56 protein-coding genes (1 of these 56 running past the window's edge) are annotated in these 56,402 nt (G+C 62.2%); 41 read left to right on the top strand and 15 right to left on the bottom strand.

Going from position 1 to position 56,402, the window contains the following annotated elements:
• Positions 1-902: the 3' portion of a DEAD/DEAH box helicase gene (locus NKJ04_RS25640; protein ID WP_023812066.1), read on the top strand. The gene continues 520 nt to the left of window position 1, outside the view; 902 of the gene's 1,422 nt are visible here — the last part of the coding sequence; its start codon lies beyond the left edge, outside the window; the stop codon is at positions 900-902.
• Positions 903-1,003: 101 nt separating this feature from the next.
• Here the strand turns inward: NKJ04_RS25640 and NKJ04_RS25635 are convergent, their stop codons facing one another.
• Positions 1,004-1,978 (bottom strand): alpha/beta hydrolase, encoded by a 975-nt coding sequence (locus NKJ04_RS25635; protein WP_352677878.1) that lies wholly within the window; start codon positions 1,976-1,978, stop codon positions 1,004-1,006.
• A 78-nt stretch (positions 1,979-2,056) separates the two neighbouring features.
• Complete coding sequence (locus tag NKJ04_RS25630; protein WP_023812065.1) at positions 2,057-2,878, bottom strand: SDR family oxidoreductase; 822 nt, start codon at positions 2,876-2,878, stop codon at positions 2,057-2,059.
• A 225-nt stretch (positions 2,879-3,103) separates the two neighbouring features.
• Here NKJ04_RS25630 and NKJ04_RS25625 point away from each other — a divergent pair, with 225 nt between their 5' ends.
• The 6 genes from NKJ04_RS25625 (at position 3,104) to NKJ04_RS25600 (ending at position 7,610) form a co-directional block, all read left to right on the top strand.
• Positions 3,104-4,138, top strand: coding sequence for a cysteine synthase A (locus NKJ04_RS25625; RefSeq protein WP_352552002.1), 1,035 nt, complete (start codon positions 3,104-3,106; stop codon positions 4,136-4,138).
• Positions 4,138-4,881, top strand: coding sequence for an alanyl-tRNA editing protein (locus NKJ04_RS25620; RefSeq protein WP_352677876.1), 744 nt, complete (start codon positions 4,138-4,140; stop codon positions 4,879-4,881). The genes NKJ04_RS25625 and NKJ04_RS25620 overlap by 1 nt, the downstream gene beginning before the upstream one ends.
• Before the next feature lie 39 nt (positions 4,882-4,920).
• Positions 4,921-5,772, top strand: coding sequence for a 3-mercaptopyruvate sulfurtransferase (sseA, locus tag NKJ04_RS25615; RefSeq protein ID WP_352677874.1), 852 nt, complete (start codon positions 4,921-4,923; stop codon positions 5,770-5,772).
• 5 nt (positions 5,773-5,777) lie between these two features.
• Positions 5,778-6,341 (top strand): GNAT family N-acetyltransferase, encoded by a 564-nt coding sequence (locus tag NKJ04_RS25610; RefSeq protein ID WP_023812061.1) that lies wholly within the window; start codon positions 5,778-5,780, stop codon positions 6,339-6,341.
• Between the two features lie 111 nt (positions 6,342-6,452).
• Positions 6,453-7,010 carry an OmpA family protein gene (locus tag NKJ04_RS25605; RefSeq protein WP_352677872.1) on the top strand — a complete coding sequence of 186 codons (558 nt, stop codon included), beginning with the start codon at positions 6,453-6,455 and terminating at the stop codon, positions 7,008-7,010.
• A 132-nt stretch (positions 7,011-7,142) separates the two neighbouring features.
• Positions 7,143-7,610 carry a DUF1203 domain-containing protein gene (locus NKJ04_RS25600; RefSeq protein WP_128305997.1) on the top strand — a complete coding sequence of 156 codons (468 nt, stop codon included), beginning with the start codon at positions 7,143-7,145 and terminating at the stop codon, positions 7,608-7,610.
• 223 nt (positions 7,611-7,833) lie between these two features.
• On the opposite strand, the gene NKJ04_RS25595 is transcribed toward NKJ04_RS25600, so the two are convergent.
• A complete protein-coding gene (locus NKJ04_RS25595; protein ID WP_127295827.1) occupies positions 7,834-9,141 on the bottom strand; it encodes an outer membrane protein in 1,308 nt (435 codons plus the stop codon).
• Positions 9,142-9,348: 207 nt separating this feature from the next.
• Positions 9,349-10,464 (bottom strand): alanine dehydrogenase, encoded by a 1,116-nt coding sequence (gene ald / locus NKJ04_RS25590; RefSeq protein ID WP_023812057.1) that lies wholly within the window; start codon positions 10,462-10,464, stop codon positions 9,349-9,351.
• Positions 10,465-10,619: 155 nt separating this feature from the next.
• Between ald and NKJ04_RS25585 the strand changes: the two genes are divergently transcribed.
• A complete protein-coding gene (locus NKJ04_RS25585; RefSeq protein ID WP_013531467.1) occupies positions 10,620-11,093 on the top strand; it encodes an Lrp/AsnC family transcriptional regulator in 474 nt (157 codons plus the stop codon).
• Between the two features lie 364 nt (positions 11,094-11,457).
• Here the strand turns inward: NKJ04_RS25585 and NKJ04_RS25580 are convergent, their stop codons facing one another.
• The gene (locus NKJ04_RS25580; RefSeq protein WP_352677869.1) at positions 11,458-12,111 is read right to left on the bottom strand and encodes a 5-formyltetrahydrofolate cyclo-ligase; all 654 of its coding nucleotides are present in this window, start codon (positions 12,109-12,111) and stop codon (positions 11,458-11,460) included.
• 162 nt (positions 12,112-12,273) lie between these two features.
• Between NKJ04_RS25580 and NKJ04_RS25575 the strand changes: the two genes are divergently transcribed.
• Both NKJ04_RS25575 and NKJ04_RS25570 read left to right on the top strand, forming a co-directional pair.
• On the top strand, positions 12,274-13,539 hold the full coding sequence (locus NKJ04_RS25575) for an NAD(P)/FAD-dependent oxidoreductase (protein ID WP_352677867.1): 1,266 nt from the start codon (positions 12,274-12,276) through the stop codon (positions 13,537-13,539).
• Positions 13,540-13,686: 147 nt separating this feature from the next.
• The gene (locus NKJ04_RS25570) at positions 13,687-15,666 is read left to right on the top strand and encodes a bifunctional 2',3'-cyclic-nucleotide 2'-phosphodiesterase/3'-nucleotidase (protein ID WP_352677865.1); all 1,980 of its coding nucleotides are present in this window, start codon (positions 13,687-13,689) and stop codon (positions 15,664-15,666) included.
• 85 nt (positions 15,667-15,751) lie between these two features.
• Here the strand turns inward: NKJ04_RS25570 and NKJ04_RS25565 are convergent, their stop codons facing one another.
• A complete protein-coding gene (locus tag NKJ04_RS25565; RefSeq protein WP_128304513.1) occupies positions 15,752-17,008 on the bottom strand; it encodes an SAM-dependent methyltransferase in 1,257 nt (418 codons plus the stop codon).
• Between the two features lie 331 nt (positions 17,009-17,339).
• Here NKJ04_RS25565 and NKJ04_RS25560 point away from each other — a divergent pair, with 331 nt between their 5' ends.
• From NKJ04_RS25560 to NKJ04_RS25480, 17 genes are all read left to right on the top strand, one after another.
• Positions 17,340-17,474 (top strand): hypothetical protein, encoded by a 135-nt coding sequence (locus NKJ04_RS25560; RefSeq protein WP_023812051.1) that lies wholly within the window; start codon positions 17,340-17,342, stop codon positions 17,472-17,474.
• Positions 17,475-17,565: 91 nt separating this feature from the next.
• A complete protein-coding gene (locus tag NKJ04_RS25555) occupies positions 17,566-17,856 on the top strand; it encodes a Dabb family protein (RefSeq protein ID WP_352677863.1) in 291 nt (96 codons plus the stop codon).
• Between the two features lie 114 nt (positions 17,857-17,970).
• Positions 17,971-18,861, top strand: a complete 891-nt coding sequence (locus tag NKJ04_RS25550) for a VOC family protein (protein ID WP_352552014.1) — start codon at positions 17,971-17,973, stop codon at positions 18,859-18,861.
• Complete coding sequence (gene kdsA, locus NKJ04_RS25545; protein WP_031213495.1) at positions 18,858-19,718, top strand: 3-deoxy-8-phosphooctulonate synthase; 861 nt, start codon at positions 18,858-18,860, stop codon at positions 19,716-19,718. Before NKJ04_RS25550 ends, kdsA begins: the two co-directional genes overlap by 4 nt.
• 96 nt (positions 19,719-19,814) lie before the next feature.
• Entirely contained in the window at positions 19,815-20,018 is a 204-nt protein-coding gene (locus NKJ04_RS25540) for a dodecin family protein (protein ID WP_352677860.1), read from the top strand.
• Positions 20,019-20,104: 86 nt separating this feature from the next.
• Complete coding sequence (locus NKJ04_RS25535) at positions 20,105-20,470, top strand: PRC-barrel domain-containing protein (RefSeq protein ID WP_352677858.1); 366 nt, start codon at positions 20,105-20,107, stop codon at positions 20,468-20,470.
• Between the two features lie 375 nt (positions 20,471-20,845).
• A complete protein-coding gene (eno, locus tag NKJ04_RS25530) occupies positions 20,846-22,120 on the top strand; it encodes a phosphopyruvate hydratase (protein WP_023812044.1) in 1,275 nt (424 codons plus the stop codon).
• Between the two features lie 269 nt (positions 22,121-22,389).
• Positions 22,390-22,713 (top strand): FtsB family cell division protein, encoded by a 324-nt coding sequence (locus NKJ04_RS25525; RefSeq protein ID WP_023812043.1) that lies wholly within the window; start codon positions 22,390-22,392, stop codon positions 22,711-22,713.
• A gap of 194 nt (positions 22,714-22,907) precedes the next feature.
• A complete protein-coding gene (gene pdhA / locus NKJ04_RS25520; RefSeq protein ID WP_023812042.1) occupies positions 22,908-23,945 on the top strand; it encodes a pyruvate dehydrogenase (acetyl-transferring) E1 component subunit alpha in 1,038 nt (345 codons plus the stop codon).
• A 15-nt stretch (positions 23,946-23,960) separates the two neighbouring features.
• Positions 23,961-25,364, top strand: a complete 1,404-nt coding sequence (locus tag NKJ04_RS25515) for a pyruvate dehydrogenase complex E1 component subunit beta (RefSeq protein ID WP_023812041.1) — start codon at positions 23,961-23,963, stop codon at positions 25,362-25,364.
• An 18-nt stretch (positions 25,365-25,382) separates the two neighbouring features.
• Positions 25,383-26,750 carry a pyruvate dehydrogenase complex dihydrolipoamide acetyltransferase gene (locus NKJ04_RS25510; protein ID WP_352677855.1) on the top strand — a complete coding sequence of 456 codons (1,368 nt, stop codon included), beginning with the start codon at positions 25,383-25,385 and terminating at the stop codon, positions 26,748-26,750.
• Positions 26,751-26,763: 13 nt separating this feature from the next.
• Positions 26,764-27,180 (top strand): hypothetical protein, encoded by a 417-nt coding sequence (locus NKJ04_RS25505; RefSeq protein WP_023812040.1) that lies wholly within the window; start codon positions 26,764-26,766, stop codon positions 27,178-27,180.
• Positions 27,177-27,812, top strand: a complete 636-nt coding sequence (locus NKJ04_RS25500; RefSeq protein WP_128304447.1) for an SGNH/GDSL hydrolase family protein — start codon at positions 27,177-27,179, stop codon at positions 27,810-27,812. The genes NKJ04_RS25505 and NKJ04_RS25500 overlap by 4 nt, the downstream gene beginning before the upstream one ends.
• Before the next feature lie 12 nt (positions 27,813-27,824).
• Complete coding sequence (gene lpdA / locus NKJ04_RS25495; protein WP_128304448.1) at positions 27,825-29,270, top strand: dihydrolipoyl dehydrogenase; 1,446 nt, start codon at positions 27,825-27,827, stop codon at positions 29,268-29,270.
• Positions 29,271-29,359: 89 nt separating this feature from the next.
• Positions 29,360-29,617, top strand: coding sequence for a GlsB/YeaQ/YmgE family stress response membrane protein (locus NKJ04_RS25490; protein WP_023812036.1), 258 nt, complete (start codon positions 29,360-29,362; stop codon positions 29,615-29,617).
• A gap of 137 nt (positions 29,618-29,754) precedes the next feature.
• Positions 29,755-30,720: a lipoyl synthase gene (gene lipA / locus NKJ04_RS25485; protein WP_023812035.1), complete on the top strand. Its 966-nt coding sequence runs from the start codon at positions 29,755-29,757 to the stop codon at positions 30,718-30,720.
• A gap of 12 nt (positions 30,721-30,732) precedes the next feature.
• Entirely contained in the window at positions 30,733-31,197 is a 465-nt protein-coding gene (locus NKJ04_RS25480) for a type II toxin-antitoxin system RatA family toxin (protein ID WP_352677851.1), read from the top strand.
• On the opposite strand, the gene NKJ04_RS25475 is transcribed toward NKJ04_RS25480, so the two are convergent.
• Positions 31,194-31,676: a CinA family protein gene (locus NKJ04_RS25475; protein WP_352677849.1), complete on the bottom strand. Its 483-nt coding sequence runs from the start codon at positions 31,674-31,676 to the stop codon at positions 31,194-31,196. The genes NKJ04_RS25480 and NKJ04_RS25475 overlap by 4 nt on opposite strands.
• A complete protein-coding gene (locus tag NKJ04_RS25470) occupies positions 31,673-32,902 on the bottom strand; it encodes a bifunctional 2-C-methyl-D-erythritol 4-phosphate cytidylyltransferase/2-C-methyl-D-erythritol 2,4-cyclodiphosphate synthase (protein ID WP_352677847.1) in 1,230 nt (409 codons plus the stop codon). Before NKJ04_RS25470 ends, NKJ04_RS25475 begins: the two co-directional genes overlap by 4 nt.
• 263 nt (positions 32,903-33,165) lie before the next feature.
• Here NKJ04_RS25470 and dusB point away from each other — a divergent pair, with 263 nt between their 5' ends.
• From dusB to hflX, 8 genes are all read left to right on the top strand, one after another.
• Complete coding sequence (gene dusB, locus NKJ04_RS25465; protein ID WP_352611759.1) at positions 33,166-34,194, top strand: tRNA dihydrouridine synthase DusB; 1,029 nt, start codon at positions 33,166-33,168, stop codon at positions 34,192-34,194.
• The gene (locus tag NKJ04_RS25460; RefSeq protein ID WP_023812029.1) at positions 34,191-35,333 is read left to right on the top strand and encodes a two-component system sensor histidine kinase NtrB; all 1,143 of its coding nucleotides are present in this window, start codon (positions 34,191-34,193) and stop codon (positions 35,331-35,333) included. Before dusB ends, NKJ04_RS25460 begins: the two co-directional genes overlap by 4 nt.
• Positions 35,330-36,790 carry a nitrogen regulation protein NR(I) gene (ntrC, locus tag NKJ04_RS25455; RefSeq protein ID WP_023812028.1) on the top strand — a complete coding sequence of 487 codons (1,461 nt, stop codon included), beginning with the start codon at positions 35,330-35,332 and terminating at the stop codon, positions 36,788-36,790. Before NKJ04_RS25460 ends, ntrC begins: the two co-directional genes overlap by 4 nt.
• A gap of 129 nt (positions 36,791-36,919) precedes the next feature.
• Positions 36,920-39,205 carry a sensor histidine kinase NtrY-like gene (locus NKJ04_RS25450; RefSeq protein WP_023812027.1) on the top strand — a complete coding sequence of 762 codons (2,286 nt, stop codon included), beginning with the start codon at positions 36,920-36,922 and terminating at the stop codon, positions 39,203-39,205.
• Entirely contained in the window at positions 39,195-40,556 is a 1,362-nt protein-coding gene (ntrX, locus tag NKJ04_RS25445) for a nitrogen assimilation response regulator NtrX (RefSeq protein WP_023812026.1), read from the top strand. Before NKJ04_RS25450 ends, ntrX begins: the two co-directional genes overlap by 11 nt.
• A 99-nt stretch (positions 40,557-40,655) precedes the next feature.
• Positions 40,656-41,519: a D-amino-acid transaminase gene (locus NKJ04_RS25440; RefSeq protein WP_352611736.1), complete on the top strand. Its 864-nt coding sequence runs from the start codon at positions 40,656-40,658 to the stop codon at positions 41,517-41,519.
• A 145-nt stretch (positions 41,520-41,664) separates the two neighbouring features.
• Positions 41,665-41,910 carry an RNA chaperone Hfq gene (hfq, locus tag NKJ04_RS25435; protein WP_006202172.1) on the top strand — a complete coding sequence of 82 codons (246 nt, stop codon included), beginning with the start codon at positions 41,665-41,667 and terminating at the stop codon, positions 41,908-41,910.
• The gene (gene hflX, locus NKJ04_RS25430) at positions 41,911-43,302 is read left to right on the top strand and encodes a GTPase HflX (protein WP_352611737.1); all 1,392 of its coding nucleotides are present in this window, start codon (positions 41,911-41,913) and stop codon (positions 43,300-43,302) included.
• Positions 43,303-43,308: 6 nt separating this feature from the next.
• On the opposite strand, the gene mazG is transcribed toward hflX, so the two are convergent.
• The 7 genes from mazG to cyoA all read right to left on the bottom strand — a co-directional run bounded on the left by mazG (position 43,309) and on the right by cyoA (position 50,727).
• Positions 43,309-44,133 carry a nucleoside triphosphate pyrophosphohydrolase gene (gene mazG / locus NKJ04_RS25425; RefSeq protein ID WP_023812023.1) on the bottom strand — a complete coding sequence of 275 codons (825 nt, stop codon included), beginning with the start codon at positions 44,131-44,133 and terminating at the stop codon, positions 43,309-43,311.
• 140 nt (positions 44,134-44,273) lie between these two features.
• The gene (locus NKJ04_RS25420; RefSeq protein WP_352677843.1) at positions 44,274-45,458 is read right to left on the bottom strand and encodes an amino acid aminotransferase; all 1,185 of its coding nucleotides are present in this window, start codon (positions 45,456-45,458) and stop codon (positions 44,274-44,276) included.
• Between the two features lie 258 nt (positions 45,459-45,716).
• Positions 45,717-46,424: an SURF1 family protein gene (locus tag NKJ04_RS25415; protein ID WP_031213493.1), complete on the bottom strand. Its 708-nt coding sequence runs from the start codon at positions 46,422-46,424 to the stop codon at positions 45,717-45,719.
• Positions 46,425-46,520: 96 nt separating this feature from the next.
• Positions 46,521-46,901, bottom strand: a complete 381-nt coding sequence (gene cyoD, locus NKJ04_RS25410) for a cytochrome o ubiquinol oxidase subunit IV (protein ID WP_023812020.1) — start codon at positions 46,899-46,901, stop codon at positions 46,521-46,523.
• Positions 46,898-47,524, bottom strand: coding sequence for a cytochrome o ubiquinol oxidase subunit III (cyoC, locus tag NKJ04_RS25405; protein ID WP_352630631.1), 627 nt, complete (start codon positions 47,522-47,524; stop codon positions 46,898-46,900). The genes cyoD and cyoC overlap by 4 nt, the downstream gene beginning before the upstream one ends.
• A 5-nt stretch (positions 47,525-47,529) precedes the next feature.
• Positions 47,530-49,542, bottom strand: a complete 2,013-nt coding sequence (gene cyoB / locus NKJ04_RS25400; protein ID WP_352630633.1) for a cytochrome o ubiquinol oxidase subunit I — start codon at positions 49,540-49,542, stop codon at positions 47,530-47,532.
• 15 nt (positions 49,543-49,557) lie between these two features.
• Positions 49,558-50,727 (bottom strand): ubiquinol oxidase subunit II, encoded by a 1,170-nt coding sequence (cyoA, locus tag NKJ04_RS25395; protein ID WP_128304460.1) that lies wholly within the window; start codon positions 50,725-50,727, stop codon positions 49,558-49,560.
• Positions 50,728-50,911: 184 nt separating this feature from the next.
• Here cyoA and NKJ04_RS25390 point away from each other — a divergent pair, with 184 nt between their 5' ends.
• From NKJ04_RS25390 to NKJ04_RS25365, 6 genes are all read left to right on the top strand, one after another.
• Positions 50,912-52,207, top strand: a complete 1,296-nt coding sequence (locus NKJ04_RS25390) for an MFS transporter (protein ID WP_164780145.1) — start codon at positions 50,912-50,914, stop codon at positions 52,205-52,207.
• Positions 52,208-52,245: 38 nt separating this feature from the next.
• Positions 52,246-53,526 carry an ATP-binding protein gene (locus NKJ04_RS25385; RefSeq protein ID WP_502897970.1) on the top strand — a complete coding sequence of 427 codons (1,281 nt, stop codon included), beginning with the start codon at positions 52,246-52,248 and terminating at the stop codon, positions 53,524-53,526.
• Entirely contained in the window at positions 53,516-54,049 is a 534-nt protein-coding gene (locus NKJ04_RS25380) for a response regulator transcription factor (RefSeq protein ID WP_352677839.1), read from the top strand. Before NKJ04_RS25385 ends, NKJ04_RS25380 begins: the two co-directional genes overlap by 11 nt.
• Positions 54,050-54,205: 156 nt before the next feature.
• Positions 54,206-54,721 (top strand): sigma-70 family RNA polymerase sigma factor, encoded by a 516-nt coding sequence (locus NKJ04_RS25375; protein ID WP_236383399.1) that lies wholly within the window; start codon positions 54,206-54,208, stop codon positions 54,719-54,721.
• Positions 54,718-55,509: an anti-sigma factor family protein gene (locus NKJ04_RS25370; protein WP_128304461.1), complete on the top strand. Its 792-nt coding sequence runs from the start codon at positions 54,718-54,720 to the stop codon at positions 55,507-55,509. Before NKJ04_RS25375 ends, NKJ04_RS25370 begins: the two co-directional genes overlap by 4 nt.
• Before the next feature lie 23 nt (positions 55,510-55,532).
• Positions 55,533-56,249 carry a Bax inhibitor-1/YccA family protein gene (locus tag NKJ04_RS25365; protein ID WP_023812012.1) on the top strand — a complete coding sequence of 239 codons (717 nt, stop codon included), beginning with the start codon at positions 55,533-55,535 and terminating at the stop codon, positions 56,247-56,249.
• Positions 56,250-56,402 lie beyond the last annotated feature (153 nt).

The raw sequence follows: 56,402 nt of genomic DNA, 5'->3' as shown, positions 1-56,402 counted from the left end.
TGCTCGACATGGGCTTCATCAACGACGTCAAGCGCATCGCCAAGGCGACCGCGCCCGACCGTCAGACGGTGCTGTTCTCGGCGACCATGCCCAATGAAATCGCCGAACTGGCCAAGGGCCTGCTGAAGAACCCGATTCGTGTCGAAGTCGCGCCGCAAAGCACGGCGGCGGCCGAGATCGTGCAGGGCGTCGTCTTTGCCCGCACCAAGCAGAAGCGCCAGGTGTTGTCGACGATGCTCGCCGACGAGGCGATGAAGTCCGTCATCATCTTTTCGCGCACCAAGCATGGTGCCGACAGGGTGACCAAGGACCTCGAGCGCGATGGCTTCAAGGCCGCCGTCATCCACGGCAACAAGTCGCAGAACGCCCGCCAGAAAGCGCTGAACGATTTCCGCGACGGCTCGGTGCGCATTCTGGTGGCGACCGACATCGCGGCGCGCGGCATCGACGTGCCCGGCATCAGCCATGTCGTGAATTTCGACCTGCCTGATGAAGCCGAGAGCTACGTCCACCGCATCGGCCGTACCGGCCGCAACGGCATGGACGGCATCGCGATAACGCTTTGCGATCCTTCCGAGAACAGCAAGCTGCGCCAGGTCGAGCGCATCATCCGCACCAAGCTGCCGATCGTTGCCGACCATCTCGGCAGCCCCGATCCGCTGCGCAATCCGGCTGAAAAGAACGAGCGATTCGAGCCGGCCAATGATCGCAACGACCGCAATGGCCGTCGCGACGGCAGGCGGCCCGGTGGCGAGAACAAGGGCAACGGCTTTGGCAAGAAGCGCTTCGGCGACAAGCCGGCCTTCGCAGGCGAGCGCAAGCCTGATGGCGCCAAGCCGGCCTTCAAGGGCAACAACAAGCGCCGCTTCGGCGGCAAGCGTCCGGCGGCGCGGGCTGCGTAAGTAGGCAGCGCTGTAGTCAATCAAGCTCAGGCTGGCTGACTGCCGGGACAGACCAAGGAAAGGGCGGCTGAAGCGATGCTTCGGTCGCCTTTTTCGTCTGCCTACTTCACCACCGCTTCGATCCAGACGGCGATCCTTTGCGCCAGAAACGCCGTGGTCGATGGCGACAGCGCGCCGCCGGCAATGACGTGATTGTCCGGGTCGCCGGTGTCGTCGACCGGAACCAGTTCATGCGGCGCCCCCCAGCGCCCGGCAATCTCGCGGGTGCGATCGGCCCGCACCACTTTGTCCGAATCAGAAAAGATGAACAGTGCAGGGGTGGTCGCCTTCTCCACCGGCGCGCCATAGGCAAGCTCGGTCAGCGCCTGCATCGGCAAGGTCGCTTCGATCGGATAGCGGGTGGTCCAGAATTTTTCATGCAGCGCGTTGCGCGGCACGAAGCTGTGTTCCTTGCCGGCGACCAGCCTGGCGATCTGTTTGCCCCACGGCATGGTCAGGATCTCGGCGCCCGAAGCCTTGACGCCGAAATTCGGCGAGATGAACGCGATCGCCGCCACCCCGTCCGATGCACCGGGCTGCGTTGCCGCCCAGACCGCCAGCGAGCCGCCGGTCGAAGTCGAGATGACGATCACCTTGTCGCCGATCGCCCGGCCAATGGCGAGTGCTTCCTCATAGTCGTTGATCCAGGCGTTGATGCTGCCTTGCGTCATCGCCGCGCCATCCTGCCCGTGACCGGTAAGGCGTGTGTAGAAGAGATTGGCGTCAAGCTGTTCCGCCACTTCGTCGGGCAGCGGGCGGATTTCGCCCTTCGATGCGGAAAAGCCGTGGATGTAGACGATCGACAGCGGGGTCGTGGCATGCACCAACGGATCGGCCCAGACGATCTCTTTTTCCAGCCCGTCACGGATTCCGGGGATGGCGGCTTCCGCCTTTGCCACATAGGCCTGCGGATCGTCAGCGATGAGCGAGGGATCGAAACGGATAGTGGTGTCGACGCGAACGCGCGGGCCGAGCACGAAGGCCAGTGCGAGAATGGCGATAAGGCCCAGCACAGCAAGCACGATCCGTCGCCCCATGGCAGACTCCACCCAGCACTTGTCTCAACCATGGCGACGGCGGCCCGAAACGGTGAGCCTGCCAATTTCGCCGGCGTCCTATTCGATCGGGGGCTTGCGGTCGTAATGCAGCGGCCGCGCCTTCCAACTGGTCATCAGGCTGATAAACCCTCTGCACAGCGGCCTCGGCAGCAGGCCGAGCAGTTTCAGGGGCCAGCTGGTCCGGCGCGGGAAATGGACTTCGAAGCCGCCCGACTTGATGCCCCGCGCCATGCGGCGCGATGCGCGGCTGACCGGCATCAGTCCCGGCATGGGCAGCATGTTCTTCTCGGTCAGCGGGGTGTCGATGAAGCCGGGATTGAACACCTGGATACGCACGTTCATCTTGTCGAAATCATACTTCAGCGACTCGGCCAGGATGTTGATGGCCGCCTTGGTGCCGCCATAGGCGGCCGTTGTCGGCCAGCCGAAATAGGATGTCACCGAGCCGACCAGCACGACATGGCCGCGCGCCCGCACACGCATGCGTTCGACCGCGGGCACGAGGCCGTTGATGATGCCGAAATAATTGACCTCGAAGGACCGCCGAAAGTCGTTGACGACAAGATTCTCCCCCGGCGTCGAAATGTAGTTCCCTGCATTGAAGATGGCGAGCACGATGGGACCGAGTTCCTTCTCGATCGCGGCGACGGTTCTTGCCATGCGCGGCTCGTCGGTGACATCGCAAGGAAAGGCCGTGACACTGCCCGGCATCTGCGCGGTCTCGACGACAAGCGTGTCGATCGGATCGTCGTCAAGCGCCGTCACCGCGACGGCATAGCCCTGGGACGCAAGATCCCTGGCCAGCGCTCGGCCGATGCCGCTTGAGCCGCCCGTGATCCAGGCGACGCCGTGCTTCGGGTTGGCCCGGTAGAGTGTCATGCTGCGCCCTGCGACTTGTTGGTGCTTTGCTCTAGCGGTGAAGAAATCGAATGAAAAGCTGCTTTTCAACGTCAGCCTGAAATGAACAGTGGCGCATGAGGCCAGCCTCGGGAAGCGCCGACGCAACAACAGTGCCGCAAATGCGACTGGGCCAGGCAAATTCTTGCCTTGAAACCGAAGCTTCGGGTTTCTAGGGTTTCGGCGCACGCACACAAGGAATCCTGAATGCCCCGTTCTGTGATCGACGCGATCGGCAACACGCCTCTGATCCGCCTCAACAAAGCTTCGGAACAAACCGGTTGCGAGATCCTGGGCAAGGCCGAATTCATGAATCCGGGCCAGTCGGTCAAGGATCGCGCGGGCCTGTTCATCATCCGCGACGCCGAGAAGCGCGGGCTGCTGAAGCCCGGCGGTGTGATCGTCGAGGGAACGGCGGGCAATACCGGCATCGGGCTGACATTGGTCGCCAAGGCGCTCGGCTATCGCACCGTCATCGTCATCCCGGACACACAGAGCCAGGAGAAGAAGGACACGATCAAACTGCTCGGCGCCGAACTGATCGAAGTGCCGGCCGTGCCCTACAGGAATCCCAACAATTACGTGAAACTGTCGGGGCGGCTGGCCGAGCAACTGGCAAAGACAGAACCGAACGGCGCCATCTGGGCCAACCAGTTCGACAATGTCGCCAACCGTGACGGCCATATCCGCACCACGGCGGAGGAAATCTGGAACCAGACCGGCGGCAAGGTCGACGGCTTTGTCTCGGCGGTCGGTTCGGGCGGCACGCTGGCCGGCGTCGCCTCCGGACTGAAAGCCAAAAGCCGGGATGTGAAGATCGCGCTCGCCGATCCGCTGGGGGCCGCGCTCTATTCTTTCTACACCAGCGGCGAGCTGAAGTCCGAAGGCAGCTCGATCACCGAAGGCATCGGGCAGGGGCGCATCACCGCCAACCTCGAAGGGTTCACGCCGGATTTTTCATTCCAGATCCCCGATGAGGATGCGCTGCCGATCGTCTTCGACCTGATCCAGGAAGAGGGCCTTTGCGTCGGCGGCTCGACCGGCATCAACATAGCCGGCGCGATCCGTCTGGCCAGGGAATTGGGTCCCGGCCACACCATCGTGACCATTCTTTGTGATTATGGCACGCGCTATCAATCAAAACTGTTCAACCCGGAATTCCTGCGCGAGAAGCAGCTGCCGGTGCCAAGCTGGATGGAGCTGAAGAGCACAATTCCGGTGCCGTTCGAAAAGGTCGCGTGATGGCAAACAGGACGGACGCCCTGTTTCGCGACGATGCCTACCTGCGGACGGCGGACGCAACGGTCGTTGCCGTCAATGATCGCGGCGGCATCATCTTCGACCGGACGATCTTCTACGCCACTTCGGGCGGCCAACCGGGCGATACCGGGTATCTCGAACGCGGCGATGGCAGCCGCATCGCCATTGCCGCCACCCTCACCGGTGAGACCAAGGACGAGATCATACACGTGCCAGCGCCGGAGCAGGCGGTTCCGCAGGTGGGCGAGGCGCTGAGGCTGGCGATCGACTGGGAGCGGCGGCATCTCCTGATGCGCATGCATGCGGCTTGCCACCTGCTTACCGTCGTCTGCCCGTTCCCGATCACCGGTGCCTCGGTCTCCGAGGACGACAGCCGTGTCGATTTCGACGCTCCGGATGCCGGCTTCACCAAGGAGGACGTCACTGCCGGGCTGATGGACCTGGTGCGGGCCGATCATCCGATCTTTGTCAGGCTGATCAGTGACGAGGATCTGGCCGCCAATCCCGGCCTGGTGAAATCCAAGAACGTCCGGCCGCCGGTCGGCACCGGCAAGATCCGCCTGGTCTGTATCGGCGACAACGCCTCGGTGGACAGCCAGCCCTGCGGCGGCACCCATGTGAAGAGCACCGGCGAAGTCGGCGAAATCCACATCGGCAAGATCGAGAAGAAGGGCCGCGAGAACCGGCGCTTCCGCATCCGCTTTGGGCCGATGCCGGCAAACTGAACAGGACAGTGATCGCCAAAAAGCGAGCAGGAGAACAAAATGGCCGAGGACAGCCCCTTCACCGTCGACGCAGACTGGCTGCAGCAACGTCTCGGCGAGCCGGGCCTGACGATCATCGACGCATCCTGGTATCTCCCGGCGCAGAAGCGCGATGCGCGCGGCGAGTATGAGTCGGCCCACATCCCGGGCGCACGATTTCTCGATCAGGATGCCGTTTCGGACCCGGATTCGCCCCTGCCGCATACCTTGCCGTCGCCGCAGCATTTTGCCCAGTATGTCGGCGCCATGGGTGTTTCGGCCGATGACACCATCGTCGTCTATGATGGTCCGGGTTTCTTCTCGGCGCCCCGGGCGTGGTGGATGTTCCGGGTGATGGGCGTCTTCCAGACCTATATTCTGGATGGCGGCTTCGATGGCTGGAAAGCCGCCGGCAGGCCGGTGACGGCTGAGCCGACCAAGATCGCGCCAAGCGTGTTTCATGCCGATTTCGACCCCGGGCGCGTCGCCAGCCTCGCCGACATGCGCCGGATCGTCGACACCAGGGCAAGCCAGATCGCCGACGCCCGGGGGCCGGGCCGGTTCACCGGCACTGAACCTGAGCCGCGCGCGGGTATCCGCTCCGGCCATATGCCTGGCGCGCGCAATCTGCCCTATTCGGCGCTGTCGGAAAATGGCGAGCTGTTGTCGAAGGACCGCCTGCGCAAGGCGATCGAGGAGGCCGGCATCGATCTGTCGAAACCTGTCGTCACTTCATGCGGCTCCGGTATTACCGCGGCGGTGGTGACGCTGGCGCTGGAAACGCTTGGCCATACGAACAACAGGCTTTACGACGGCTCCTGGACGGAGTGGGGCGGGCTTTCCGACACGCCTGTGGTGACCGGCAAGGAATGAAGACGATGGAAAACGGCACGCTGGAAGACATTGACGTCACGGTGACGTTCCTCGAGATGCATGTGCCGCCGGCCTATTCGCCGCCTGTGCCGTATAACCGTCAGGTCGCGCTGCTGAAGACCAAGGACATTCCGCTGCATTTCTACCGCTATCTGATGGACCGGGTGGGGCGCAAATGGCACTGGGTCAATGTGCTGAGGCTGGATGACGACGAGCTTTCCGCCGGCATCCACCGCGAGGATCGTGACATCAGGGTGCTCTACCTCGATGGCGCCCCCGCCGGTTTCTTCGACCTCAAGCCGCATCTGCCGGAAGAAGTCGAGCTCGCCTATTTCGGCATGATGGAACATGCGACCGGGCAAGGCATCGGCCGCTGGTTCCTAGGCTCCGCGATCGCCGCCGCATGGTCGCATGGGCCGAAGCGGGTGACGGTGCAGACCTGCACGCTCGATCATCCGGCGGCTCTGCCGCTCTACCAGAAGCTCGGCTTCGCACCGGTGGCGCAAAAGAGGGAAATCGTCCATCCGCTGCCTTTCACCGAGCGCGCGGCCAGCGTCATGCGGCCCTAGCCGGAAGCTAATACCAGCTCGAATCTGAACCCGTCGTTCATCGGCCCTTCAGGCTGTTTTTGGCATGCTGCCGGCACCATCAATGCGGCCAAGGCGGAAGGAGACGAAGACATGCTGACCCGCCGTACACTTGCCGCCGCGCTGATCGCGGCAATTACCATGCCAAGCCTGGCCGCAGCCCAGGCGACAACGCCTTCGGCCGCGACGATCGAGCGGAAGCTCGAGGCGGCGCCGCGTGTGAAATTGCGGCCGAACGAGCGCGTCACCATCCGCGAATTCAAGCGGCGCCCGGATTTGCGCCGCATGGCCCGCTCGATCGATATCCAGTCGATCAACTTCGCCTTCGGTTCGGCGGCCATTTCCAGTTCGCAATACGACAAGATCGAGACCATTGCCGACGCGCTGCGGCGCATCCTGCGCCGCGATCGCGGCGCCCGCGTGCTGATCGAGGGCCATACCGACGCCGTCGGCTCCTTCCAGTCGAATCAGGCTCTGTCCGAACAGCGCGCCGCTTCGCTGAAGCGCACATTGGTGCGCGAATTCGGCGTGCCCGGCCATGCCCTGGAAACTGTTGGTTACGGCGAGGAGTTTTTGCTCGTGCGGACGCAGACCGAAAACTGGCAGAATCGCCGGGTGACGCTCCGCCGCTTCGACGATTTCATCCGTTGAGCCGCAGCTCCGACGGGACTTGATGAGAGCCGATCGCCGAGGGGCGACCGGCTCTTCGACATTTGGCAGGAATCGGGTGGGCGGCGAGGGTTCAAGGACATAATTTCCAGTCACGACACCGGAGATTTTTCGATGACCATCCAGTTCAAAGCTTTGCCGACCGAAGATGTCAGGACGTTGCAGCGCGGCGGGATCGATGCTTATGGCCAAATGCCCGAGCGAAAGATCTCCGACGGTGACGGCATGCCTTGCCGGCATTGCTTGAAGAATATAGGAGCCGGCGATGCCTACCTTGTTCTGGCATACAGGCCATTCCCTAGCCTTCAGCCCTACGCCGAAACGGGGCCGATCTTCCTGCATGCCGAGGAATGCGATGGTGCCGCTGAGAGCGAGGCGCTGCCCGAGGTTCTCGATAGCCCTGACTACATCGTGCGCGGCTATGGCAGGGATGATCGTATCGTCTATGGCAGCGGCGGCGTCATCCCGACCACGGCAATTGCTGCACGGGCCGAGACGCTGTTCGAACGCGACGAGATCGCCTACGTCCATGTCCGTTCGGCGCGCAACAATTGCTACCAGTGCCGTATCGAGCGCGCTTGAGGCTGAGATTAGCCGCTGGGAACAGTTGTCGTACTCCCGTCGCATAATCGCGATAGAAAGCCATTGTCGATCGATTTGCCGACCGCGGATGAACCGGCGGCAAATCTCGACATCGAGGAAGCGGGGCTTTGGCTCCGCTTTTTTGTTGCGCGGGGGTATTCCGCGCAACAAAAAAGCCCGCCGGCATGGCCGACGGGCTGCAACTGTTTGGCTGGAGGGCCTTTTAGTTGAACTTGTACTTCGCGCCGAGACGCACGGTGTGGAAAGAGGAAGTCGCGGTAAGGGTGTCGTCAGGTGCGCCGAATTCCGAAGAAAAGTCCTTCTTGGCGAACTGCGAATAGCGATATTCCAGACCAACGGTAACGTTGCTGGACAGAGCCGTTTCCAGACCGCCACCAACCGAGAAGCCGCTGGAACCCCAGTCGAGAATGTCGCCGATCGGGTCGGAAGCGTTCAGATCGAAATGCTGCCAGCTGTAGCCGGCAAGCGCATAGGCAAGGGTCGATTCGTTCATCTTCATGCCGACGCGGCCCAACACATCGAACCCATAGTCGGTATCGACGTTGATCGATCCGCCGCCGAGCTCCAGTTCGGAAGTCATGCCGGAGTAGCGTGCATCGACCATGACGCCTGCGACCCAGCTGCCGAAGTCATGATCGTAGCCGACGTTCAGTTCACCAAAGGCACCTTCGCCACCGAGACCATTGAATTCCAGGTCGCCGAGCGGCGGAACGTTGATCTGATGCACGGATGCACCGGCGCCACCAGCGCCGCCGATGTAGAAGCCGGTCCAGTTGTAGGCTGGCGTCTCGAAGGCAGCACCGCCGCCGTTCTGCGCACCGAAACGGTAATTGGCTGCGATCTGGAAGGTATGGCGCGAGGTGTCAAGATTGAGGAGACCGTCCGGAACTCCGACAAGGCCAGCGTCGGAAAGAAGATCGTCCTTGGTCCCGAAGCGCGTATAGCGATACTCAGTCTTGATCGTCCAATTGCTGTTGATGGCCGTTTCGATGCCACCTCCGACAAAATACCCGCTCTGATCCCAATCAAAGTCGAAGCCGGCGTTCGTATCGAGCTTGTACTTCTGCCAGGAATAGCCACCCAGCACGTAACCCAGAGTGTTCGGCGTCAAGAGGTAGCCGAGACGCAGGCCAGCGTCGAAACCGTAGGTTTCCTTGATCGAAGCGTCGAACCCCGTAATGTCCAGCGTGGTCCCGATGTTGCCGACGTGAGCGTCCAGCAGACCTCCGATGAGGAACCGGGGCGAGACCATATAGTCATAGCCAACCGTCAGCTCACCATAGACGCCTTCGCCACCAATGCCGTTCAGCGAGATTGGAATAAAATCGCTGCCGAGCTTGTGTACGTTGGCACCGGCACCGACGCCGAAACCAACGTAGAGGCCGCTCCAGTTAAAGCCGGCAGCTTCTTCTACCGGTTGCACGACGTCAGCTGCATGAGCAGCAGACATCAAAGCTACAGCAGAAACAGCACCAAGAAGAAAAGATTTCGCGGATGTGCGAATGAACATATGCCCGTACCCCAATGAATAAACCCAGAATGTCTCTAGCAGGGAGTCGGCCGGTACGGGAATGACAAATATGCAACAATGATGAGCAAAGTGCCGTTGCGTCACGTGTTTCGACACCAAGCTTTGCCTGAAAAACAGGCTCGCAAGAAAAAAACCGCCGGCTTGGAACCGGCGGGCTGGATTGAAAGGAGCTGTTTTCGCGAAAAATCAGGCGGCAAGAACGGCTTTCGGCTCGACCAGTTCGTAGCCGAGCGCCTCGGCGACTGCCCGGTTGGTGATCTTGCCTTTATGGACATTGAGGCCGTTGCGCAGGTGATGATCGTCGACCAGCGCCTTCAGGCCCTTGTCGGCAAGCTGCAGGCCATAGTGCAGCGTCGCGTTGTTGAGCGCGTGAGCCGAAGTGACCGGCACGGCACCCGGCATGTTGGCGACGCAATAGTGGATGACGCCGTCGACCTCATAGGTCGGCTCGGCATGAGTGGTGGCGTGCGAAGTCTCGAAGCAGCCGCCCTGGTCGATGGCGACGTCGACCAGCACCGAGCCTTTCTTCATGCCCGAGAGCATTTCGCGCGAAACCAGTTTTGGTGCCGCGGCACCCGGGATCAGCACCGCGCCGACGACGATGTCGGCTGAAAAACACTCTTCTTCCAGCGCCTCGACAGTCGAGTAACGGGTGTGGACGCGGCCGGCGAAGAGGTCGTCGAGCTGGCGCAGGCGCGGGATCGAGCGGTCGATGATGGTGACGTCGGCGCCAAGGCCGGCCGCCATCCTGGCCGCGTGCAGGCCGACGACGCCACCGCCGAGCACGGTGACCTTGCCGGGCAGCACGCCGGGCACGCCACCCAGCAGCACACCGCGGCCGCCATTGGCCTTCTGCAGCGCCGTGGCGCCGGCCTGGATCGACAGGCGTCCGGCAACTTCCGACATCGGCGCCAGCAGCGGCAGGCCGCCACGGTCGTCGGTCACAGTCTCGTAGGCGATTGCCGTCACGCCGGACGCAAGCAGGCCCTTGGTCTGCTCCGGATCCGGCGCCAGGTGGAGGTAGGTGTACAGGATCTGGCCTTCGCGAAGCTGCGCCCATTCGCTGGGCTGCGGTTCCTTGACCTTGACGATCATGTCCGACCTGGCGAACACCTCGGCGGCCGTCTTGGCAATCGTGGCGCCGGCGGCGCGATAGGCGTTGTCATCGGCGCCGATGCCGGCCCCGGCCCCGGTCTCGACCAGCACTTCGTGGCCATGGGCGACATATTCGCGGACCGAGCCGGGAGTGAGGCCGACGCGGTATTCGTGGTTCTTGATTTCCTTGGGGCAGCCGACGCGCATTTTCTTCTCCTGATCCGGCCCTTTGGGCTCGTTCCCTGTATGAATGGAGTGAACCACGAATCGTTGCGCAGGTGTTTGCGAATGCGCTTGCGCCAACCGGCCGGTTTCGATAATCGTTGCGCGAAATAACAAGATATTCGCAGGATTCACGAATAATGCCGCTCGACAGGATTGATATCGCCATTCTCGAGGCATTGCAGAAGGATGGCAGGATACCCAACGCGGCACTTGCCGAAAAGGTCGGCCTATCGCAGTCGGCCTGTTCGCGCCGGCTCGACAATCTGGAGAAATCCGGAACCATCCGTGGCTATCATGCCCGGCTTTCCAATGCAGCACTTGGCCACCAGATGACGGCGATCGTGCACATATCGCTGTCGGGACAGTTCGAGAAGACGCTGTCGGATTTCGAGGCGGCGATCAAGCGCTGCCCGAACGTGCTGTCCTGCCATCTGATGTCGGGCGAATACGACTACATCCTGAGGATCGCGGCGAAGGATCTCGTCGACTATGAGCGCATCCACAAGGAATGGCTGTCGGCGATGCCGCACGTGACCAAGATCAATTCGTCGTTCGCCTTGCGTGAGATCGTCGACCGTACGGCCATGGGCATGAAGCCGGAGATGGCCTAGTTCCTCGACACAGAAGTTCTGACGGGTCGCTGCATAGACAAACCACCTGCCTTCGATTTGCGGAAACGGGCGTCACTTCGTCATCCACGGGCGGAGCAAGGAGTGTAGCGACGCAGCGCAGACCCGAGGATCCATGCCGCGACTTCAAAGCGTCACTACGGTGCAGAGTTCTGCTCGGCTGCATTCCTTGGTCAAGGTCACGGCATGGATCCTCGGGTCTCCGCGACGGAGCTTCGCTCCTGCTTCGCCCGTGGATGACGAAGGTGGGTGCCTTGGGTCAATCCCGAATGCCTCTGCGATCCATCGAGACGAACCATGACAACCTGGCTGCTGACAGGCCGCTAACCACCCTGTGGGGCCTGGGCTAGCTGACCGCCGTTACCACCCGATCCATCGGGATATCGTGCGGCTGCGGGTAGATGGTCGCGATGCGCTGCAATTCGTAGCCGACGCCGATGACCAGCGGCTTGAACGGCATCGCTGCCAGCGTACGGTCGAAGAAACCGCCGCCATACCCCAGGCGGTAGTTCTGGGGATCGATACCGACGATCGGCGAGATGACGATGTCCGGCAGCACCGGATCGCCCTCGGCCGGGATCGGGATATTCCAGACACCTTTCTCCAACCGGTCGCCCGCTTTGTAGGCGCGAAAGATCAGCGGCTGCCCCTTCTCGATGACGATGGGCAGGGCGGTGCGGCCGCCGCGTTCGTTTATGGACGCCATCCAAGGCCGCAAATCCGGCTCGCCACGAAACGGCCAATAGAGACTGACCATGCGCCCGGCGATCTCGCCGATGATCGCGTCGAGGCTTTCCGCAATGCTTTGCGACATTACCGTTCGGGCGTCGGCCGAAACAGCAAGACGCGCGGCGATCAGGCGTTCGCGCTCGGCTTTGCGCCAGCGTCTCACATCGGTCCAGTCGCTCGAAGGCGCACGGAATTGCGGATCGAGTTCGTGCATGAAACTGGGCGGCGAAGAATACTGCGCCGGAGCATCGTCGTCACGATCGTTGGCCATGCCTCACCTCATCGCGTGTTCGATGACGCTATACCTCGCGATACGATACAACATGTGCGTTCACGACATGCAACGACGAGTCTCGGGCACTGTCATCTGTTGTTGCATTGCACAAAAATACCTACATCCAGGACAGGCAATCTTGCTATCGGGGTGAACGAAATGAACGAAGCCAGGCATCATGTCGTCGTTGTCGGCGCAGGTTTCGGCGGCCTCGAGTTCACCGGTGCGCTTGTTGGCTCGCCGGTCCGTATCACCATGATCGACAAGCGCAACCATCACCTCTTCCAGCCGCTGCTCTACCAGGTGGCGACGACGGCGCTGGCCACCTCCGAAATTGCCTGGCCGATCCGCCACCTCCTGCGCAAGCGCAACGATGTGACGACGCTGCTCGCCAATGTCACCGGTGTCGACCGCGCCGGCAAGCGCGTGCTGCTCGATGACGGCAGCGCGGTCGCCTACGACACGCTGGTGCTCGCCACCGGTGCCCGCCACGCCTATTTCGGCCATGACGAATGGGAGCCGTTCGCGCCTGGCCTGAAGACGCTGGAGGACGCCACCAGCATTCGGCGGCGAATTCTCCTGGCCTTCGAGCAGGCCGAGCGGGAGACCGATCCCGCCGAACGCCAGGCGTTGCTGACCATTGCGATCGTCGGCGGCGGGCCGACCGGCGTCGAGCTTGCCGGCACCATCGTCGAGTTGGCGCATGACACGCTGCGCGGCGAATTCCGCAACATCGACACGCGGCAGACGCGCGTGGTGCTGATCGAGGCCGGCGACCGTATTCTGGCCAATTTCGCACCGAAACTTTCCGACTATGCCAGCAAAGCGCTCGAGCGGCTCGGCGTGACGGTCGAGCTCGGCCGGGCCGTCACGCGCTGCGACGCCGAAGGTGTTGTGTTTGGCGATAAGCAACTGGCCGCCCGAACGATCCTGTGGGCAGCCGGCGTTGCCGCTTCGCCAGCCGCTGAATGGCTCGGCGCGCCGGCGGACCGGGCGGGCAGGGTGCTGGTCGAGCCTGACCTCAGCGTGCCCGGCAGCCCGGAGATATTTGTCATCGGCGACGCCGCTCATGTGCTGCGGCCGGACGGGCGGCCGGTTCCCGGCGTGGCGCCTTCCGCCAAGCAGGAGGGCCGACATGTTGCGGCTACCATCAAGGCCAGGCTCGGCGGCGACACGACCGCGCGTCCTTTCCACTACAGGCATGCCGGCGATCTGGCGACGATCGGCAAACGCGCCGCTGCCATCGATTTCGGCTGGATCAAGCTCACCGGCTGGCTCGCCTGGTGGCTGTGGGGAGTGGCGCACATCTATTTCCTGATCGGCTTTCGCAACCGGCTTGCGGTTTCGCTGAGCTGGCTATGGATCTACGCGACGGGGCAACGTAGCGCGCGGCTGATCACCCAGGGCGACGACGACAAGGGCTGATTTCTTCGCCCCGATCGTTCATGCGCACGTCAATCTGTTGCTGATGGACTGACGGCTTCATGCGCGCGACTTGTTGAATGGACTTAAGCAGGTTTCAGAGCGAAGTTCGCTTCGGGGCAGGGCTTGTCAGGTTGTCGAGGAGAAAACATGTCGCAACTGCTCCATCCCGTATCCCGCCGCGATCTCCTTGCGGGTGCCGCCGCCGCAGGGGCACTGATCATGCTGCATCCGTTCTCCGCCCGCGCTCAAGGCAACCAGGCCCATCTTCGGATCATGGAAACCACCGACATCCATGTGAACGTGCTGCCTTACGACTACTACGCCGACAAAGCGAACGACACGCTGGGCCTGTCGCGCACGGCGTCTCTCATCGATGCTGTGCGCAAGGAAGCCGTGAATTCGATGCTGATCGACAATGGCGACCTGCTGCAGGGCAATCCGATGGGCGACTACATCGCCTATGAGAAGGGGCTGAAGGACGGCGACCTGCATCCGATCATGAAAGGCATGAACCTGCTCGGCTACGAGTGCTCGACACTGGGCAACCACGAGTTCAACTACGGCCTGTCGTTCCTGGACAAGGTGCTGACCGGTGCCAATTTTCCCTTCGTCTGCGCCAATTTGATCCGCGGGACCGAGCTTGCCGCTAACCCGCGCGACGACAAGCTCTATCTCAAGCCCTATGTCATCCTCGACAAGAAGATAAAGGACGGCGCGGGCGCCGAGCAGCCGATCAGGATCGGCATCATTGGCTTCGTGCCGCCGCAGATCATGGTTTGGGATCTCAAGAACCTGGAAGGCAACGTCAAGACGCGCGACATCGTCGAGGCGGCCAAGGCCTGGGTGCCGCAGATGAAGGAGGAGGGCGCCGACATCGTCATTGCGCTCTCGCATTCCGGCATCGATGTGAAGCAGGGCGAGATGATGGAGAACGCCTCGTTCTTCGTCGCCGGTGTCGACGGCATCGATGCGGTGTTCACCGGTCACCAGCATCTGGTGTTCCCCGGCAAGAAGGATTTCCAGTCGCTCGATGGTGTCGACACGCAGAAAGGCACGCTGCAGGGCAAGCCCGCCGTCATGGGCGGCTTCTGGGGCTCGCATATGGGGCTGGTCGACCTGATGCTGGAACGTGACGGGTCGAAATGGAAGGTCGTTTCAGCCACTTCCGAGGCGCGGCCGATCTTCGAACGCGTCGACAACAAGAACAAGCCGACTGTCCCGGACGACAAGCGCATCATCGCGGCCCTCGAACAGGACCACCAGGCGACACTGGCCTATGTGCGCCGCCCTGTCGGCAAGACCTCCGCGCCGCTCTATTCCTATTTCGCGCTGGTCGCCGACGATCCGTCGGTGCAGGTCGTCAGCCAGGCGCAGACCTGGTACCTCAAGGAAATTCTCAAGAACACGCAATGGAAGGACGTGCCGCTGCTGTCGGCCGCCGCTCCCTTCAAGGCCGGCGGGCGCAACGGCGCCGACTACTATACCGACGTGCCGGCAGGCGACATCGCCATCAAGAACGTTGCCGACCTCTATCTCTATCCGAACACCGTGCGGGCGGTCGAAATAACCGGTGCGCAGGTCAAGGAGTGGCTGGAAATGTCGGCCGGCATCTTCAACCGGATCGAGCCTGATAAGGCCGACCAAGCCCTCATCAACACCGATTTTCCGTCCTACAATTTCGACATCATCGACGGCGTCACCTACAAGATCGACCTGTCGCAGCCGCCGAAATACGATGCCAAGGGCGGGTTGGCGAATGCCGGCGGCAATCGTATCGTCGACTTGATGTTCGACGGAAAACCGATTGATCCCAACCAGAAATTCGTCGTTGCGACCAACAATTACCGGGCTGGTGGCGGCGGCAATTTCCCCGGCATCAATGCCTCGAAGATCATCTACGAAGCACCGGACACCAATCGCGATGTCATTGTCCGCTATATCGTCAGCGAGGGCACGATCAACCCGTCGGCGGACGACAACTGGTCGTTCGCACCGCTGCCTGGAGCCAGCGCCGTGTTCGAAACCGGCCCCAAGGCCAAGGATTTCATTGCGCAGGTGAAATCGCTGAAGATCGAACCGGCGGGTGAGGGCGAGGCAGGATTCGCGAAATACCGCATCCTGCTTTGAAGGGTGACGGCGACCGCGCGGCCATGTCGAGATCGTGCTCGACATCGCTTGGTCAGCGGCAATGAAAATCGAAGAGCGTGTCGATTTACGCCTTGTAGACCACCTGGCGCACGTCGATGTAGCTGGCGCGGAAGCCGGCTTCGCAATAGTGCAGGTAGAACTCCCAGAGCTTCTTGAAGCGGTCGTCGAAGCCGAGCGGAACGATCTTCTCCCATGACGCCCGGAACCGGTGGCGCCATTCGGCCAACGTGCGCGCGTAGTCATCCGGAAACACGCGCTCGCGTAGATGAGCAAGGCCATGATCCTTGCCCAGTGCCTTCAGGATCGACGGTGTCGGCAGCATGCCGCCCGGGAAGACGTAGCGCTGGATGAAATCCGGCCTTGCGCGATAGGTGTCGTAGGCGGCTTCGTTGATGGTGATGATCTGCAGGCCGGCAGTGCCCCCAGGCCTCAGACAGGCCTTCATCTTGCCGAAAAACACCGGCCAGTATTTCTCGCCGACCGCCTCGAACATCTCGATCGAGGCGATGCGGTCATAGGTGCCGGTTTCGTCGCGATAATCCTGCAGCTTGATGTCGACCTTGTCGGCAAGGCCAGCCTTGGCGATGCGAGCCGTGGCAAAATCGTGCTGCTCGCGGCTGATCGTCAGCCCGGTCACGCGGCAGCCGATCTCGCGCGCCGCGAATTCGGCGAAGCCACCCCAGCCGCAGCCGATTTCCAGCACATGGTCCTTCGGACCGATCCCTGTATCCTTCGCCAGAGCGCGATATTTGGCGGCCTGGGCGCCTTCCAGGTCGTTGGCACCGGTCGTGTAGAGCGCCGAAGAGTAGGTCATGCTCGGATCGAGCCATTCCTTGTAGAAGGCGTTGCCGAGGTCGTAATGCGCCGAGATATTGCGTTTCGAACCGGTGCGCGTGTTCTGGTTGAACCAGTGGCGGATGCGCTGGACGGTGTTGATCAGCCAACTGGTGCCGCCCGCGATACGCTCGCCGATGACCGAATTGACCACGAACAGCTCCAGGAAGCTGGTCACGTCGGGGCTTTCCCAATCGCCGTCCATATAGGATTCGGCAACGCCGATCGTGCCGCCGGAAAAGGCGCGGCCCGGCAAGCGCCAATTCTTCAACACCAGTTCGGCATCTGGGCCAGGTCCCTTGCCGCCGACGAGGACGGCACGGCCGTCCGGCAGCCTGACCTTGAGCGAACCGCGTGGCAGGTTCATCGCCGCCGACAGCACCATGCGCGCTTTCGCTGGAAGACCTTTCACGATCTCCGCGAAATTGAATTCATCGAGCCTGACCGCGTCGCTCAATGCTACGCCAAAATGTTCCTTTTGCGCCATCTCGTGCCCCTGGATTTCCGCGGTGTCGGCGCAAATTGCCGGGCCACGGTTCTCTTGGATCATTCGCCAGCTTCGAACGCCGCCGCGACCGGTTCGTCGGCGAGCGGGCTCGAATGAAGTGCGCGCCCCCTACCAGAGCTTCAGCGCTTCCCGGTGAATCCGTGCGACAATCTTCCACGTCATGCGGGGAAACTTCAAGGGGCAGGCTGCAACCGGGGCTGTGCCAAGCAGATTGCTCGCGCCGGCGGGCATCTGTGCCTTTGGACAGCCAAGGCGCAGCGCGTTAAAAAACGCCTATGGCCGCAGAATTCCTTGTGCGATAGATTTAGCCATGCGTTATGTAATCGTCATTGCCGCCATCGCGTTTTTCCTGATCTGGGATGGCATGTACAATCAGGGCCGGTATCTCGACACCACGGTGAGAGAACTTAGCCGCATTGTGCGATATGCTACCGGCAAGGTTTAGCTCCGGCGGCTGCAGCCGCGACATCCTTGTCGATTGACGCCAACGTCCTGCCGTCACAAAAGACCCCAGCACTTTGATCGAGGAGGCGGGGTTGATCCGGCATATCGTTTTCTTCAGCGCGCAGCGAAAAGAGGATGTCGAGGCTGTGCGCACCGGCTTGCTGGCGCTCGGCGACATTCCTCATTCCAGCCTTTTCGAGGTCACCTTGAACACCAAGGTCGATCTACTGTCCGATGAGGTCGACGTGGTCGTCTATGCGGAGTTCGCCGACGACGCCGCGCTGGCCGCCTACAAGGCGCACCCGCTCTATGCGCAGACCACCAGCAAGGTCAAACCGATGCGGGAACTGCGCTATTCCGCCGATGTCGTTGCCGGAAGCTGATGCCTTGTCCAGGTGGGTGCCTTTTTCGAAGTCCGGTGAACTGACTTGGGCGAACTGGCCGGGATTGCGATCAAGTCTTGAACCGATTTGCGGAATGATGCACATCGCGCCTGCATGACCCAAACCGCAGCCGCAGGCACTCATCCGCTCGATCACCTGGTGCTGCCGACGCAGAGCCTTGAGGTTGCGCGAGCCCGGCTCACCGCGCTTGGCTTCGTCGTGGCCCCGACCGGCATCCATCCCTTCGGAACGGAAAACTGCTGTGTTTTCCTGGCCGACGGCACGTATCTCGAACCGCTCGCGGTCGGCGACGAACAGGTGGCGACAAAGGCTATCGCAGACGGCAATGTCTTCGTCACGCGTGATCGCGCCTATCGCGACAGCAACGGCGACGAGGGATTTTCCGCCATTGTTCTAAGCACGGGCAATGCCGATGCCGACCATGCACGCTATGTCGATGCCGGCATCTCGGCGGGAGACATGCTGGGCTTTTCGCGCGCCTTCACCGACCCTGCCGGCAAAAGCGACATCGCATCGTTCAAGCTCGCCTTCGCGGCCGGAGCCGAAGCCACGGACGCCTTCCTGTTTGCCTGCGAGCGCGTCAACGCGCCTGATGTTGACCGTACGGCTTTGCAGGCCCACGCCAACGGCGCGACCGGAATTGTCGAGATCTTGGCGATCAGCGATGCGCCCGGAAAGCAGCATGGGCTGATTTCCGTGGCGGTGGACGATCCGGCCGCCGACAGGCAGGGCGGCATGTTTCCCTTGCCGAATGCAGATTTGAGCGTGCTTGACGGCGCGGCTTTCACCGCGCGCTTCGGCCTGCCTGCCGGCGCGCCGACAGATCTACGCTTCGCAGCGGTGGTCTTTTCGGTTCGGAACGCCGATGTGACATCGAGGCTGCTTGCAGCCAATTCCGTCCAACACGATATAGCGGGCAATGATATCGTCGTGCGGCCTGCACCCGGACAGGGCGCGGCCTTCATCTTCCGGGAGATCCCATGAGCAAGCCGCAAGCGTCCAATTCGATGGCGCCCAATTCGTCGGTAACCGTCGGCAATGTCGTCTTCGACAACAAGGCGGCTCTGTCGCTGATCGCCGGCCCTTGTCAGTTTGAATCACGCCAGCACGCCTTCGATATGGCCGGCGCGCTGAAGGAACTGACCGGCAGGCTCGGCATAGGGCTCGTCTACAAGACCAGCTACGACAAGGCCAACCGCACCTCGCTGTCGGCGACGCGCGGTGCCGGTATGGACGCAGCCCTTCCCGTCTTCGACGAGTTGCGCAAGGAATTTTCGCTCCCCGTGCTGACCGATGTCCATACCGAGGAGCAGTGCGCGATCGTCGCGCCGCATGTCGATGTCCTGCAGATTCCGGCTTTCCTGTCGCGCCAGACGGACATGCTGGTCGCCGCCGCCAGGACCGGCAAGGTGATCAATGTGAAGAAGGGGCAGTTCCTCGCCCCCTGGGACATGAAGAACGTCGTCGCCAAGATCACCGGATCCGGCAATGCCAATGTGCTGACCACCGAGCGCGGCGCGTCCTTCGGCTACAACACGCTGGTGTCCGACATGCGCGCTCTGCCCATCATGGCCGAGATCGGCGCGCCGGTGATCTTCGATGCCACGCATTCGGTGCAGCAACCGGGCGGGCAGGGTGGTTCCTCGGGTGGCGAGCGCCGCTTTGTCGAGACGCTGGCCCGCGCGGCAGTCGCTGTCGGCGTTGCCGGCGTGTTCATCGAGACCCATCAGGATCCCGACAACTCGACCTCTTCCGACGGCCCGAACATGCTCCCGTTGAAGGACATGCCGGCCCTGCTCGAGCGGCTGATGGCATTCGACCGCATCGCCAAGGGCCTCTAAGGGCGGACGCATACTCCGCCGACTGCCGGCGCTTGTGGAAGGCACGAGCCGGCTATACGCTTGGCTGGCAAATAAGCGTTTTGGCAGGAGGAAGCCATGTCCGTCGCCCGCGTCACCGAAATCGCATCCTCGTCGAACAAGAGCTTTCAGGACGCCATCGAACAGGGAATTGCGCGCGCATCCAAAACCCTGAAGAACGTCGAGGGCGCCTGGATCCAGGACCAGAAGATCGTCGTCCAAGACGGCAAGATTGTTGCTTATCGCGTCAATATGAAGGTTACCTTCATCCTCGCGGAGTGAACGGTCGACGCCGAAAAAGTCGGGAACCTTCGCCCGTACCCCTCATTGTCCAAGTATGGTTCGAAACCACAATGAGGAGCACAATCATGGCAACCCAGACAGGTCACACCCAAGCCATCGCCGCTTCGCGGGTCATCGGCACATCGGTCTACAATACCGAAGGCACGTGCATCGGCAGCATCGAGGATGTGATGCTTGACAAGATGACGAACGGCATCATGTTCGCGGTCATCGGTTTTGGCGGCTTCCTCGGTATCGGCGAGAAATATCACGCCATTCCGTGGGCAAGCCTCGACTACGATGAGGACAAAGGCGGGTATGTCGTGCCGTTTTCCAAGGAACAACTCAGGGCGGCACCTGCCTATTCGATCAACGAATTGACCGGGGCGGATGGCGAGGCGGCCCGCGACGAATCCTACAATTATTACAAGGTCACGCCTTACTGGCATTAACAGCAACCACAAAGCGGCTCCGCCGAGAGGCGGGGCCGCTTTGGATTCCGGCTTATTCGCTGACGTATAAGGGGGCCATCGCCTTCGGCGGCGACTGCTGATTGTCGCACGACGTCAGGAATGCCGCCGCGATCAGGAACAGACTCACGATACCACTCAACTGGGACATGGCGAAACTCCTCCTGTTTCGCCCCGCGCCCCCGCACCATAGCCACAAGCCGGCCTGCCGTACATGACTTATGATGACAGCGATTTGCGCTTCGTGAATCGTTCGGAGGCTGATGCCGCGGCAATAATTGCCAGCCGGCCGATTGCCTTTTGCAGCACTTTGGCTAAGACGTGCGGCATTCTTCAGATCAATCGAGGACATCGCAAATGACCGCCATCATCGACATTGTCGGGCGTGAAATCCTGGACAGCCGTGGAAATCCGACCGTCGAGGTCGATGTCATTCTCGAAGATGGCTCAATGGGCCGCGCGGCGGTGCCATCGGGTGCTTCGACCGGCGCCCACGAGGCCGTCGAACTGCGCGACGGCGGTGCCCGCTATCTCGGCAAGGGTGTGCTCAGGGCCGTCGAAGCGGTGAACGGCGAGCTGTTCGAGGCCATCGGCGGCATGGAAGCCGAAAACCAGATCCATATCGACCAGACCATGATCGAGCTTGACGGCACGCCCAACAAGAGCCGGCTTGGCGCCAACGCCATTCTCGGTGTGTCGCTGGCGGTGGCCAAGGCGGCCGCTGACGCCGCCGGCCTGCCGCTGTACCGTTATGTCGGTGGCACCAAGGCGCATCTCCTGCCGGTACCGATGATGAACATCATCAATGGTGGCGCGCATGCCGACAACCCGATCGATTTCCAGGAATTCATGATCCTGCCGATCGGCGCGCCGACGCTGCGCGAAGGTGTACGCTGGGGTTCGGAAATCTTCCATACGCTGCGCAAGAAGCTGAAGGATGCCGGCCACAACACCAATGTCGGCGACGAGGGCGGCTTTGCCCCGAACCTGAAAAGCGCCCCGGTGGCGCTCGATTTCATCATGGAATCGATCGAGCAGGCCGGCTTCAAGCCGGGCGACGAGATCGCGCTCGGCCTCGATTGCGCCGCGACCGAGTTCTTCAAGGACGGCAACTACGTCTATGAGGGCGAGAAGAAGACGCGCGATCCCAAGGCCCAGGCCAAATACCTGGCCAAGCTTGCCGCCGACTATCCGATCATCTCGATCGAGGACGGCTTGGCCGAGGACGATTGGGAAGGCTGGAAGTACCTGACCGACCTGATCGGCAAGAAGACGCAGTTGGTCGGCGACGATTTGTTCGTCACCAACACGGCGCGGCTACGCGACGGCATCCGCATGGGCGTTGCCAATTCGATCCTGGTCAAGGTCAACCAGATCGGCTCGTTGACGGAAACGCTCGACGCCGTCGAGACCGCGCACAAGGCCGGCTACACCGCCGTCATGTCGCACCGCTCGGGCGAAACCGAGGATTCGACCATCGCCGATCTCGCGGTTGCCACCAATTGCGGACAGATCAAGACCGGCTCGCTGTCGCGCTCCGACCGCATGGCCAAGTACAACCAGCTGATCCGCATCGAGGAAGAACTCGGCAAGCAGGCAAGCTATGCCGGCAAGTCGGTGATCAAGGGCTGATCCGGAAAACACTCGGATATCGGATGAAAGGGCGGGAGCATTCCCGCCTTTTTTCATTTCGGTTCGCCAAACCGGTCACCTGTAACCGTCCGTTAAGCACAATCGGGCGAAAAGATCGTGAGCCGCCTGAGTTCGCGGGCTAGAGCCGGATGATTTCAGGTCTGTTCGACCTGAAGTCTGAATCCGACTCTAAATCAAAGAGATAGAGCATGTTGTCGTCCGAAAACCGCTTCACACATTTCGGCATCACGCTCTAGAGGAACCGGGCGATGTGGACGCGTCAGCACAAGCAGAGAAACACCGGCCGGCTGATCATTCCCTCGCTTTGCGTGGTGTTCCTGGCCTATTTCGGCTTTCATGCCTATCACGGCGAATTCGGCATCTATTCGAAATATCAGCTGGAAGCCCAGACGGTTGCGCTGCAAGGCCAGCTCGATGCGATCAAGGCGCGCCGCATGGAACTCGAGCGCCGCGTTCGGCTGATGCATGAAGGCACGCTCGAGAAGGACATGCTCGATGAGCAGGCACGCAAGGCGCTCAATCTGTCCCAAGCCGATGAAATCACCATTATGTTGCCGACCTCGGTGAAATAACTGATTTCCAGTTAATCGCCAATATTTTCAACGATTTTAATTGCTTAGGCGCATGCCAGCTATGCAAATTCGGCATGGCGCAACGCTTTGACGCGTGTTAGCCTCCCTAAAATCGGTGGGGAGGAGCTGATCTCCCCAGAGCAGATTTCATCCTGCTCTAATGTCCACGAAGAGACGCCAACAGGGAGTGATGCATGGCCACCGCAGCCAGAAAAGCGCCTGCCAAATCCAAATCCGACGGCAAATCGGGGCTTTCCGCCCCCAAGCCCGCCGAGTTCACCAAGGATGAAGAGCTTGCCGCCTACCGGCACATGCTGCTCATCCGTCGTTTCGAGGAAAAGGCCGGCCAGCTTTACGGCATGGGTTTCATCGGCGGCTTCTGTCACCTCTATATCGGCCAGGAAGCGGTCGTCACCGGCATGAAGATGGCGCTGATCGACGGCGATCAGATGATCACCGCCTATCGCGACCACGGCCACATGCTGGCGATGGAGCTGTCGCCGCGCGGCGTCATGGCCGAGCTGACCGGGCGTCGGGGCGGCTTGTCCCGGGGCAAGGGCGGCTCCATGCACATGTTCTCCAAGGAAAAGCACTTTTACGGCGGCCACGGCATCGTCGGTGCGCAGGTGTCTCTTGGTACTGGTCTCGCCTTTGCCAACCGCTACCGCGACAACAACAATGTCTCGCTGACCTATTTCGGCGACGGCGCGGCCAACCAGGGCCAGGTCTATGAAAGCTTCAACATGGCCTCGCTGTGGAAGCTGCCGGTGATCTACATCATCGAGAACAACCGCTATGCGATGGGCACCTCGGTGTCGCGCTCTTCGGCGGAAACCAACTTTTCGCATCGTGGTGCCTCGTTCAAGATCCCGGGCATCCAGGTCGACGGCATGGACGTGCGCGCTGTCAAGGCTGCCGCCGACCAGGCGACCGAATGGTGCCGCGCCGGCAACGGGCCGATCATTCTCGAAATGCAGACCTACCGCTACCGCGGTCACTCGATGTCCGATCCGGCAAAATACCGCTCCAAGGAAGAAGTGCAGAAGATGCGCTCGGACCATGACCCGATCGAGCAGGTCAAGGCACGGCTGATGGAAAAGAAGTGGGCGACCGAGGACGAGCTCAAGACCATCGACAAGGAGGTCCGCGACATCGTCGCCGACGCCGCCGAATTTGCCCAGAACGACGCGGAGCCGGATCCGTCCGAGCTCTGGACCGATATCGTATTGTAACGGGAGGGCAAGGACATGCCGATCGAAATTCTCATGCCCGCTCTCTCGCCGACCATGGAAGAGGGCAATCTTTCCAAGTGGTTGAAGAACGAGGGCGACAAGGTCGTCGCCGGCGACGTTATCGCCGAGATCGAGACCGACAAGGCGACGATGGAAGTCGAAGCTGTTGACGAAGGCACGCTGGGCAAGATCCTGATCGCCGCCGGTACCGAAGGCGTCAAGGTCAACACACCGATCGCCGTGCTGCTGCAGGACGGCGAAAGTGCCGGGGATATCGGCAAGTCTGCGGCGCCCGCCAAGGCGGAAGCACCTGCAAAGGCAGAGGCTCCGGCCGCAGCAGAGGACAAGGCGGAGGCCACAAAGCCGGCCGCCGCACCGGTGGCTGCCGCCCCGAAGACGGAGATCGCCGCCGATCCGGACATTCCGGCCGGCACGGAGATGGTCTCCACCACGGTGCGCGAAGCGCTGCGCGATGCGATGGCCGAGGAAATGCGCCGCGACGGCGATGTCTTCGTCATGGGCGAGGAGGTTGCCGAATACCAGGGCGCCTACAAGATCACGCAGGGCCTGCTGCAGGAATTCGGGCCGCGGCGCGTCGTCGATACGCCGATCACCGAGCATGGCTTTGCCGGCGTTGGCGTGGGTGCGGCGATGGCCGGCCTGAAGCCGATCGTCGAGTTCATGACCTTCAACTTCGCCATGCAGGCGATCGACCAGATCATCAACTCGGCCGCCAAGACGCTCTATATGTCCGGCGGCCAGATGGGCGCGCCGATCGTGTTCCGTGGACCGAACGGTGCCGCCGCACGCGTCGCTGCCCAGCACTCGCAGTGCTATGCCGCCTGGTACAGCCACATTCCGGGCCTGAAAGTGGTGATGCCCTACACCGCCGCTGACGCCAAGGGCTTGCTGAAGGCAGCGATCCGCGATCCGAACCCAATCATCTTCCTCGAGAATGAAATCCTTTACGGTCAGTCCTTCGACGTGCCGAAGCTGGACGATTTCGTGTTGCCGATCGGCAAGGCGCGCATCCATAAATCAGGCAAGGATGTCACCATCGTCTCCTTCGGCATCGGCATGACCTATGCGGTCAAGGCTGAAGCGGAACTGCGTGGCCTTGGCATCGATGCCGAGATCATCGACTTGCGCACGATCCGGCCGCTCGATCTCGACACCATCATCGCCTCGGTCAAGAAGACCAACCGCCTGGTGGTGGTGGAGGAAGGTTATCCGCAGAACTCGGTCGGCGACCATATCGCCAACCAGGTGTCGCAGCGCGCCTTCGACTTTCTGGACGCGCCGGTCATCACCATCGCCGGCAAGGATGTGCCGATGCCTTATGCGGCCAACCTCGAGAAGCTGGCGTTGCCGAATGTCGGCGAAGTCATCGAGGCGGTCAAAGCCGTCACGTATCGCTGAACCGGGCGGGAGGACAAAATGCCAATCAACATCACCATGCCGGCCCTGTCGCCCACGATGGAAGAGGGCAATCTGTCCAAGTGGCTCGTCAAGGAAGGCGACAAGGTTTCGCCGGGCGATGTCATTGCCGAGATCGAGACCGACAAGGCGACGATGGAAGTCGAAGCTGTCGATGAGGGCACGGTTGCAAAGCTCGTCGTTCCCGCCGGCACCGAGGGCGTCAAGGTCAATGCGCTGATCGCCGTGCTCGCCGGAGAGGGCGAGGATGCAGGCGCCGTCGCGAAAAGCGGTGGCGGTGCCGCACCAGCGAAAGCCGAGGCGCCGAAAGCGGAGGAGCCCAAGGCTGACGCACCAAAGGCGGAAGCATCAAAGGCGGAACCGGTCGCGACCGCACCCAAGGCAGAGGCGGCTCCAGTTGCCAATGGTCATGCGGCCGGCGAGCGCACCTTCGCCTCGCCGCTCGCACGTCGCATCGCCAGGGAAGCCGGCGTCGATGTGTCTGCCGTGACCGGCACCGGCCCGCATGGCCGCGTCGTCAAGGCAGATATCGACGCCGCGATTGCCGGTGGCGGCGCCAAGCCTGCCGCCAAGGCAGCACCCGCCGGGGCTCCGGCAACTGCTCCTGCTGTGAAGGCGATGTCCGACGATCAGGTGCTGAAGCTGTTCGAGGCTGGCTCCTACGATCTCGTCCCGCATGACAATATGCGCAAGACCATTGCGCGCCGCCTGGTCGAGGCCAAGACCACCATCCCGCATTTCTACCTGACGCTCGACTGCGAGCTCGATGCACTCCTCGCATTGCGCACGCAGATTAACGCCGCAGCCCCGGTAAAGAAGACCGACAAAGGCGATGCGCCCGCCTACAAGCTGTCGGTCAACGACATGGTCATCAAGGCGATGGCGATGGCGCTGAAGGCGGTGCCGGATGCCAATGCCTCATGGACCGAAAGCGCCATGGTCAAGCACAAGCATGCCGATGTCGGCGTCGCCGTGTCGATCCCGGGCGGCCTGATCACACCGATCATTCGGCATGCCGACGAAAAGACGCTGTCCACCATCTCCAACGAGATGAAGGATCTGGCCAGCCGGGCGCGCAGCCGCAAGCTGAAGCCGGAAGAGTATCAGGGCGGCACCACGGCGGTGTCCAACCTCGGCATGTTCGGCATCAAGGACTTTGCCGCCGTCATCAACCCGCCGCATGCGACGATCCTTGCCGTCGGTGCCGGCGAGGAGCGGGCGGTGGTCAAGAACGGCGAGATCAAAATCGCCACCGTGATGTCGGTGACGCTGTCGACCGACCATCGCGCCGTCGACGGCGCGCTGGGTGCCGAACTGCTGGTCGCCTTCAAGCGCCTGATCGAGAACCCGATGGGCATGCTGGTTTAGGACGGAGAGGGCGGTGCGGATCTTCTTCACCTCCCTTATGGCGTTTTTCCTGTCAGGATTGGCAGGCGGCTTGGTTGCTCAACAGCTGGCGGTCGCAACCCATGCGCAGGAAGAATACATTCTGGTGTTCATGACGTCGGTGCTTGTCACCATTGTCGCGACGATCGTGTTTTTCATCGCGCAGCTTTTTTCGAACGCACCGTCGATCATCAACTGGCTGGGCCTCTGCGCAATTGTCCTGTTCGTGCTGATCGGGCTCGGCCTGATCGGTTGGACGTTCTCTCAGCCGGTCGATAAGCGCCAGTGGGAAGGTGACCTGCCGATCGTCGCCGGCCTGGTTTTGCCGAACCTGGCCACTGTGCTGGTTCACTGGCTGTTCGTGCGCTGGCGGTTGAGGCGCGGCTCGATTAACGCACAGGTGGGCGCATGAAGACGGTTCTTTGTTACGGCGACTCGCTGACCTGGGGCTACAATGCCGAAGGTGGCCGCCATGCGCTGGAAGACCGCTGGCCGAGCGTGCTGCAGGCAGCGTTAGGCGCCGACGTGCAAGTGATTGCCGATGGCCTCAACGGCCGCACCACGGCCTTCGACGATCATCTGGCCGGTGCGGACCGCAACGGTGCAAAACTGCTACCAACCGTCCTGACGACCCATGCGCCGATCGACCTGATTGTCATCATGCTCGGCGCCAACGACATGAAGCCGTGGATCCACGGCAATCCCGTCGCGGCCAAGCAGGGCATCCAGCGGCTGATCGACATCGTGCGCGGTCACGACTATCCGTTCGACTGGCCGGCGCCGCAGATCCTGATCGTTTCGCCGCCTGTGGTCAGCCGTACAGACAATGCCGAATTCAAGGAGATGTTCGCCGGCGGTGACGAGGCTTCGACGCGGTTGGCGCCGCTCTATGCCGCTCTTGCCGATGAGGCCGGCTGCGGCTTCTTCGACGCCGGCAGCGTGGCGCAAACCACCCCGCTCGACGGCGTCCATCTCGATGCCGAAAACACGCGAAACATCGGCAAGGCGCTGGCACCCGTCGTGCGCGTCATGCTGGAATTGTGAAGGAGAAAAACCGTGGCTGAGAACTACGACGTCATCATCATCGGCTCCGGCCCTGGCGGCTATGTCACCGCGGTGCGTTCCGCGCAACTCGGCTTCAAGACGGCGATCGTCGAGCGCGAGCATCTCGGCGGTATCTGCCTCAACTGGGGCTGCATCCCGACCAAGGCGCTGCTGCGCTCGGCCGAGATCATGCACTATTCGGACCACCTGAAGGATTACGGGCTGAAGCTCGACGGCAAGGTCAGCGTCGATGCGTCAGCCGTGGTCGACCGCTCGCGCAAGGTGTCGCTGCGGCTCAATGGCGGCGTTGCCTTCCTCATGAAGAAGAACAAGGTCGACGTCATCTGGGGCGAGGCCAAGCTTTCGAAGCCGGGCGAGATCGTCGTGTCGAAGACGGCCAAGAAGCCGATGGAGCCGCAGCCGCCAGTGCCGAAAGGCGTCAAGGGCGAGGGCACCTATACCGCCAAGCACATCATCCTGGCGACCGGCGCCCGGCCGCGCGCGCTGCCCGGCATCGAGCCGGACGGCAGACTGATCTGGACTTATTTTGAAGCCATGGTGCCGAAGGAGATGCCGAAGTCGCTGCTGGTCATGGGGTCGGGCGCCATCGGCATCGAATTCGCCTCCTTCTACCGCACCATGGGCGCCGAAGTGACGGTGGTCGAATTGCTGCCGGCGGTGATGCCGGTCGAGGATGCCGAAGTCTCGAAATTCGCGCAGAAGCAGTTCGAGAAGCAAGGCATGAAGATCATCCTCGAAGCCAAGGTGACCAAGGTCGAGAAGGGTGCCAACTCGGTCACCGCGCATGTCGAGATGAAGGACGGCAAGGTCGAGAAGATCACCGCCGATCGGATGATCTCGGCCGTCGGCGTCCAGGGCAACATCGAGGGCCTCGGACTCGAGGCGCTTGGCGTGAAGACGGAGCGTGGCTGCGTCGTCATCGATGGTTACGGCAAGACCAACGTGCCGGGCATCTACGCCATCGGCGATGTCGCCGGCCCGCCGATGCTCGCTCACAAGGCCGAACATGAGGGGGTCGTGTGCATCGAGAAGATCGCAGATTTTCCTGGCGTGCATGCCACCGACAAGCTGAAGATTCCGGGCTGCACCTACTGCAATCCGCAGGTCGCCTCGGTTGGGCTGACGGAAGCCAAGGCCAAGGCCGAGGGCAAGGACATCCGGGTCGGGCGCTTCCAGTTCGCCGCCAATGGCAAGGCGATTGCGCTCGGTGAGGATCAGGGTTTCATCAAGACCATCTTCGACAAGAAGACCGGTCAATTGCTCGGCGCCCACATGGTCGGTGCCGAAGTGACCGAACTGATCCAGGGTTTTGTCGTGGCGATGAACCTGGAGACGACCGAGGAAGAGCTGATGCACACCATCTTCCCGCACCCGACGCTGTCGGAGATGATGAAGGAAAGCGTGCTCGACGCCTATGGCCGCGCGCTCAACGCCTGATAGATTGAAAGCGCTGCTACAGATGGAACCCGGCGGCAAGGTACTTCGTTTGCGAATGCGTTTTCACGTATCCCACAAGGAGAAGGCATATGCACCTGAATGGCGTCGGCTGGATAGCAGCCATCATCATCGGCGGCCTGGCAGGCTGGTTCGCCGAAATGTTCATGAAGAGCAACACCGGCATCTTCATGAACATCGTCATGGGCATCGTCGGCGCGGTCGTGCTGAACGCCATTCTGCAGGCTCTCAATTTTGGCCCGTTCGGCGTCGGCTGGATTGCCTATCTGATCACCGGCTTTATCGGTGCCTGCCTGCTGATCTGGGCCGGGCGTCTGGTGCGCCGTTAGCATCACTGAAGAGTTGCTATGCGAAAAAGGCTGTTGCGGCATGCGCCGTGGCGGCCTTTTTCTTTGCGTTGAAAAGTCTTAGATGACGTTATGACAGCGAACGCCTGACTGGCGTCGCGAATGAACCAGGTTTCCCGATGGTCACTGTCCTCGATACGATCGCCAACGCCCCGCGCTTGCGGCATCCGGAAAAGGCGCACAAGCCTGATCAGGACGTGCTGCGCAAGCCCGACTGGATCCGCGTCAAGGCGCCGGTGTCGAAGGGCTATGCCGAAACGCGCGAAATCGTCAAATCGCACAAGCTGGTGACGGTCTGCGAAGAGGCCGGCTGCCCCAACATCGGCGAATGCTGGGAAAAGAAGCACGCCACCTTCATGATCATGGGCGAGATCTGCACCCGCGCCTGCGCCTTCTGCAACGTCGCCACGGGCATTCCAACAGCGCTTGACCCGGATGAACCGGCCCGCGTCGCGCATGCGGTCAAGCAGATGGGCCTTACCCATGTGGTCATCACCTCGGTCGACCGCGACGATCTCTCCGATGGCGGTGCGCAGCATTTCGCCGAGGTCATCCGCGCCATCCGGGCCGCGACGCCTTCGACGACGATCGAAATCCTGACGCCCGACTTCCTGCGCAAGGACGGCGCGCTGGAGATCGTCGTGGCCGCCAAGCCCGACGTCTTCAACCACAATCTCGAAACCGTACCGTCGAACTATCTGACGGTTCGTCCGGGCGCCCGCTATTTCCATTCGATCCGGCTGTTGCAGCGGGTCAAGGAGCTTGATCCGTCAATCTTCACCAAGTCCGGCATCATGGTGGGGCTGGGCGAGGAACGGAATGAAATCCTGCAGCTGATGGACGATCTGCGGTCCGCCAATGTCGATTTCATGACCATCGGCCAGTACCTGCAACCGTCGAAGAAGCACCATCCGGTGATCCGCTTCGTCACGCCGGAGGAGTTCAAATCCTTTGAGACGATCGGCCGGACCAAGGGTTTCCTGCTGGTGGCGTCTAGCCCGCTGACGCGTTCGTCGCATCACGCCGGCGACGATTTCGCCAAGCTGCGTGCGGCACGGGAAGCGATTCTCAAGAAATCAGCTTAATCCGCTGGTTTCATGCCAAAATTCGAAGCCATCCGACGCGTATCCCATACACCCGAGCAGATGTTCGCTTTGGTCGCCGATGTTGAATCCTATCCGCAATTCCTGCCGCTTTGCGAAGCGCTGACGGTTCGCTCGCGCAAGGAGCGTGACGGGCGCACGGTTCTGCTTGCCGACATGAGCATTGGTTACAAGGCGATCCGTGAAACCTTCACGACGCAGGTGCTGCTGAAGCCCGCCGAGAACACCATCGACGTGAAGTACATCGACGGGCCGTTCAAATATTTGAGCAATGTCTGGCGTTTCGAACCCGACGGCGCCGGTTGCGCCGTCCGCTTCTTCATCGACTATGAGTTCAAGAGTCGTATTCTGGGCGCGGTCATGGGGACCATGTTCGATCGCGCCTTCCGCATGTTCGCCGAAGCCTTTGAGAAGCGCGCCGACGTCATCTACGGTGCAGCACCTCGGGCCCAAGGTTAGCCGAGTGCTTGCAGGCCCAGTTCCAGCGCTTGCCGGACCGTTTCGCGACGAATGAAATCGCGGCCTTTGTCTGCAAAGAGCTGGTGCTCGGCGACAATCGGTCGGCCGTCCAGCGCAACCCCGAACCAGACCAGGCCGACCGGTTTTCCCGCCGAACCGCCGCCAGGCCCGGCAATGCCGGTGACCGCCAGGGTCAGCCCGGCGCGCGAACGGACAAGCGCGCCTGTTGCCATCTCGATCGCCGTCTCGCGCGAAACCGCGCCGTGCGCCTCAAGCGTGGCGGCGGAGACACCGAGCATGTCCATCTTGGCCTCGTTGGAATAGGTGATGAAGCCGCGATCGACCACGGCCGAGGAACCGGCGATGTCGGTGAGCGCGGCGATGATCATGCCGCCGGTGCAGCTTTCCGCCGTTGCCAGCATGATGCCGCGCTTCTGGCAGGCTTGCAGCAGCGCATTTGCCAGCTCGTTGTTGCTCATTCCGGCACCTCGCCGGGAAACACCACGCTGGCGGTGGCAATCGCCGCTATGCCTTCCTCGCGCCCGACAAAGCCGAGCTTCTCATTGGTTGTGGCCTTGATCGAGATGCGATCCGGCGTAATCGCCAGCATCTGAGAAAGGGCTGCGGTCATGGCCTCGCGATGCGGCCCGACGCGCGGCGCTTCGCAGATCAGCGTGATGTCGGCATTGGCGATGCGGCCGCCGCGCGCGCGCACCAGCCTTGCCGCATGCTCGACGAATATGCGCGACGCAGCGCCTTTCCACTGCGGGTCGGACGGCGGGAAATGCGTGCCGATGTCGCCAGCGCCGCAAGTCGCCAGCAGCGCATCGGTCAAGGCGTGCAGGCCGACATCGGCGTCGGAATGGCCGGACAGTTTCTTGTCGTGCGCTATGGCGACGCCACACAGCGTGACATGGTCTCCCGGTTCGAAGGCGTGGACGTCGTAGCCATTGCCGGTACGGATGTCGGGAAAGCGCACGCGTTCGCCGGAAAGCCGCTGGTCCGCCATCGCAATATCCCGTGCCCAGGTGAGTTTGACATTGTCCGGCGAGCCCGGAACGATCTTGACCGGAATATGCGCCCATTCGGCGATCGCGGCATCGTCGGTAAAATCCATTTTTCCCAGATGATGGGCTTTCTCGTGCGCGGCAAGAATGGGCCAGAACGGAAAGCCTTGTGGCGTTTGCGCCGCGTGAAGCCCGCTGCGCGATACGGTTTCGCCAACCACGCCGGAGGCCGATTCGCGCTTCAGCGTGTCGGCGACGGGCAAAGCGGGCAACGCGCCCTCGCGCTCGCCGATGGCGGCGATGGTGCGATCTATCAGGTCCGCATCGACAAACGGGCGGACGGCGTCGTGGATCAGAACCTGCGCCGGCGCGTGGCCTCTAAGGGCAAGCAGGCCGAGCCGGACGGATTCCTGCCTCGTCGCCCCGCCCATGATGGCGGTGACGCGCTCTACATTGGCGCCCGCCGCCTGCCGGAACAGCTCGTGGTCATCGGCATGAATGGCGACGACGATCTCGCTGGTCCGCGGGTGGGCCAGAAAAATGTCCAGCGTGTGTGCAATGACGGCAAAGCCGCCAATGTGTTGATATTGCTTCGGTCCGTTGGCCTGTCCGGCGCGCGCACCACGGCCGGCCGCAACGATCACCACCGCGACCTTGCCATCCGCATCCGAAACGTGATTTTCACTTGCGTCAGTCATGCCCGTTTGGTCCTAGCGCACGATCCCGAAAAGTGTAATCGGTTTTCGGAAAGATCGTGCGCTAAGTATGAAATTCCAAAGCGTCCTTTGCGCGTCCTGAGGGACGCGCGGCGCTTTGGTCGCGGCCAAAGCCGAAGGCCAGCATTTTTCCCAATTGCGCCTAAATGTGGCGTCATTCCGCGTTGCACATTGCGCCGGTTCTGGCTAGAGAATGTGCAACGAATGAAGATGCTTGGTTTTTGTGCATGGTTAACTTGACCAAATTGCCTGACTTGACCAAATTGGCAGGGCCGCTTGATGTCGGCGGTGTGAGACTCCGCAATCGCGTGTTCCTCGCACCAATGTCGGGGATTACGGACGAGCCGTTCCGGCAGCGTGCCCACGCGCATGGAGCAGGCCTGGTCGTGTCCGAAATGGTTGCCAGCGGAGAGCTCGCCAAGGGCAGGGCCGGTTTCAACCTGCGCATACGCCACTCCGGCCTGCCCGTCCATATGGTTCAGCTTGCAGGCCGTGAGGCGATGCACATGGCCGAAGGTGCCAGAATCGCAGCCGGTGAGGGGGCCGACATTATCGACATCAACATGGGCTGCCCGGCCAAGAAGGTTACCGGCGGTTATGCGGGTTCGGCATTGATGCTGGATCTCGACCACGCACTGTCGCTGATCGACGCCGTTGTCGGCGCGGTCGAGGTGCCAGTGACGGTCAAGATGCGGCTTGGCTGGGACGAAGGCGCGCTCAACGCGCCGATGCTCGCGCGCCGCGCCGAGCAGGCCGGTGTCAGCATGGTGACCGTGCACGGCCGCACGCGCTGCCAGTTCTACCAGGGCAAGGCCGACTGGCGCGCCATCGCCCGCGTCAAGGAAGCCGTGTCCATCCCGGTCGTCGCCAATGGTGACGTCTCTTCGCCGGCGGAAGCGGCCGACATTCTCGATCAATCGGGTGCCGACGCCGTGATGATCGGCCGTGCCCATTATGGCGCGCCCTGGATCGCAGGCGGCATTGCGGCCGCGGCGACCGGCGAGGCGACGCCAAACATGCCACGGGACTCGACCGCGGTCGCCGACTACATCGTGGCCCACTATGAGGACATGCTGGCGCTCTACGGCGCCGAAAGCGGCCTGCGCCAGGCGCGCAAGCATCTTGGCTGGTATCTTGATCGGCATGCCGGCGGCGTCGCCGACGACAGCCGAAAGGCTATACTGACCGCATTCGAGCCCGCGCGCGTTATTGCCTTGCTGCGCGATGTGTTTTCGCGCGATCCGCAACCCTTGAACCTGCGGAGCGCCGCATGAACGCCGCCGCCGGCCAGGGCGCCGAAATGGCGGATGCCGCCCAAATCGTGCTCAACACCATCCGCCGCCCGGTGATCATGATCAGCGAGGAGGGGTTCATCACGTTCGCCAACGCCGATGCGGAAGACTTTTTTCGCTCGAGCGCGACCATGCTCGCCCGCAACACGCTGTCAAAACTCATTCCCTTCGGCAGCCCGCTGCTGACACTGGTCGACCAGGTGCGCGAGCGCCGGGCTCCGGTCAACGAGTACCGCGTCGACGTGTCGTCGCCGCGGCTCGGCATCGAGAAGGTCGTCGATCTCTATGTCGCGCCGGTACCGGAATTTCCGGGCTCGGTGGTGGTTATGTTCCAGGAACGGTCGATGGCCGACAAGATTGACCGGCAGATGACGCATCGGGGCGCGGCACGTTCGGTCACCGGTCTGGCGGCGATGCTTGCCCATGAGATCAAGAACCCGCTCTCAGGCATCCGCGGCGCTGCCCAGTTGCTCGAACTGTCGGCTTCCGACGAAGACCGCGCGCTGACGCGGCTGATCACCGACGAGACCGACCGCATCGTGTCGCTGGTCGATCGCATGGAGGTATTTTCCGACGAGCGGCCGATCGACCGCTACCCCGTCAACATCCATGTCGTTCTCGACCATGTGAAGGCGATTGCCAAGAACGGTTTTGCCAAGAGAATCAAGATATTGGAGGATTACGATCCTTCGTTGCCTCCGGTGTTTGCCAACCGCGACCAGTTGATCCAGGTGTTCCTCAACTTGGTCAAGAACGCCGCCGAGGCGATCGGCAGCGACCCGCAGGGCGAGATCGTGCTGTCGACCGCCTTCCGGCCAGGCATCCGTGTTTCCGTTCCGGGCACGCAGGACCGCGTGTCGCTGCCGCTGGAATTCTGCGTGCGCGACAACGGCTCCGGCGTTTCGGAAGACATCTTGCCGATCCTGTTCGACCCGTTCATCACCACCAAGCCGAACGGCTCCGGGTTGGGTCTTGCGCTGGTCGCCAAGATCGTCGGCGAGCATGGCGGCATCATCGAATGCGAATCGACGCCGCGCGGCACCACATTCCGCATCCTGATGCCGGCCTGGAAAGAAGCGCCAAACGGCGCCGATGATGACGGTGAAGGAGACCGCAAATGACCGTTCGCGGCAATATTCTCGTCGCCGACGACGACGCGGCGATCCGTACCGTCCTCAACCAGGCGCTTTCGCGCGCCGGCCACGAGGTGCGCGTCACCTCCAATGCTTCGACTTTGTGGCGCTGGGTGGCGGCGGGCGAGGGCGACCTTGTCATCACCGATGTGGTCATGCCGGACGAGAACGCCTTCGACATGCTGCCGCGCATCAAGAAGGCGAGGCCGGAGCTGCCGGTCATCGTCATGAGCGCTCAGAACACCTTCATGACGGCGATCCGCGCCTCCGAAACCGGCGCCTATGAATATCTGCCTAAGCCGTTCGACCTGACCGAACTGCTCAACATCGTCAACCGCGCGCTTTCCGAGCCGCGTCGGCCGAAGATCGACGCGCGGCCGGAAGAGCAGCCCGATGCAATGCCGCTGGTCGGCCGCTCGGCCGCCATGCAGGACATCTACCGCATGCTGGCGCGCATGATGCAGACCGACCTGACGGTGATGATCTCGGGCGAATCCGGTACCGGCAAGGAGCTGGTGGCGCGCGCGCTGCATGAATATGGCCGCCGCCGCGGCGGCCCCTTCGTCGCCATCAATATGGCGGCGATCCCGCGCGACCTGATCGAATCGGAACTGTTCGGTCACGAGAAGGGTGCCTTCACCGGCGCACAGAATCGCTCGACCGGGCGCTTCGAGCAGGCTGAAGGCGGCACGCTGTTCCTCGACGAAATCGGCGACATGCCGATGGAGGCGCAGACGCGGCTGCTGCGCGTGCTCCAACAGGGCGAATACACGACGGTTGGCGGACGCACGCCGATCAAGACCGACGTGCGCATCGTCGCCGCCACCAACAAGGATCTGCGCACGCTGATCAACCAGGGGCTTTTCCGCGAGGATCTTTTCTATCGCCTCAATGTCGTGCCGCTCCGGCTGCCAGCGCTGCGCGAGCGCTCCGAGGACGTGCCGGACCTCGTCCGCCACTTCTTCAAGCTCGGCGAAATGGAAGGCCTACAGACCAAGCGCATTTCTTCCGGCGGCATCGAGTTGATGAAGCGCTATCCGTGGCCAGGCAATGTTCGCGAACTGGAAAACCTGGTTCGCAGGCTTGCCGCGCTCTATTCGCAGGACGAAATTTCCGCCGAGATCATCGAGGCCGAGCTGAAGACCGGCGAGCGCCCCGTAGTGCCGGGAGGCGGTAACCTCATTCCCGACGATTTGTCGATTGGCCAGGCGGTCGAGCATTTCCTGCAGCGCTATTTCGCGTCGTTTGCCGGCGACTTGCCTCCTGCCGGGCTCTATCAGCGCATCCTGTCCGAGGTCGAGTTTCCGCTTGTCCTGGCCTCGATGACGGCAACGCGTGGCAACCAGATCAAGGCTGCGGAACTGCTGGGCTTGAACCGCAACACGCTGCGCAAGAAGATTCGCGAGCTCGGCGTCAACGTCTACAAATCATCGCGGCAGGGCTGAGCCTTGATCTGAGCCCGCGCTCTTTTCAGGGGATCGGCTCGCGAAAGATTTCCGTCTCGGTCACACTTGTTGCATAATCGCCACAATGCGTTGCATACATCCGACGCAATCATGGCTCTAGACGGCGACATGGCTCCGCAGGCACCGACAACAAACCAACCGCTTTTCAGCGAACCCGGCGCTCGTGACGGGCGCCGGCTGCTTGCGCTGCCAGGCGTGATCGCGGTCGTCGGCGCGCTGATGACGGCGGCGATCTCGTTCGCCATCCTCGTTGGCGCCACGCCGATCACACCGAACGAGTCGACTACGCTGGCGTTGATTGCCCTCAACACGGCTTTCGTCCTGTTTCTTATCGCGCTGGTCGGGCGTGAGGTGCACCGCATCCTGATGGCGCGCCGGCATGGCAAGGCCGCTTCGCGGCTGCATGTGCGCATTGTCGCCATGTTCGCCCTGGTTGCCGCCATTCCAGCCATCATGGTGGCCATCATCGCCTCGATCACGCTCGACATCGGCCTCGACCGCTGGTTCGAGATCCGCACCAAGACGATCGTCAATTCATCGCTGTCGATCGCCGACGCCTATGTCCAGGAAAATGCCCGCAACCTCCAGGGCACGACGCTGTCCATGGCCTATGATCTCGATGCGTCGCGCACGCTCTACGGCCTTGATCGTACCGGCTTTCTCGACCTGATGAACAAGGAAGCCGTGGGCCGTTCGCTGGCCCATGCGGCGCTGATCAAGCCGGACGGCTCTTTCGTCATGAGCGCCAAGACCGATACGGATTTCGCCATGCCCGAGCCGCCGGAAGGCGCGGTGGCCAGCGCTACCGACGGCAAGCCGGTGCTGATCGAACCGAAAACGCGCAACATCATGGGTGCCATCGTCAAGCTGCGGGAGATCGAAGGACTCTACCTCTACACCATTCGGCTCGTCGACCCCGAAGTGATCAAGGCAAGGCAGATCGTCAGGTCCAACACCGACGAATATCGGGGGCTGGAAGATAACCGCCGTACCTCTCAGGTGGCCTTCGCGCTGCCCTATCTGTCGTTGACGCTCATCATTATCCTGTCCGCGATCTGGACCGGCATTGCGGTCGCCGACCGTCTGGTGCGGCCCATTCGCCAGCTCATCGGCGCCGCCGACGAGGTCGCGACCGGCAATCTCGACGTCGCGGTTCCCGTCAGGCCTTCGGACGGCGATGTCGCGTCGCTCGGCGATACGTTCAACAAGATGCTTCTCGAACTGAAATCGCAGCGCAATGAGATCCTGTCCGCCAAGGACCTGATCGATGAGAGGCGCCGCTTCTCGGAAGCCGTGCTTGCCGGCGTTACCGCCGGCGTCATCGGCGTCGATCCCTACGGCATCGTCACCATCGTCAACCGCTCGGCCGAGGCGATGCTGGCGATTTCGGCCAGCGCAGCCCTTGGGCAGAATCTTTCCGCCGTGCTGCCGCATGTCGGCCGCGTCTTCGAGATCGGCCGCAAGTCCGGCAAACCCGTCTATCGTGAGCAGGTGACCTTTTACCGCGCCGGTGCCGAGCGGACCTTCAACGTGCAGATCACGATCGAGGCCGGCGACGACGGCTCGGAGGAAAAATCCTATGTGGTGACGGTCGACGACATCACCGACCTGGTTCAGGCGCAGCGCTCGTCGGCCTGGGCGGACGTGGCGCGGCGTATCGCCCACGAGATCAAGAACCCGCTGACGCCGATCCAGCTCTCGGCCGAACGTATCAAGCGCCGTTACGGCAAGGTGATTACCGAGGACCGCGAGGTTTTCGACCAATGCACCGACACCATCATCCGTCAGGTTGAGGATATCGGCCGTATGGTGGACGAATTCTCGGCGTTCGCGCGCATGCCAAAGCCCGAGATGAAGGCGATAGATCTGCGCGAATCGCTGCGTGAGGCCTCGTTCCTGGTCGAGGTCAGCCGCGCCGACATCACTTTCGAGCGGATTTTCGGCACGGAGCCGCTAAAGGGCACTTTCGACAGCCGCTTGATGGCGCAGGCTTTCGGCAATGTGATCAAGAACGCCGCCGAGGCCATCGACGGATTGGAACAGAAGGACGGTTCGCACGGCATAATCCGGATTCAAGCCGGGCGCCAGAATGGTGCGATTCGAATCGACGTCATCGACAATGGCAAAGGCCTGCCGCGCGAGAATCGCCAACGGCTGCTCGAGCCCTACATGACCACACGCGAGAAGGGCACCGGACTTGGCCTCGCTATCGTCAAGAAGATCGTGGAGGACCATGGCGGCAGGCTGGAACTACACGATGCTCCAGCGGACTTCCACGATGGGCGCGGTGCGATGATCAGCATCATCCTGCCGCCTGCGGCCGCAACGGCTCCGCGCGGCGAAAGCAGGGCGGAAAACGAAAGAGAAACTGAAAAGGTCGGTAATGGCGTCTGATATTCTCATCGTCGATGACGAGGAAGACATCCGTGAACTCGTCGCGGGCATACTGAGCGACGAAGGTCACGAAACCCGCACGGCATTCGATGCCGACAGCGCGCTCGCTGCTATAGCTGATCGCGCGCCGCGGCTGATTTTCCTCGATATCTGGCTGCAGGGCTCGCGCCTGGACGGGCTGGCGCTGCTCGACGAGATCAAGACCATGCATCCGACCTTGCCGGTGGTGATGATTTCCGGCCACGGCAACATCGAAACGGCGGTCTCCGCCATCCGCCGCGGCGCCTATGACTTCATCGAAAAACCGTTCAAGGCCGACAGGCTGATCCTTATTGCCGAGCGTGCGCTGGAGACCTCGAAATTGCGGCGCGAGGTTTCCGACCTCAAGCTGCGCAGCGGCGAAACCTTCGATCTGATCGGCATGTCGTCGGCGATGAGCCAGTTGCGCCAGACCATCGAACGCGTCGCGCCGACCAACAGCCGCGTGATGATCATCGGACCGTCTGGCTCGGGCAAGGAACTTGCCGCGCGCGCCATCCACACGCTGTCGGCGCGCAAGAGCGCACCTTTCGTGACGCTGAGCGCCGCCAACATCACGCCCGAGCGCATGGAGATCGAGCTGTTCGGCACCGAATCGAATGGCGTCGAGCGCAAGGTCGGGGCGCTGGAGGAGGCCCATCGCGGTATCCTCTACATCGACGAGGTGGCCGACATGCCGCGCGAGACGCAGAACAAGATCCTGCGCGTGCTGGTCGAGCAGCAGTTCGAGCGGGTAGGGGGAACCAAGCGGGTCAAGGTCGATGTCCGCATCATCTCCTCGACCTCGCAGAACCTCGAAGCGATGATTGCCGACGGGCGTTTTCGCGAGGATCTTTACCATCGCCTCGCGGTGGTTCCGGTCATCGTGCCGGGATTGGCCGAGCGGCGCGAGGATATTCCCTACCTCGTCGATAATTTCATGAAGCAGATCGCCCGCCAGGCCGGCATCAAGCCGCGCCGCATCGGCGACGACGCGCTGGCCGTGCTGCAGGCGCACAACTGGCCGGGCAACGTTCGCCAGCTGCGCAACAATGTCGAGCGCCTGATGATCCTTGCGCGCGGCGACGACGTCGATGCGCCGATCACCGCCGACCTGTTGCCGGCCGAGATCGGCGATGTCATGCCGCGCACGCCGAATCAATCCGACCAGCACATCATGGCGCTGCCGTTGCGCGAAGCGCGTGAGCAGTTCGAGAAGGATTACCTGATCGCCCAGATCAACCGGTTCGGCGGCAACATCTCGAAGACCGCCGAGTTCATCGGCATGGAGCGCTCCGCTCTGCATCGCAAGCTGAAGTCGCTGGGCGTCTGAGCGCGACATATCCAGCCGCCGCGCCCGGGCCGAGCATTTGCCGGTTACGGCGGCGGTGGAATCGCATAAGAAAGCCCCGAGAATATCTAGAGGTTGCCCATGCCGCGCATTGCCTATGTCAACGGGCGCTATGTCACGCACGCCGATGCCGCCGTCCATATCGAGGACCGTGGCTATCAGTTCGCCGACGGTGTCTATGAGGTCTGCGAGGTGGCGCGTGGTTTCATCGTCGACATGCCGCGCCATCTGTCCCGGCTGAACCGCTCGCTGACCGAATTGTCGATCGCCTGGCCGGTCACCTCCCGCGTGCTGCCACTCATTCTGCGCGAGGTGGTCAATCGCAACCAGGTCGCCAATGGCCTGGTCTACGTGCAGGTGACGCGCGGCGTGGCCAGCCGCGACTTCGCCTTCCCTTCCGCCGACACGAAGCCGGCCCTGGTAGTCACCGCCAGGAAGGCCGACCCAGCGGCTGGAGCGAAGCGAGCCGAGACCGGCATCGCGGTCATCACCGTGCCGGAGAACCGCTGGGACCGCGTCGACATCAAGACCGTCGGGCTGCTGCCCAATGTATTGGCCAAGCAGAAGGCCAAGGAAGCCGGTGCGCAGGAAGCCTGGTTCGTCGACGATGAAGGCAACGTAAAAGAAGGCGGCTCGTCCAATGCCTGGATCATCACCCGGGACGGCGTCCTGGTCACCAGGCCGGCCGAGCACGGCATCTTGCGCGGCATCACCCGCACGACCATGTTCGAAGTGGCGGCCAAGCTTGGCCTGAAGATCGAGGAGCGCGGCTTTTCCGTCGCCGAGGCCAAGGCGGCACGCGAGGCGTTCATCAGCTCCGCAACGACAATCGCCATGCCGGTGGTGGCCATCGACGGCGATACGGTCGCCAATGGGCACCCCGGCTCAATAACACTTTCGTTGCGGCAGGCCTTTTTTGACATTGCGGAAAAAAGTCCAGCCTGATAACCGCACAGGTGGAATGAACATCAATATATCTCGTTCTGCTTGTCGTTACTGACGACAAGACGGTGTTTGCGAGCTTGACATGCGCCCGTTAATTTGGCGCATTGGCTTGCAAACCGAAGGGGATCGGCGAAAGACAAGAACAATGGCGGAACGATCGCAAAACCTTCAGGACCTGTTCCTGAATTCAGTTCGCAAGAGCAAGAACCCGCTCACCATCTTCCTCATCAACGGCGTGAAGCTGACCGGCGTGGTCACTTCGTTCGACAATTTCTGTGTCCTGCTGCGCCGCGACGGTCACTCCCAGCTCGTCTACAAGCACGCCATTTCCACGATCATGCCGAGCCAGCCGGTTCAGATGTTCGATGGCGAGGAAAGCCAGGGCGCCTGATTGGCACGTGAGAAAGACGCGGACGCCACCGTTCGCGGAAAACCAACACATCATCCCGGGACGGAAGCCAAGGGCCCGACCCGGGCCGTTGTCATTGTGCCCGTCCTTACCCGCCACCAGCGCAACGACGACGAGACCAACCGTCCTCGGTTGATGCGTTCGGCTGATGCTCGTCATGACGAGGCAGTTGGCCTTGCCCGCGCCATCAACCTCGACCTGGTCCACACTGCGGTGGTTACCATCAACGATCCGCGCCCGGCGACGTTGCTCGGCAGCGGCAAGGTCGCCGAATTCGCCGAAATCGTCAAAGAGGGACACGCGGAGGTGGTCGTCGTCGACCATCCGCTGACCCCGGTGCAGCAACGCAATCTGGAGAAGGAGCTGAACGCCAAGGTGCTGGACCGCACCGGGCTGATCCTCGAGATCTTCGGCGAGCGCGCGCGCACCAAGGAAGGCACGCTGCAGGTCGAGCTCGCCCATCTCAACTACCAGAAGGGCCGCCTCGTGCGCAGCTGGACCCATCTGGAGCGCCAGCGCGGTGGCGCCGGCTTCCTCGGGGGCCCCGGCGAAACGCAGATCGAATCCGACCGGCGGCAGTTGCAGGAAAAGATCATCAAGCTGAAGCAGGAGCTGGAAACGGTGCGGCGCACGCGCGACCTGCACCGCGCCAAGCGCAGGAAGGTGCCGTTCCCGGTGGTGGCGATCGTCGGCTACACCAACGCCGGCAAGTCGACGCTGTTCAACCGGCTGACCGGAGCAGACGTGCTGGCGCAGGACATGCTGTTCGCCACGCTCGACCCGACGCTTCGGCGCGTACGCCTGCCGCACGGCACGCCGATCATCCTATCTGACACTGTGGGTTTCATCTCGGATCTGCCGACGCATCTGATCGCGGCTTTCCGCGCAACCCTGGAAGAGGTGGTCGAGGCCGATCTCGTGCTTCATCTGCGCGACATTTCCGATCCGGACACTGCGGCACAAGCGGAAGATGTCGAACGCATCCTGGCCGACCTCGGTGTCGACGCCGGCGACGCCAAGCGCGTGATCGAAGTGTGGAACAAGATCGACCGGCTCGACGAGGGCAACCGGACCCGGCTGCTTGCAGACGGCGCCAATGCCAGCAAGGCGCCGCCGATTGCGGTGTCGGCTGTCACCGGCGAGGGCATCGATGCGCTGAAGGCAATCATCGAAACGCGGATGGCGGGCGAGCTCGAAGACCTGACGGTGACGATCGAGCCGGCACAGTTCGGCCTTGTCGACTGGCTTTACCGCAATGGCGATGTCGTTTCGCGAAGCGACAATGATGACGGCAGCGCCACCATCTCGCTCAAGGCCACGCAAAGCGCCCGCGAAGAGATCGAAAGCAGATTGCGTCGTAAAAACAACGGCTAATGTAACTTACTTCGCGGTCTTTGCTTCCTGCCAGAGCGCTTCCATCTCGGCCAGATCAGCCTTGTCCAGCGTGTTGCCGGCTTTTCCCAGTGCCTGTTCGACATAATGGAAACGCGAGCGGAATTTTTCGTTGGTGCCGCTCAGCGCTGCTTCGGAATCGAGCTTGAGATGACGGCCGAGATTGACGACGGCAAACAGCATGTCGCCGAACTCGTCTTTGATCGAGGCGGTGTCGCCTTTGGCCAGTGCCTCGCGCAACTCGCCGATCTCTTCCTCGATCTTGTCGAGGATGGGCGCTGCCTCGCTCCAGTCGAAGCCGACGCGGGCGGCTTTCTCCTGAAGTTTCAGTGCCCGGGTCAGCGCGGGCAGGGCGACCGGCACGCTGTCCAAAAACCCCTTGCCGTTGTCTTCGGGATCGAGACCGCGGGCGAGGCGAGCGCTTCGCTTCTCAGCCTTCTCTTCGGCCTTGATCTTTTCCCACATGCCCTTGGCCATGCCGGCGCTGCGGGCTTTCTCGTCACCGAAGACATGCGGATGGCGGCGGATCATCTTCGTCGTGATGGCTTGCACCACGTCAGAGAAGGCGAATTCACCGGCTTCCTCGGCCATTTGCGCGTGGTAGACGACCTGCAGCAGAAGATCGCCGAGCTCGTCGCGCAGATCGTCGAGGTCGCCGCGCGCGATGGCGTCCGCCACCTCATAGGCTTCCTCGATCGTATAGGGCGCAATGGTCGAGAAATCCTGTTCGATGTCCCAGGGGCAGCCAGTCTTCGGCGCCCGCAGCGCCGCCATGATCTCGATCAGGCGCGAAATGTCTTTCGATGGCGTCATCTAGAGCTATTCCAGGAAAAGTGTGAAACGGTTTTCTGTCCGGAATTGCGTCAAAACAGTCTATCGAATGCTATCCCGCGACCGGCCGCGCGGCCAACGCTGTCAGCCGGCGCGGGAGCCTTGTCCACAGATGAGCCGCGTCAATCAAGAACCGAAACGATCGCCTTGGCGAGTTCGTCCATGCCGTCCTCGGGTAGGCCGGCGACGTTGATGCGGCTGTCGCCGACCATGTAGATGCCGTGCTCGGCGCGCAACCGCTCGACCTGCGCTTCGGTGAGGCCAAGGCGAGAAAACATGCCGCGATGGCTGGCGACGAAATCGAAACGGTCGGAATTGGACTGCCGGCGCAGCGCCTCGGCGAACTGGACCCGAAGCCTGAGCATGCGCAGCCGCATCTCTTCGAGCTCGGCTTCCCAGTCGGCGCGCAAGGCGGTGTCTTCGAGCACGATGCGCACCGCGGCCGCACCATGGTCCGGCGGCATCGAATACATGGCGCGCGCCGCCGACAGCATCTGGCTCATCGCCACGTCCGCCTGTACGCCGTCCCTGGCCAGGATCATCGCCGCGCCGACGCGGTCGCGGTAGACGGCGAAATTCTTCGAGCAGCTTGAGGCGACGACCATTTCCGGAACCTTCGCGGCCAGCAGGCGCAAGCCGAGGGCATCGGCCTCAAGGCCATCGCCAAAGCCCTGATAGGCGATGTCGACAAACGGCAGCAGCTCGCGCTCGACGACCAGATCGGTAACGGCTGCCCACTGTGCCGCATCCAGATTGGCGCCGGTCGGGTTGTGGCAGCAGCCATGCAGCAACACGACGTCGCCGCTCTTTGCCGTCCGCAACGCGGCCAGCATGTCGTCGAAACGAACGGCGCCCGAGGCCGCATCGAAATAGGGATATTCACGGATCTGCAGGCCGGCGGCGCGCATCACCGGCATGTGGTTCGGCCAGGTCGGATCCGATAGCCAGATGGTTGCATCCGAGCGCGTCCGCTTCAGCAGTTCCGCCACGAGCCGCAGCGCGCCGGAACCGCCGGGCGCCTGTGCGGCGCGGATGCGCGTCATGTCGGCGCCTGGACCGAAGGCGAGCTTGGCCATCACTGTGTTGAAGCCGGTATCGCCGGCAAGGCCGAGATAGGTCTTGGTGTCCTGACCCTCCAATAGCCGCTTTTCGGCTTCGCGCACGGCGCGCATGACCGGCGTCTTGCCGTCGCGATCCTTGTAGACGCCGACGCCGAGGTCGACCTTGTCGGGGCGCGGATCGGCGCGATAAAGGCCGATCAGGGCCAGGATCTTGTCGGCGGGGGCGGGCTGCAGGGCTTCAAACATCGATACGGCTCCAATGGCGGCGGAGTGATACGCAAATCGGTCACGTTTCGCCAGCGGTTTTAGCTGGGTGATCCAGCCCTAGACGGGGGTGCCGGGAAGCCTGCTCTGCACGCTCCTGTGATGTGGACGGGGTTTGATGCGGAACCCATTGATGCGCGTGGGAAAATGACCAGCCGGCATTAACAGCGCCACCACGCCATCGTCCGCGTCGGCATGAGCGCTTCTGTGCGCAAATTTCGGCTTTGCCACGGCCAGTGGTCAGCCCCCACCGTGCCTGTCTTTCACAGCCTGCCGCAACAGATAGGCGACCGCGCTCAGCACCATCAAGGCCAGCCCGAACCATGTCAGGGCATAGGCCAGATGGTTGTTGTGGAACGAAACCACCGTCAAGCCGCCGACCGGCCACCCTCCCGGATTGGGCGTGGCATCGGCATCGATGAAATAAGGAGCGACCTGCCCGAGGCCTTGCGTCGTGGCGATCGCCTGCACATCGCGCGAATACCAGCGGTTGGCGGCCGGATCGTTGGTACGCAGGAAGCCGCCTTTCGGTTCGCTGATGCGCAGCAGGCCGTGAATTCCGGTGTGATCGCCCGAGGGCTTGCCTGCGAGGCGGGTTGCCGGATCGCGCTTGTCCGTCGGCACGAAGCCCCTGTTCACTAGAATCGTGAAGCCATCATCCGCTCGGAACGGCGCCATTACCCAGAAGCCACCGCCGAGATCGGTGACCGCCTGGACCAGGGTCTCGCGATCACCGAGAAACCGGCCTGGAACGACGAGGCGGCGATACTCGTCATCCCTGGCGTTGATCGCTGGCCAGGCCGAAGGCGCCGGGGCGGCCACAGGTACTGCCTTGAGACGCTGGTCGACACGCTCGATCAGGTCGAGTTTCCAGACGCGGCGCTCCAGCTGCCAGACACCAAGCGCCGAAAGGCCGGTGATGCCGATGGCCCCGCAAAGGCAAAGCACCAACAGCGTCCATGGTGAACGCGTAACCCTTTGGCCGTCGCCTGTATTCGAATGCGGTGTCGTCCGTGCCTGTTCGTCCAAAGCCAGGTCCCTCTCTCAGGGTATCTGACTCATGTCATGGCCGGGCATCATGTTGACGTTCAGATGGTACATGACCCAGAGTGAGCCCGTCAGCGCGATCACCACCAGGATGAGGGTGAAGATCAGGGCCATCATGGTCCAGCCGTTCTCCGACCTGGTGTTCATATGCAGAAAGAACACCATGTGGACGATGATTTGCACGACGGCGAAGGCCATGATGGCAATCGCCGACGCCATCTGATTGCCGAGCGCGTTGGTCATGACCAGCCAGAAGGGAATGGCGGTCAGCACGACCGACAGGCCGAAGCCTGTCAGATAGCCGCGCAGCGAGCCGTGATCGACGCCGGGATGCGCGTGGCTCTGGTCGCTGGTGTCTGTGTGGTGGCCGGCGCTCATCGCAACATTCCCATCAGATAAACGAAGGTGAAGACGCCGATCCAGATGACGTCGAGGAAGTGCCAGAACATGCTCAGGCACATCAGGCGCCGCTGGTTCGCGACGATCAGCCCATGCCTGGAGACCTGCACCATCAGCACCACCAGCCAGATCAGGCCGAAGGTGACGTGCAGGCCGTGCGTTCCGACCAGCGTGAAGAACGACGACAGGAAGCCGCTGCGCTGCGGCGTCGCCCCCTCGTGGATGAAATGGGCGAATTCGTAGAGTTCGATGCTGAGAAAGGCGAGGCCGAACAGGCCAGTGATCACCAGCCACACCTGCATGGGTTTCACCCGTCCCTTCGCCATCTCCAGCATCGCGAAGCCGTAAGTGATGGAGGACAGAAGCAGCATGGTGGTGTTCAGCGCGACCAGCGGAAGATCGAACAGGTCCTTCGGCGCGGGTCCGGCCGCGTAATTGCCACCGAGCACGCCGTAGACCGCGAACAGCATCGCGAAGATGAGGCAGTCGCTCATCAGATAGATCCAGAAGCCGAGCATGGTGCTGCTGCCGCTCTCGGCATGGCCGTGGTCGTCTTCCAGGTGGAAGACCGTGTCGTCGATCACCGTGTCGGCGTGTGCCATGGTGCTTATCCCGCCTGGCTGGTGGCTGCGAGCAGGCGTGTCCGCTCGTCCTCGACGCGGGTGACGTCACTGGACGGAATGTGGAAGTCCCGGTCGTAGTTGAAAGTATGCGCGATGGCGTAGCCGATCAGGGCGACGAAGCTGACGATCGCCAGCCACCAAATGTACCAGATGAGCGCCATGGCAAGCACCACGCTCAACCCGGCCAGGACGACGCCGGCTCCGGTGTTGCGCGGCATGTGGATGTCGCGGAAGCCCGTCAACGGACGCTGGTAGCCGCGATTCTTCATGTCCGTCCAGGCGTCGAGATCGTGGACGACCGGCGTGAAGGCGAAATTGTAGGCCGGCGGCGGCGAGGACGTCGCCCATTCGAGCGTACGCCCGTCCCACGGATCGCCGGTATCGTCGCGAAGCTGCTCGCGCCGGCGCACGCTGACGAAGATCTGGATGAGGAAGGACAGGATGCCAAGCAGGATCAGGAAGGCGCCGAAGGCGGCGATGATGAACCAGATCTGCAGCGAGGGATCCTCAAAGGTGCGCAGCCGGCGCGTTACGCCCATCAAGCCGAGGATGTAGAGCGGCATGAAGGCGAACCAGAAGCCGACCACCCAGAACCAGAACGACATCTTTCCCCAGAACGGATCAAGCCGGAATCCGAATGCCTTGGGGAACCAGTAGCTGATGCCGGCAAACAGGCCGAACAGCACGCCGCCGATGATGACGTTGTGGAAATGCGCGACCAGGAACAGGCTGTTGTGGAGCACGAAGTCGGCTGGCGGAACCGCGAGCAGCACGCCGGTCATGCCGCCGACCACGAAGGTCAGCATGAAGGCGACCGTCCACATCATCGGCAGTTCGAAGCGGATGCGGCCGCGGTACATGGTGAACAGCCAGTTGAATATCTTGGCGCCTGTCGGGATCGAAATGATCATCGTTGTGATGCCGAAGAACGAGTTGACGCTCGCTCCCGATCCCATGGTGAAGAAGTGATGCAGCCAGACCAGGTAGGACAGGATGGTGATGACGATGGTTGCATAGACCATCGATGTGTAGCCGAAGAGCCGCTTGCCGCAGAAGGCCGAGGTCACTTCGGAAAATATGCCGAAGGCCGGCAGGATCAGGATGTAGACCTCGGGGTGGCCCCAGATCCAGATCAGGTTCACGTACATCATCGGATTGCCGCCGAAGTCGTTCGTGAAGAAGTTGGTGCCGACATAACGGTCGAGAGCCAGCAGGGCCAGCACCGCCGTCAGCACCGGGAAGGCGGCGACGATGAGCACATTGGTGCAGAGCGCGGTCCAGGTGAAGATCGGCATTCTCATCATGGTCATGCCTGGCGCGCGCATCTTGACGATGGTGCAGACCAGGTTCACGCCCGACAGCAGCGTGCCGACGCCCGCCACCTGCAGGGCCCAGATATAATAATCGACACCGACATCGGGACTGTAGCCGATACCCGACAGCGGCGGATAGGCAAGCCAGCCGGTGCGGGCAAATTCGCCGACGAACAGCGACATCATGACGATGACCGCGCCGCCGACCGTCATCCAGAAGCTGAAATTGTTGAGGAACGGAAACGACACGTCGCGCGCGCCGATCTGCAGCGGGACGACGAAATTCATCAGGCCCGTCACCAGCGGCATCGCCACGAAGAAGATCATGATCACGCCGTGCGCGGTGAAGATCTGGTCGTAGTGATGCGAATTGAGGTAGCCTTCCGAACCGCCGAAGGCCATCGCCTGCTGGAGCCGCATCATGATGGCGTCGCTGAAGCCGCGCAGCAGCATGACGATGCCGAGCACCATGTACATCACACCGATGCGCTTGTGGTCGACGCTGGTGAACCATTCGCGCCACAGATAGCCCCAGAGCTTGAAATAGGTCAGCGCGCCGACGAGGGCGATGCCGCCCAGCGCGACGACTACGAAGGTCGCGACCACGATGGGTTCGTGCAGCGGCAGCGACTCGAGCGTGAGCCGGCCGAAGATCGCCTTGAGAAGAGCAGGATTGTCGAACATGTCTTGCGTGGCGCCTCAGGAGTTGAAGGGCGACCGAAGCGTGCCGGTTGCGGAAGGTGACGGCAGTCGGATCGACAGGGGCGGTGGCCGTTGCAGACCAGCGCCGACTATCGGCGTCGAGGTCATCGGCGTGGCGGATTGATCAGCCTTCGAAGCGGCCAGTGCTTCTTCGGTCGTGCATATGCTGGCGACATAGGATGGGGCAGGGCCGAATATCGTGCCGCGCCGGGCGAACTTGTCATACAGCAGCGGCAGGGTGTTGCGGATGCCGGCCATTCCCAGACCGCCCTTGGCATCGATCTGCGACATCTCGCTCATGCACATCTTGCCGGGCTCGACGCACATGTTGAGGATCGCCTTGTAGAGATGGGCATCCACCGCCGCATAATGGCGCACGGGTTGGTTCTCGCTGGGCTGTTCGAGCTCCAGATAGCCGTTTCGGTCGAGTTTGCCGCCGCCGTCCTTTGCCTTCGCGATCCATGCCTGGAAACCGGCATCGTCTAGGCCGTGGAACGCGAAGCGCATTCCCGAGAAGCCGGCGCCGCTGTAGTTGGCGGAGAACCCTTCATAGTCGCCGGACTTGTTTATGACGGCGTGCAGCCTGGTTTCCATACCCGGCATCGCATAGATCTGGCCGGCCAGTGCTGGAATGTAGAAGGAGTTCATCACCGATGCGGAGGTGATGCGAAAGCTGATCGGCCGGTCGACCGGCGCAGCCAGTTCGTTGACCATGGCGACGCCGTACTCCGGATAGATGAACAGCCATTTCCAGTCGAGCGCGACGACTTCGACCTCAAGCGGGCGCACGTCCGGCGGCAGCGGCTTGCCGGCCGATACACGTCCGATCGGCCGATAGGGGTCGAGCAGATGCGTCCCCATCCACGTCACCGCGCCCAGGCAGATGATGATCAGAAGCGGCACAGCCCAAATGACGAGCTCGAGATGGGTCGAGTGGTCCCAATCCGGCTCGTAGCGCGCCTCGCGGTTGGACTGGCGGTATCGCCAGGCAAAGAATATGGTGAGAGCCATCACCGGTATGATGACGATCAGCATCAGTGCCGTGGACACCATCAGCAGGTCGCGCTGCTGCGCGGCGACGTCGCCGGCAGGGTTCATGACGACCATGCTGCAGGAGCCGAGCGATGCCAGCAGGGGCAGCAGGAAAAGGGTACGGAGACGGCTCAATGTATGACCTGTCGGTTGTTCCCCCCAGTGCTAGCCGCACCGCGGCAATGAAGGCATTGGACAATTTGTCCAATGCCGCAATGACGCGGCAGGCGTCATCAAAGCATCTGGCCCGCGCACATGGCAAGCGATCGTATGACACCGCGGCGGGGCGACGGAGAATGCTGTGAGCCCAACTTCGAAGATGGAAGCCGACGCAAGACGGATCAACGCGCGGCATCATGAGGTGAAGCCCGGCGAAATCGCCGTTGGCGTCATCATCGGCAGGACGTCGGAATTCTTCGACTTCTTCGTCTACGCGATCGCTTCCGTCATCGTTTTTCCGAAGCTCGTATTTCCTTATGCCGACCCGTTGACCGGCACGCTCTACTCCTTCGCCATCTTCGCGCTTGCCTTCATCGCGCGGCCGATCGGGACGGCGATCTTCACCGCGCTCGACCGCGCCTACGGACGCAGCGCCAAACTCACCATCGCGCTGTTCCTGCTGGGGACCTCGACCGTGTCGATCGCCTTCGTGCCCGGCTACGACCAGATCGGCCCGGCTTCGGCCTGGCTGCTGGCCATGTTCCGGATCGGTCAGGGACTGGCGCTGGGCGGGACATGGGATGGACTTGCCTCGCTGCTGGCGTTGAATGCGCCCGAAAAGCGCCGCGGCTGGTATGCGATGATCCCGCAGCTGGGCGCACCACTCGGGCTCATCGTTGCCAGCGCCCTGTTTGCATATTTCGTCGGCAACCTGTCGGCCGAAGACTTCTTCAGCTGGGGTTGGCGCTACCCGTTCTTCGTCGCCTTCGCTATCAATGTCGTCGCCCTGTTCGCACGGCTGCGCATCGTGGTGACGCCGGAATACACCAAACTGTTCGAAGGCCAGGAACTGGAGCCGACTTCCGTCCGCGAGACGTTGCGCGCCGAAGGGCGCACTGTCGTGCTCGGCGCCTTCGCGCCGCTGGCGAGCTTCGCCCTGTTCCACATGGTGACGGTGTTTCCTCTGTCCTGGATTTTCCTGTTCACGCGCGAGGGACCGGCCCGGTTCCTGGTCATCGAGACGATCGGAGCCTTCTTCGGCCTGGCGGCAATCGCGATCTCGGGCTTCGTCGCCGACCGGGTTGGGCGCTGGCCCTTGCTAGGAGGCTCGGCGGTGGCCATCGCCGTTTTCAGCGGTTTCGCGCCACAGCTGCTCGATGGCGGCTTCGTCGGAGAGTCCGTCTTCATGGTATTGGGCTTCGTCCTGCTCGGCCTGTCGTTCGGCCAGTCTTCAGGAGCACTCGCCTCGAACTTTTCAAAGACCTACCGCTATACAGGTGCTGCGCTGACCTCGGACCTCGCCTGGCTGTTCGGCGCCGGCTTCGCCCCCATAGTCGCCCTGTTCCTGTCCGCCCATTTCGGGCTGATCTCGTCAGGCGCCTATCTGTTGTCGGGAGCGCTGTGCACGTTGCTGGCGCTGAGGCTCAACCAGCGCCTGGATCGGACGCCCGCTTGAGTGACCTGCTTGGCCAGGGCTGGGGACCTCCCGGCCCAATGTCTCTGCACGACAAGACCAACAAACAGAATTTCCTGCTTCTGATCCAACTGCGCTGGATCGCGGTCGGTGGTCAGATCGTGACGATCCTGTTCGTCTGCTACGCGCTTGGCATCGGCCTGCCGCTGGTGCCGATGGCGGTGGTGATCCTGCTGCTGATCGCTCTCAATGTCGCCAGCCTGCGCCGGCACAGCAGCCAGGACGCGATCACCAACACCGAGCTGTTTCTTGGGCTGCTGCTCGACGTCACCGCGTTGACGGTCCAGCTTTACCTGAGCGGCGGCGCGTCCAATCCCTTCATTTCGCTTTACCTGCTCCAGGTCATCCTGGGCGCGGTGCTGCTGGAGACATGGTCGGTCTGGGCCCTTGTTCTCATTGCAAGCACGTGCTTCATCGCGCTGACCACTTTCTACCGTGAGATCAGCCTGCCCGCCGCACACGGTGCCGGGCTGTTCAGCTTGCACATCCAAGGCATGTTCATCTGTTTCGTCCTGGCGGCAACGCTTCTGGTGCTGTTCATCACCAGGGTCCAGAACAACATTCGCACCCGCGACGCCCATCTTGCGGATTTGCGCCAGCAGTCGGCGGAGGAGGCTCACATCGTCAGGATGGGCCTGCTCGCCTCTGGCGCCGCGCATGAGCTCGGCACGCCGCTGGCCACGCTTTCGGTCATCCTCAACGACTGGCAGCGCATGCCGGCTCTCGAGGCCGATCCGGATCTGGCGCAGGAAATCCGGGAGATGCAGGGCCAGTTGGACCGTTGCAAGAAGATCGTTTCGGGAATCCTGATGTCGTCGGGCGAATTGCGCGGCGAAGGCACGGTTCGCACCTCCGTCGACACCTTCCTGGCGGAGCTGGTGGCCGAATGGAAATCGACACGGCTGCCGCAAGGTTTCGAATACACCAGGCGTTTCGGCGCCAACCAGGAGATCGTCTCCGATCCTGCGCTCAAACAGGTGATGTTCAATGTACTGGACAACGCACTTGAAGCGTCGCCTCTATGGGTCGGGTTGATCGTCAGCCGCCACGCTGACGATCTTATCGTCGAAGTTGTCGACGCGGGACCGGGATTTGAAGAAGCCATGCTTGCTGAATTCGGCAAGCCCTATACGTCGACCAAAAACCGGCCAGGTAGCGGGCTCGGCCTGTTTCTGGTCGTCAATGTCATCCGCAAGCTGGGGGGTAGCGTCACCGTAAGAAATAGAACCGAGGGGGGAGCTTCGGTTACGTTGCATCTGCCGCTGGCTGCTCTGTCTCCGCGAGGGCACAATGCCGACTAAACGCACGCTGTTGATCGTCGAGGACGACGTCGCCTTTGCCAACGCACTGCGCCGGTCTTTCGAACGGCGTGACTACGAAACGCATGGCTGCCGGAGCGTCGACGGCGTGCATGCGCTGATCGGCACCGTTGCCTTCCAATATGCCGTCGTCGATCTCAAGCTTTCCAGCGGCTCGGGCCTGGAATGCGTCAGGGCGCTGCACGAACACGATCCTGAAATGCGGATCGTCGTGTTGACCGGCTTTGCCAGCATCGCCACCGCTGTCGAGGCGATCAAGCTCGGCGCCTGCCAGTATCTCGCCAAGCCCGCCAATACAGATGACATTGAAGCGGCTTTCGGCCAGGTCGAGGGCAATGCTTCGGTGCCGCTCGCCGAGCGACCAACCTCGATAAAGAACCTCGAATGGGAGCGTATCCACGAGATGCTGGTGGAGGCCGACTTCAACATTTCCGAGACGGCACGACGGCTGGGCATGCACCGCCGGACTCTGGCGCGGAAGCTTGAGAAGAGGCGTGTGAAGTAGGCACGATCTACCGGGCATCGCATATTGTGCGGCACCAATGATGGAATCGATGCCGGCAACACTCGTTGCATTCGAACGATGTCCTCAAAGGGAAAAAATTGGCAGGGCAGGGATTAAAATCCCCACATGCTCCGTAAACAGGACATGAAACCGTCGATGCCACGCTTTGACATCATAGGACAGCTCGGTTCGCTGCGCCGCTATGCGCGCTCGCTGACGCGCGACAGCACCGACGCCGAGGATCTTGTCCATGACGCGCTGGTGCGCGCCTATGAGCGGCGCAGCACGTTCCGCTCCGGCGGAAACCTGCGCGCGTGGCTGCTGTCGATCGTCCACAACACCTTCATCGACAAGATGCGGTCCCGCAAGTCCGAAGCGTCGCGCGTCGAACAGGCTGGATACCTGGCCGACGGCAGCACGCCGGCACCACAGGAACATTCGGTGCGCCTAGCGCAGGTGCGCGAGGCTTTTTTCAGCCTGCCGGAAGAACAGCGTTCAGCGCTGCACCTCGTCGCCATCGAAGGCCTCTCTTATCAACAGGCCGCCGATGCCAGCGGCGTGCCGCTCGGCACGCTGATGTCACGCATCGGCAGGGCGCGCGCCGCACTGCGCGAGATGGAGGAGCCGGCGAAGGCAAAAAACCATCTCAGGATCGTTGGAGGCCCGTCATGACCGCAACTGTCGATCCCGTGACCGATATCGACCTCGACGCCTATGTCGACGATCAGGTCGACGTCACCCGCCGCATCGAGGTCGAAGCATTCTTGTCCGCTCGCCCGGAGGCGGCGGCGCGCGTGATGTCGGATCTCAGGACCCGCGATGAACTGCGCGTGGCGCTTGCCGGTTCCGCAGGTTTGGCCGGCTCCAAAGGCATGGCGCGGTCCGCGACCGCCGATGCCGCGCGGCGGCTGGAGAGGGGGCTTGCCCGCGGCCGGCTCTTCGGCGTGTTGCAGCGCGCGGCGGCGGTCGCCGGCTTCGTCGCCGCCGGCTGGCTGGCAAACGGCATCATCGGGCCGATGTCGGTGACCAAGGTCGTCGCCTCGCCGCAGCCGCCCGCCTATGTCGACGAGGCGGTGCAGGCCCACAGGACGACGCTGGTGCGCGAGAGCATGCCATCGCAGCCGGAAGCGCCCAATTACAACGCCGGCGAAATCCGCGCCGCCACTGCGATCGTCATGCCGTCGCTGCCGACGGATTGGAGGGTGCGCGACGTGCAGATCTATCCGTCGCGCTTTGGGCCGAGCGTCGAGATGGCGGTCGAGACGAAAGACATGGGGCTGGTGTCGCTGTTTGCGATCCGGCCCGGAACCTTCGACGTCGTCAAGCCGACGATAGCGCCCTCGGGCGACATTTCGTCGGCCTATTTCCAGATCGGCGATGTCGCCTATGCGGTGGTCGGACGAAGCGAGGTTCACGACCTCGACCGCGCCGCCGAGACGCTTGCCAAGACGCTTTACTGATCGATCCACAAAGGAGAACGCAAATGAACACCCCCAATCTGGGATATCGCGTCGGCGCCGGCGCGCAAACCGGAGCCATCTTCGACGAGGGCCTGCGCCAGCATATGCTGCGCGTCTACAACTACATGGGCGTCGGCCTTGTGGTCACCGGCCTCGTCGCCTTCATGATCTCATCGACGCCGGCGCTCTACGTGCCGATCTTCTCCAGCCCGCTGAAATGGGTGGTGATGCTGGCGCCGCTCGCCTTTGTCATGTTGTTCTCGTTCAAAATGCAGACCATGTCGGCGGCGAGTGCCCAGGCGATGTTCTGGGCCTTCTGCGCGGTCATGGGCCTGTCGCTCGCCTCCGTGTTCCTGGTCTTCACCGGAACCAGCATCGCGCGCACCTTCTTCATCGCCGCCACCATGTTCGGCGCCACCAGTCTCTACGGCTACACGACAAAGCGCGACCTGACCCAGTTCTCGTCGTTCCTGATCATGGGCCTGATTGGCGTTGTGATCGCCAGCATCGTCAACATCTTCCTCGGCTCGACCGCGCTGCAGTTCGCCATCTCGGTGATCGGCATCGCCGTGTTCATCGGCCTGACCGCCTGGGATACGCAGACGATCAAAGAACAGTATGCCGAGAATTTCGACGCGGAATCGCGCCAGAAACTTGCCGTCTTCGGCGCCTTCTCGCTCTATCTGAACTTCATCAACATCTTCCAGCTGCTGCTGAATTTTACCGGCGAACGCGAATAACGACTATTCGCTGTGGGCAAGAGCGAGGGTTATTGCTCTTGATGCGGAGAGGTTGGGGGGGGGGGGGAAGGCCGCGCCCCAAAAAAATTAGCGCAAAAAAAGAACAAGGAGTAATAAAAAAAAAAAAGAACACCCGACACAAAGAACGTGAAA

The sequence above is a fragment of the Mesorhizobium sp. M0618 genome, assembly GCF_040320765.1.
Lineage (GTDB): Bacteria > Pseudomonadota > Alphaproteobacteria > Rhizobiales > Rhizobiaceae > Mesorhizobium.
The sequence above is the reverse complement of the archived record's forward strand: the minus strand, read 5'-3'. Positions and strand labels throughout refer to the sequence as shown.

Coding starts and splice junctions, on each gene's coding strand:
- NKJ04_RS25635 (WP_352677878.1), bottom strand. CDS start 1,978: ATGGGGCGACGGATCGTGCTTGCTGTGCTGGGCCTTATCGCCATTCTC.
- NKJ04_RS25630 (WP_023812065.1), bottom strand. CDS start 2,878: ATGACACTCTACCGGGCCAACCCGAAGCACGGCGTCGCCTGGATCACG.
- NKJ04_RS25625 (WP_352552002.1), top strand. CDS start 3,104: ATGCCCCGTTCTGTGATCGACGCGATCGGCAACACGCCTCTGATCCGC.
- NKJ04_RS25620 (WP_352677876.1), top strand. CDS start 4,138: ATGGCAAACAGGACGGACGCCCTGTTTCGCGACGATGCCTACCTGCGG.
- sseA (WP_352677874.1), top strand. CDS start 4,921: ATGGCCGAGGACAGCCCCTTCACCGTCGACGCAGACTGGCTGCAGCAA.
- NKJ04_RS25610 (WP_023812061.1), top strand. CDS start 5,778: ATGGAAAACGGCACGCTGGAAGACATTGACGTCACGGTGACGTTCCTC.
- NKJ04_RS25605 (WP_352677872.1), top strand. CDS start 6,453: ATGCTGACCCGCCGTACACTTGCCGCCGCGCTGATCGCGGCAATTACC.
- NKJ04_RS25600 (WP_128305997.1), top strand. CDS start 7,143: ATGACCATCCAGTTCAAAGCTTTGCCGACCGAAGATGTCAGGACGTTG.
- NKJ04_RS25595 (WP_127295827.1), bottom strand. CDS start 9,141: ATGTTCATTCGCACATCCGCGAAATCTTTTCTTCTTGGTGCTGTTTCT.
- ald (WP_023812057.1), bottom strand. CDS start 10,464: ATGCGCGTCGGCTGCCCCAAGGAAATCAAGAACCACGAATACCGCGTC.
- NKJ04_RS25585 (WP_013531467.1), top strand. CDS start 10,620: ATGCCGCTCGACAGGATTGATATCGCCATTCTCGAGGCATTGCAGAAG.
- NKJ04_RS25580 (WP_352677869.1), bottom strand. CDS start 12,111: ATGGCCAACGATCGTGACGACGATGCTCCGGCGCAGTATTCTTCGCCG.
- NKJ04_RS25575 (WP_352677867.1), top strand. CDS start 12,274: ATGAACGAAGCCAGGCATCATGTCGTCGTTGTCGGCGCAGGTTTCGGC.
- NKJ04_RS25570 (WP_352677865.1), top strand. CDS start 13,687: ATGTCGCAACTGCTCCATCCCGTATCCCGCCGCGATCTCCTTGCGGGT.
- NKJ04_RS25565 (WP_128304513.1), bottom strand. CDS start 17,008: ATGGCGCAAAAGGAACATTTTGGCGTAGCATTGAGCGACGCGGTCAGG.
- NKJ04_RS25560 (WP_023812051.1), top strand. CDS start 17,340: ATGCGTTATGTAATCGTCATTGCCGCCATCGCGTTTTTCCTGATCTGG.
- NKJ04_RS25550 (WP_352552014.1), top strand. CDS start 17,971: ATGACCCAAACCGCAGCCGCAGGCACTCATCCGCTCGATCACCTGGTG.
- kdsA (WP_031213495.1), top strand. CDS start 18,858: ATGAGCAAGCCGCAAGCGTCCAATTCGATGGCGCCCAATTCGTCGGTA.
- NKJ04_RS25540 (WP_352677860.1), top strand. CDS start 19,815: ATGTCCGTCGCCCGCGTCACCGAAATCGCATCCTCGTCGAACAAGAGC.
- NKJ04_RS25535 (WP_352677858.1), top strand. CDS start 20,105: ATGGCAACCCAGACAGGTCACACCCAAGCCATCGCCGCTTCGCGGGTC.
- eno (WP_023812044.1), top strand. CDS start 20,846: ATGACCGCCATCATCGACATTGTCGGGCGTGAAATCCTGGACAGCCGT.
- NKJ04_RS25525 (WP_023812043.1), top strand. CDS start 22,390: ATGTGGACGCGTCAGCACAAGCAGAGAAACACCGGCCGGCTGATCATT.
- pdhA (WP_023812042.1), top strand. CDS start 22,908: ATGGCCACCGCAGCCAGAAAAGCGCCTGCCAAATCCAAATCCGACGGC.
- NKJ04_RS25515 (WP_023812041.1), top strand. CDS start 23,961: ATGCCGATCGAAATTCTCATGCCCGCTCTCTCGCCGACCATGGAAGAG.
- NKJ04_RS25510 (WP_352677855.1), top strand. CDS start 25,383: ATGCCAATCAACATCACCATGCCGGCCCTGTCGCCCACGATGGAAGAG.
- NKJ04_RS25500 (WP_128304447.1), top strand. CDS start 27,177: ATGAAGACGGTTCTTTGTTACGGCGACTCGCTGACCTGGGGCTACAAT.
- NKJ04_RS25490 (WP_023812036.1), top strand. CDS start 29,360: ATGCACCTGAATGGCGTCGGCTGGATAGCAGCCATCATCATCGGCGGC.
- lipA (WP_023812035.1), top strand. CDS start 29,755: ATGGTCACTGTCCTCGATACGATCGCCAACGCCCCGCGCTTGCGGCAT.
- NKJ04_RS25480 (WP_352677851.1), top strand. CDS start 30,733: ATGCCAAAATTCGAAGCCATCCGACGCGTATCCCATACACCCGAGCAG.
- NKJ04_RS25475 (WP_352677849.1), bottom strand. CDS start 31,676: ATGAGCAACAACGAGCTGGCAAATGCGCTGCTGCAAGCCTGCCAGAAG.
- NKJ04_RS25470 (WP_352677847.1), bottom strand. CDS start 32,902: ATGACTGACGCAAGTGAAAATCACGTTTCGGATGCGGATGGCAAGGTC.
- NKJ04_RS25460 (WP_023812029.1), top strand. CDS start 34,191: ATGAACGCCGCCGCCGGCCAGGGCGCCGAAATGGCGGATGCCGCCCAA.
- ntrC (WP_023812028.1), top strand. CDS start 35,330: ATGACCGTTCGCGGCAATATTCTCGTCGCCGACGACGACGCGGCGATC.
- NKJ04_RS25450 (WP_023812027.1), top strand. CDS start 36,920: ATGGCTCCGCAGGCACCGACAACAAACCAACCGCTTTTCAGCGAACCC.
- ntrX (WP_023812026.1), top strand. CDS start 39,195: ATGGCGTCTGATATTCTCATCGTCGATGACGAGGAAGACATCCGTGAA.
- NKJ04_RS25440 (WP_352611736.1), top strand. CDS start 40,656: ATGCCGCGCATTGCCTATGTCAACGGGCGCTATGTCACGCACGCCGAT.
- hfq (WP_006202172.1), top strand. CDS start 41,665: ATGGCGGAACGATCGCAAAACCTTCAGGACCTGTTCCTGAATTCAGTT.
- mazG (WP_023812023.1), bottom strand. CDS start 44,133: ATGACGCCATCGAAAGACATTTCGCGCCTGATCGAGATCATGGCGGCG.
- NKJ04_RS25420 (WP_352677843.1), bottom strand. CDS start 45,458: ATGTTTGAAGCCCTGCAGCCCGCCCCCGCCGACAAGATCCTGGCCCTG.
- cyoD (WP_023812020.1), bottom strand. CDS start 46,901: ATGAGCGCCGGCCACCACACAGACACCAGCGACCAGAGCCACGCGCAT.
- cyoC (WP_352630631.1), bottom strand. CDS start 47,524: ATGGCACACGCCGACACGGTGATCGACGACACGGTCTTCCACCTGGAA.
- cyoB (WP_352630633.1), bottom strand. CDS start 49,542: ATGTTCGACAATCCTGCTCTTCTCAAGGCGATCTTCGGCCGGCTCACG.
- NKJ04_RS25390 (WP_164780145.1), top strand. CDS start 50,912: ATGGAAGCCGACGCAAGACGGATCAACGCGCGGCATCATGAGGTGAAG.
- NKJ04_RS25385 (WP_502897970.1), top strand. CDS start 52,246: ATGTCTCTGCACGACAAGACCAACAAACAGAATTTCCTGCTTCTGATC.
- NKJ04_RS25380 (WP_352677839.1), top strand. CDS start 53,516: ATGCCGACTAAACGCACGCTGTTGATCGTCGAGGACGACGTCGCCTTT.
- NKJ04_RS25375 (WP_236383399.1), top strand. CDS start 54,206: ATGCCACGCTTTGACATCATAGGACAGCTCGGTTCGCTGCGCCGCTAT.
- NKJ04_RS25370 (WP_128304461.1), top strand. CDS start 54,718: ATGACCGCAACTGTCGATCCCGTGACCGATATCGACCTCGACGCCTAT.
- NKJ04_RS25365 (WP_023812012.1), top strand. CDS start 55,533: ATGAACACCCCCAATCTGGGATATCGCGTCGGCGCCGGCGCGCAAACC.